This is a genomic window from Pseudoflavonifractor phocaeensis, from assembly GCF_021531815.1.
Lineage (GTDB): Bacteria > Bacillota > Clostridia > Oscillospirales > Oscillospiraceae > Lawsonibacter > Lawsonibacter phocaeensis_A.
On record NZ_JADYUM010000011.1, the window covers coordinates 1 to 57,000 of the forward strand.

Here is a 57,000-nt window from a genome sequence, read left to right on the forward strand (position 1 = left end):
CTGGTTTTGCTGCCCCGCCATCCGGGCCTTCGGCCCTGGGTCGGGGAAACTTGGATTTGAGCAACCGTCGACCTCCGGCGCCTGAGTTTCCGAATTGTGCGGCGTGGTTCCTGACTGTGTAGCCCTTCCCCCAGCGATCTTCGAGGTGAATTGCCCCGAAGGGGCAAGAGAAGGCAGCCTGGGGGGCGAAATTCCTTTGCCCCTATAAACGAAAATTTATCATATCATTACCACATCAACAAAGAAGGTGACCGTAATGTCCCTGACTGTGATCTATCCCCACCCTGACGCCGGCTGGGCCGACCAGCGGCTGTCGGGCATCCTGCGCCACGCCCTGGAGGGCCGCCCGGTCCGGGTCCTGCGCACCGCCGGGGAGCTGGAGGGTCTGGCGGGACAGAAGCTCCTGTTCGCCCTGGCTCTGGGGGACGCGGGGACCAACCTGGAGTATGTGAAAATGCTCTCCCGCCTGCGCCTGGATCCCGGATTACTGGAGGGCTGCACCGCCGGGCTGATCGTGGACGGGGCCTCCCCCCTGTACACCAAATCTGCCGCCGCCGAACTCACCCTGGCGGCCAACCTGGCGGGTTGTGCCTTTGTGGGCCGGCCCCTGGTGGAGGGCACCGGCTCCCTGGTCAACTTCCGCATCCAGGCCAAGAACCTGGATACCAATCTGATGGGCGCCTACCGGGCCGCCGCCCGGGACCTGGTCCGGCGTCTGGAGGAGGAATCTTTCCCCAGGCAGGACGCCCCGAAGCTGCTGGTCCTCCACGCCTCCAGCCACCACACCTCCAACACCATGCAGCTCTGGGAGCAGGTCAGGACCCGCCTGGGGGACCGGTTCACCTTCACGGAGATCGGCCTGCGCAACGGCACCCTGTCCGACTGCTCCGGCTGTCCCTACACCATGTGCCTCCACTTCGGCGAGAAGGGGGGTTGCTTCTACGGCGGACTGATGCAGGAGGAGGTCTATCCCGCTGTCCGCCGGTGCGCGGGGCTGGTGATGCTGTGTCCCAACTACAACGATGCTCTATCCGCCAACCTCACCGCCTTTATCAACCGGCTCACCGCCCTGTTCCGCCAGACCCGGTTTTATGACAAGGCCCTGTTCGCTCTGGTAGTATCGGGCTATTCCGGGGGGGACATCGTGGCCCGGCAGCTGATCTCCGCCCTGAATATGAACAAATCCTTCTATCTCCCCGGCCGCTTCGCTTTGATGGAAACGGCCAACGACCCCGGCGAGGCCCTGACCCTCCCCGGCATTCAGGACCGGCTGGACCGTTTCGCCCACAACATTCAGGATACGCTGCTCACGCCATAAGGAAAGGGAGCCTCCCGAGGGAGGCTCCCTTTTTACTTCATTTCTCCGGCAGGTAGTCCGCAGGGTCCACCGGGACCCCGTCGTCCCAGGCCTCCAGATGGAGGTGGGCATTCATGCTGCTCTCCGCGATGGCGGTGCTGCCCACAGTGCCCAGGACGGTCCCGGTCTCCACCGCGTCTCCTGCCTTCACCGTGGGCTGCTGGGCCAGGTTGGCGTAGAGGGTGGTCAGGCCATTCCCATGGTCCACCACCACCGTGGTGCCCATGAGGCCGTCGTCATAGACCTGGGTGACCGTGCCCGCCGCCATGGCCAGCACCTTTGTCCCCTGGCTCGCCGCAATGTCCAGCCCGTCATGGGTCCGCCAGTCCCCCAGCGTGGGGTCCAGCGCCAGTGTCTCCACGCTGAAGGTCCGCAGCACCTCCCCCTTCACCGGCCAGGTAAAGACCAGGGCCGCAGGCTTCTTGGGTTCCTCCGGCTGGTCCGCCGGAGCGGGTTTCTTCACCGGTTCAGGGTCATCCTTGGGCGCGGGCACCTCCACCTGCGCCTTCCCGGCGGTCTGGGTGTTCTCCTCCGGTTCCGGAGAAATGGTGCCCACCGGATCGGGGCCGTTGGCCTCCGAGTCGGGGAGGACCACCGAGGTATCGCCCCCGGCGGGTTCCGCCGCTTCGCCGGCGGGATTCATGGTTCGGATCACATAATAGCCCGAAATTCCTATGGTGGCGACACACAGGAAAAGGACTATGTAAAAGCCCTTTCCCAGGACGAAATCGCCCAGTTTTTCAATCAATCTTCGGTTCTTCAAAGAAAAACCACCTCCGTGCCCTCTATTGTGGACAAGCCGGGAGGCAGTTATACGCCGCGGGCAAAAATTTTCCTGTTCCCTCTTTCCGGGAATAAAGGCCCTGCTCCACGGGCAAAATTTCCTCAGCACACATTTGACCGGAAAGGCGGAATGTTTTATGGAAGTCAGAGATCTGATGAACCCCAGCGTGGTCTCCATCGAGCCAACCTCCTCAGCCGCCCTGGCCGCCCGGCTCATCAGCCGGCACAACGTGGGGGCCCTGCCGGTGTGCTCCCAGGACCGGCGGCTGCGGGGGGTGGTCACCGACCGGGACATCGTGCTGCGGTGCGTGGCGGCGGAGGAGGACCCGGCCCAGACCATGGTCCGGGACATCATGACCCGGAACTGCGCCACCGTCTCTCCCGGGGACGACTGCCGGGAGGCCAGCCGGGTCATGGCGGTCCAGCAGGTGAGGCGGCTGCCCGTGGTGGAGGGCGGCAAGGTGGTGGGCATGATCTCCCTGGGAGACCTGGCCCGCAGCCACCGGATGGACATGGAGGCCGCTCAAGCTTTGAGCGAAATCTCGGAAAATGTGGTCATACGGTAAAAGAGGTCCCGGAACCACAGTTCCGGGACCTCTTTTTGCTCCGCAACCGAAAAGTTGCGAAAAAATGGTGGATTGCAACCCCGGTTGCGTGTAAACTGGCCTCACCGGCCGGAATCACACGACAGAAAGGAAGCATCCCCATGACACTTGGTGAACAGATCAAACAACAGAGGGAGGCGCAAAACATGACCCAGGAGGAGCTGGCGGAGCAGCTGGGGGTCAGCCGCCAGGCTGTCTCCAAATGGGAGAGCGGCACCGCCCAGCCCCAAGGGGCCAACCGGGCCGCCCTCCGGGCCCTGTTTTCCCTGGATATGCCCGGCGATGAACCCCGGCCCGCCCTCCGCGGCCTGACCATCGGGGGCTGGATTACGGCGGCGGTGCTGCTGGCGGCGCTCCTAGGGACGTGGCTGCTCCCGGGCGGCAATCCAACCCAAACGCAGCCCGCTCCGGAGTCCCGCACCATCCACGTGCGTTTCTACGACGAAAACCAGGAGGAGGTCCTCTCGGAGGCTCTCTGGTACAACACCGCCAAGGTAGACAGTCTCCTCATCGACTGGACACAGGGTACCCCGGACACCGCCAAGCTTTTTTTCACCCCCGCCGGGAGCGAGACCATGGAGGACACCGAGCTGTTGCTGACGAAGAGCATTTCTGACGGAAACGTCTCCCTCCTCCTGTCCGCGGACTGCCTGCACCGTGAGGCGCTGAGCGGAGACCTCTATATTCAGCTCTCCTTCGGAGACAAGGACATCGTGGTCAGCGACCTGTACAATGTTTTTTACGACCCGTCGATCATTTGAGACCAGGGCGCGGCCGATGGCCGCGCCCTGCTGTCCTATTTCTTTGGATCTTCCTCAAAGTCCTCATAGTTTTTTTCGTAATACTCCCGGTTGCGGATCTCGTCCAGGATCAGACAAGTACAAAAGACGATCAACATTCCCAGCAATATCTGGCCGCAAAGCAAAATCGCAGCGTCGCCGTCGCCGAGGAATCTCCCAAAGATTGTGCCGAGCAGCACGATTCCACAATATCCCCCCGGAATCACTCCCAGCACCGGCCAATAGGACACCCGATGGTACCGGAGTTGTTTCCCCTTCTCTTTTCCATAGAGCAGTCGTTCCGGCTCCACCTCCAGTACCCGAGCGATCTGTCCCAGGGTATCCAGCCCGGGCAGAGACAGTCCCCGTTCCCATGCGGACACCGTCTGCCGGGTCACATGGAGCGCTTGGGCAAACTGTTCCTGGGACATTCCCTTCTCTTTCCTCAAATTCTTGATATTGGCAGCGATCTCATTCATGGAACTCCCTCCTGTTTCTTCCTCTATCCTACCAGACGGGTGCGAATTGCTCAAGCAAATCATATTTGCCCCGCCTTTTAGTCAAAAAATTGGGCCTCCGCCAGTACGGAAGCCCAATTCTTTATTTATCGATCTGTTTCAATACCTTTTCAAACCAGTCGGGCAGGGGGCACTCCAGCTCCACCGGCTTCCCGGTGGAGGGGTGGACAAACCTTAACTTCCGGGCGTGGAGGCACTGTCCCGCCAAACCGGGCCAGGGCTTTTTGCTGCCGTAGACCACGTCCCCCAGGAGGGGGTGTCCGATAGAAGCCAGGTGGACCCGGATCTGGTGGGTTCGCCCCGTCTCCAGGCGGCACTCCACATGGGTATAGCCGGGGTAGCGGCCCAGGACGGACCAGTGGGTCACCGCGGGGCGGCCGTTTTTACGGTCGATGGCCATTTTCTTCCGGTCCACCGGGTGTCGGCCGATGGGGGCGTCCACGGTGCCCGCGTCCTCCCGGAGATTGCCCACCGCAACCGCCTCATACACCCGGGCCAGGGAGTGGTCCTGGAGCTGGGCGGCCAGGGCCAGGTGGGCCTTGTCGTTCTTTGCGGCGATGATGAGGCCGGAGGTATCCCGGTCGATGCGGTGGACGATGCCGGGACGCAGCTCCCCGTTGATCCCGGACAGGGAGTCCCCGCAGTGGTAGAGCAGGGCGTTGACCAGGGTGCCGTCGGGATGGCCGGGGGCGGGGTGGACCACCAGGCCCACCGGCTTGTTGACCACGATGACGTCGGCGTCCTCGTACACCACGTCCAGGGGGATATTCTGGGGCAGGATGGCCACCGGCTCCGGGTCAGGGAGAACCGCCTCCAGCACGTTGCCGGGGGCGGTCTTGTAGTTCTTCTTCACCGGGCGGCCCCCCAGGGTCACCGCCCCCTCCTCCAGCAGCCGCTGGGCGGCGGACCGGGTCAGGCCGGGGACGCAGCGGGCCAGAAAGGCGTCCGCCCGCTCCCCCGCCCGGTCAGCGGTCAGCCTTAAGGTCTCCATGGGGCTCTCCCTCCGCTTTGGGCTCCAGCTTGTCCATGAGGAACAGGTAGTACAGTCCGGCGGCGATGCCGCCCACCACCACGCAGATGTCCGCCACATTGAAGACGGCAAAATTCATAAACAGCACGTTAAACATATCCACCACAAACCCCCGGAAGGCCCGGTCGATGAGATTGCCCACGGCCCCCGCCAGCAGCAGGGTCAGGGTGACTTTCCCCAGGGGATGGCGGAAAAAATTTTTCCACAGGGCCAGGGCCAGCACCACGGACATGACCAGGGAAACCAGGGCCAGCAGCCAGGTGTGCTCCGAGAAAATGGAGAAGGCCGCCCCGGTGTTCTGCACATAGGTCAGCTCCATGAGGTAGGGAATGAAGGGGACATGGCCCCCAAGGGGGATATTCTGCAGGACCAGATATTTCACCAACTGGTCCAGAGCCACCAGGACCAGAGTAAGAATGACATAGGGCATGGATCGTTCCTCCGCAGCCGGGTATCCTCCGCTTGTCGCAGCGGGTATTTTTTCTTTATTGTAACATATCCCGTCCCTCAGAGAAAGACCCTTTCCCCCGAAATTTTTTATCCCTTCGTCCCCGTTCCCGCCGCCGGAAGGGCGGGCTTTCTGGCAAAGATCGTCAGCAGCGTGGCCCCGAAGACCATGGCGGCGCCCAGCAGCAGCCGCAAGCTCAGCCGCTCCCCCAGGAACAGGATGCTGAACAGGGTGGCAAATACCGGCTGGGTGGAGACGATGAGGGAACTGCGGTTGACGGTGGTCACCCGGTAGGCGGAGATGGCCAGGGTATTGCACAATCCGGCGCCGATCAGTCCGCTGTACAGCAGCAGCAGCACCGGCTTCACTTCAAAGCAGGTGGGCCAGCTCCCGGTGACCGCCGTGGGCAGCAGCCAAAGCACCCCGATGGTGGTCATCTGGACCACACTGAGTCCGGTGGAGTCCGTCCCCGGTGTCCGCACGCTGCGGGAGGAATAGATGGAGGTGGATGCGGACATGAAGGCGCCCATTAGCAGGATCCCGTCTCCCCACTCAATATAAAAGGGGAAGTGCACCGTCATCACCACCACGCCGGTGAAGCAGATCAGCGCCGCCGCCCCCTGCCAGAAGCCGGGTTTGACCCGGAACAGCAGGCAGTTCAGCAGCGGCACCAGCACCACAGAGGCGGAGCTGATGTAGGCCGATTTGCTGGCGGAGGAGAATTGCAGGCCGCAAGTTTGAAGCCACATGGCCACGCCCAGCATGCAGCCCATGATAAAGCCCCGGCGCAGCGTAACGGCGCTCCACCGGATCTTACGGCACATGACCGCAAACAGGACCAGACCGCCCATCAGGAACCGGGCCCCGGTGATAAAACTGGGGGCGTAGATGCCGGAGATGGCCTTTACGCTCACAAACCGCAGTCCCAGGCAGACCTGGCAGAACAAGATGCTCAATTCTCCCTTTGTCTGTTCACTTAACCTCATGGTTTTCCACCTCGACGGAGTCCCTTCTCCCACGCACGGGAACGCGGGGCCCCCAAGTCAATCTGCTCCACCTGTCATTGTAGCACAGGAGTTTTTCAAGAAAAGCACTTCTTTCTTGATACCGCTACAACTTTCCGTTGTACATGGAAAAGGCGTCCGGAGGGCTCCGGACGCCTTGGTACTTCTGCTGCGGTGTTTAAAGCAGCCCCATTTCCTTAGCCTTGAAGGTCAGCTCGTCCCGGAACTTGGGATGGGCCACCTGGATCAGGGCCTTGGTCCGCTCCGCGGGGCTCTTGCCCACCAGCTTGGCCACGCCCTGCTCGGTGACCACGTACTCGATGACGGTACGGGGCAGGCTGACGGGGGTGCCGGGCTTGAAGCAGGGAGTGATCTTGGAGAACTTGCCGTTCTTGGTAATGGACTCCAGCACCACGATGGACTTGCCCTCCAGGTTGGCGGCGGCGCCGGAGGCGAAGTTGCAGATGCCGCCCATGCCGCTGTACTGCTTGCCCTTCAGGAACTCGGCGTTGGCCTGGCCCATCAGGTCGATCTCCACAGCGTTGTTGATGGCGGTCATCCGGTGCTGCCGGTAGATGACGCCGGGGTTCAGCACCTCCTGGCAGTTGTTCAGCTCCACGCCCTGGTTGTGGTCCAGCCAATCAAACAGGCGCTTGGGGCCCACCACCTGGGTGAACACGGATTTACCCTTCTTCTCGCTCTTGGCCCGGTTGGTCACGATCCCCCGCTCGGTCAGCAGCATCAGGATCTCGCCGTACACCTCGGTGTGGACGCCCAGGTCCCGCTTGTTCTCCAGGTACATCAGGGAGGCGGCGTTCAGGCGCCCCAGACCCACCTCAATGGTGGCCTCATCGGGGATCAGCTCGGACAGGTAGCCGCCGATGGTGCGGTAGGTGTCGGCGTTCTCCTCGCCCATATCCACCTCGGCACCCTGGAGCAGATAGTTCTCGGCGTCCTCATCCACGATGTAATCCACTTCGCTGACATGGATCAGGTTGCTGCCGTAGATGAAGGGGTAGTTGGTATTGGTCTCCACGATGACCAGGTCCGCGTCCTCACAGGCCTTGCGGACAAAGTCGGTGCAGGTGCCCATGGACATATAGCCGTGGGCGTCGGGCTTGGTGACCTCCAGGAAGGCGACGTTGCACTTCAGGGCGGTGGAGGCGATCTTGTTCCAGTGCCAGTATTCGCCGGGGATATAGTCCACCCGCTTCTCGTCAAACAGCTGATAGGTGCTGTTGTTCAAAAAGCTGGTGGCCGGGTGGAACCATTCGCCCACCCCCGGGGCGTCCGGCATAAAGTTGGTGATGGGCTCGTAATAGAATACGTCCTCCAGGTCCTTCCGCTCCACCAGCTTACGCAATACGGCGCGGCAGTCCCGGTTGCCCGTCATGATGCGGTCGCCGCTCTTGATCATATCGGCGGCCTGCTGGGCGGTGATACATTTCTTTTTGAATTCTTCCTGCCAAAGTGCCATTTTGCACTCCTCCTATACATCAGAAAGGAAGGGGAATCCCTCCGGAGGCCATCCCCTGGAGCAGGAATCCCCTTCCCCGAATCTGTTTCTATTACTTCTTGCCTTCCTGCTCAGCCTTCCAGGCCATGGCAGCCTTCAGACCCTGCTCGTTGACGATCTTGTTGAACTCAGCCTGCTCCTGGACCTGGTTGATGCGGCACAGGTTGAACATCTCGGCGGCGAACTTCTGAGCCTGGTGCATGCCCATGATCTCATAGCTCTGGTTGATCTCATACTTCAGGATGCGCATGGCCTCGGCGGGCATGTCGGCCAGACGGTTGGCGATCTCCATGGTCTTGGCCTCCAGCTGGTCGGCGGGCACCACGAAGTTGACCACGCCGGCCTCCTTCATATCCTGAGCGGACCAGAAGTCGCCCAGGAACAGGAACTGCTTGACCCGGTTCATGGACATTTTCCAAGGCTCGGGCAGCACATCGCTGGCGTAGGAGTACTTCAGCTCGGGCTCGCTGAACTGGGCGTTATCTGCCGCCACCACCAAATCGCTCATAAATGCGAACCAAACACCGCCGCCGATGCAGTAACCCTGAACGGAAGCGATGACCGGCTTCTTGGCCTCCCATATCGTGCGCAGGGTATTCAATTCCATCAGGCTGTTCTCCCGGCGGGCGGGGACCTCAACGATCGGAGAACCGATGCTCTCTTTCAAATCGAATCCGGCAGTGAAAGCTTTCTCGCCGGCGGCACAGAGGACGATCACGTTGGTATCGGGATCTGCGTCAGCACGGCGGATAAAATCGCCGAAGTTCTCCATCAGTACGCTGTTTAGCGCATTACGAACCTTGGGGCGGTTCAGGATGACCTTGCTGATTTTGCCGACTTTTTCGTACAACAGCACTTCTTCACTCATGATAATAGCTCCCTTTCGTCTCATTAAAATATTAGGTAAAGATGATATATGGTTCCTCAAATGGCAGAAGTGTACCCCCTGCCATTAGTCAGCAAATTCGGGGGCAGTGTAGGAGGAACCCGGGCGCAGCACCCGCTCCCAACTGCCGATATGGACCCGTTCCGCTTTGAAACGGTCTTTGACCGGCCTCTCATAGGCCGGATACCCCACCGGGACCACCGCCAACACTTCCACATAGTCGGGGAAGCGGTACAGTTCCCGCAGGGCCGCGATTTTTTCCTCGTCCGGATAGATCCCGCACCATACGGCGCCCAGCCCCTGGTGTTTCGCTTCGATGAGCAGGTTTTCCGTGGCGGCGGAACAGTCCTGGGGCCAAAAATCAAACCGGTATTTCTTCTGCGTCGTGTCGGCGCAGACCAAGATGGCACACTTTGCCTGTTTCAGCATTTCCACATGGGGTGAGATCTCCATGATGGGTAAAAAGTCTTCCGGCCGCTCCAGCACGATGAAGTGCCAGGGCCGTTCGTTCCCGGAGGAGGGGGCGCACATGGCCGCCCGGAGCAGCGCCTCTATTTTTCCCCGCTCCACCGGCTGTTGGGTATACTGGCGCACACTGGTGCGCTCAAAGATTTCTTTCATAAATCCTCCTTTTCTGTGCCGTTCCGCAGCCCGCGGCGGCTGGGCCGCCGCGGGCTGCCGGAAAATACATACGAATTGGAACGGCAAAAAGGACGCTGGTTACTTGGCGGCTTCCGCGTTTTTCGGCTGGGTGCACAAGCTCACCACGACAAATGCAATCGCGGAGGGAAGAATGGGGAAAATGGAGGCATAGGGGAATGCGATGCCGCAGAACTTGTTCAGGAACACAAAGAAGATGCCGGTCACCGAAGCTGCCACCGCGCCGGGCTTGGTAGCGCCCTTCCAGAAAATGCCGCCGACGAACATGACCAGGGTACCGGCGCACATAAAGGTATAGGCATAGGACAGCATTTTAATGATGGAGGTGGTGCCGAGAGCCACATACAGGGTGATCAAACCGGCGGCAAAGGTAATGACTTTCGCCAGGCGGTCCAGCTTTTTCTCGTTGGGGTTTTTGTTGATGAACTGCAAATAGATGTCTTTGGTGATGGAAGCGGTCACATAGATCAGCTGAGAGTCCACGGTGGACATGATAGCGGCCATCAAAGCGGCAATCATCAGCGCGCCGACAAAGGGCGGGAAGACTTCCAGCATAACCTTGAAGATGATGCTGCCGGCGGCGGCGTCGGGGAACAAAGCGCGGCCGTACATGCCGATCAGCACGGGCAGGAACACATAGGGCAGCAGAAGGACACCGCCCCAGAACGCGGAGCGAACAGCGGTCTTTTCATCTTTGGCGGAGACGTTGCGCTGGAACGAGGCCGCGGAGATCAGGCCGAACAGCATGGTGGGGATCGCGTTCATAATGATAACTTCAAAATCCATGTTAAAGAGGTTCCAGCTGCCGGCGGGCAACGCGGCGTGGATCACGTCAAAGGCGCCGTTGCCCAGCATATAGGCGATGGAGATCAGCGTGCAGGCAACAATGACGGCGACCTGGATCACGTCGGTCATCATAACGCCCCATTGGCCGGACATGGAGGCGTAGATGAACACCGCAAGGCCCACAAGGCAGACACCGAGGATGGGATTCAGCCCCAGGTAAGAGAACAGGTTCTTGCCGGCGGTGATCTGGCCGGCCATAATGCTGATGGCGGCGCCGCAGTTGATCACGGCGAAGATCGTACCGGTGATGTGGCCGCCGTATCGCTTGTCCAGACATTCAGACAGGGTCAGGCTGTCGGTGCGGTACAGTTTCTTGGCGATGACCATGGCAAAGACGAGATAACTCAGACAGGCTCCGACTCCGTACCATACGCCGGCCAGTCCGTAATTGGCACCGTTTTCAGCTCCGCCGACCACCACTCCGTTGCCGATATGAGAACCCATGTAAGAACCGCAAACCATCAGAAAGCTGCCCTTTTTTGCGGCGGTGACGAACTCTTCGAAATTTTTTGATGTATTGCGACCTATGTAGCCGATTCCCATCATCGCGACCATGTAGACAATCAGAACGATGACGCTGAGTGTTAACGTATTCATAATTTACCTCCTCAGTTTTCCCATTGTTTTTTTGCTCTCTCCGTGTGTTATCTATCTAAAAACCGCTTGCGCGGATAGCACACCTCCTTCTTATCCCTTCAGAATGCTGTACTTCTTCACCAGGTCCTCGTCGATGTCGATTCCGAAGCCCGGTCCCTGCGGCATGGGGATGCAGCCGTCGGCCTTGTCCACCAGGAAGTTCTCCTTCAGCACGCCCTGGAAAGCCTGGGGCGTCAGCGTGGGAGGATCGCAGGGATATTCCAGCCAGGTGAAGTTGGGATAGGAAGCCACCAGATGCATGCTCTGGAGCACTCCCATACCAGGGATGTAGGCGTGGGGATTGACGATCTTGCCGTAACTGTCCGCCAACGCCGCGATCTTGCGGATATAGCTGATGCCGGTACTCATGGTGCAGTTGGGCTGCAGAATATCATAGCACCCCTTATCCAGCATGATCTTGAAATCAGGGATCCCGATGTTGATCTCGCCGCCGGCAATGGGGATCTCCACCTCGTCGTTGAGCCGGGCCAGACCGTCGAAGTCATAGCGCCAGAGGGGCTCTTCCAGCCAGGTACAGCCCAGCCGCTCCATCTCCCGGGCGGTATCCCGTGCCCGGCTGTAGCTCCACACCGGCGGGAAGCCGTTGTTGTTGCGCTCGCAGGCGGTGCCCTGGTTGGCGTCCACCATGATCTCCAGCTTGTCGCCGATGGCCTCCCGCACATTTTCGATGATGGCGATGTCGTCCTTCATCTTCTCGCTGGAGAAGCGCAGCTTTACCGCCTTGAAGCCCATTTCCACCAGGCGATGGGCGTCTTCCTTCCGCTGCTCCTTGGAGCGGATCTCGCCCCAGGCGGCATATACCGGGATACGGTCACGGGCCGCGCCCAGCAGCTTGTACACCGGTAGGCCGGCCGCCTTGCCGATGATATCCCAGCAGGCGTTCTCAATGACCCAGGGGCGGGTGGCGATCCGGGCCACATTCCGCAGCTTCAGCATCAATTTCTCAATATCAAAAGGAGAATCGCCCACCACAAAGGTCTTGGCGTACTCCATGGTTTCGCACACAATACGCAGGATCCCGTGAGGCGCCTCCATACAGGAGTAACCTGTAATGCCCTCATCCGTATGGACCCTGACCACAAAGATGACCTGTCCCTTCTCCGTCTTGCCGGGATACCACGTGGGGTGGAATTCCTGCGGGAAGGGGACTTCTACACAATCATAGGTAATGTCAGTGATTTTCATTGCGCTTCCTCCTAAAAACAGTTTGTCCGGATGATCGGAACTTGCTGATATTGTAGCAAAAGAGTTTTTCGATGAAAAACACTTCTTTCTTTGTACTGTTACAATTTTTTGTTGTATAATGTACAACGTAAATCTACAGAGGAGGTCCTCAAAATGACGATCCGGCAGTTGACTTACTTTGTCACGATCTACAAGAACGGCAACTTGCTGAAGGCCGCGGAGGAACTGTATATTTCCCAGCAGGCGCTGAGCCGCGCCCTGAGCCTGTTGGAAACGGAATTGGGGGTTCCTTTATTCACCCGGAGCCACAAGGGGGTCGCCCCTACCCCGGCGGGGACGGAGCTGTTCCGCAGCGCCCAGCCAGTACTGCAGGCCATGGCCGCCTTGGAATCCCATATGAACGAATTTATCCAGCTGGGGAACGGGCAGCTCCGCATCGGTCTGGCCGCCGCCACCCGCTATCTGACCAGCAGGAGCATCTGGCAGAATTTTCAGAAGAAATATCCCCAGATCACCCTTCAGGTCAAGGAATACCCCTCTCTGGAAGGGCTGAGGCTGCTGGAAAACGATCAGCTGGATGTGCTGACCTTCTCCGACTACGACGCCGGGGAGGAATACAACCAGTATCCGCTGAAAAGTTGGGACCGGGTCCTTCTGGTCCCCCGGACACACCCGCTTTATGAAAAAGATTACGCGGAACCCGGCGACCTGGCCGGGGAACACATCGCCTTCTGCGCAAATCCCATGATCTACCGCCAGATCCAGGACTTTATCCGGGAAAACAACTTCCCGCCCACTGACATCACCCTGGTCAGCGACACGCTGTACATGTACGAGACCTGCCACTCCGACCAGTGCCTGGGGATCGCGATCCAGGGGTGTTTCTCCGACGTCTTCCTGCCCCAGTTTCCCGATCTGAAGGCGCTTCCCTTCCGGGAGCCCTTCTTCCCATACACAGTTACGGCCATTTCCAAAAAGGGCCATCCCATGGCTCCCGTGATCGCCGATCTGGCGGACTACTTGTCCCAGCAGCTGTAAAAGGACGTTTTCCCGCGCTAGCAATTTAGCGCGTTGGCGATGAGGAATAGAATACTACTTTCCATCTGTTGGAACTGACCAGCCCTCACAGTGCACCAAGCCCAAGAACTTGTCAAAGGGAAGAGGGGGGAGAAGGGAACCTTCGACAGGCGGAGCGGAAACTTGCTTAGACGGAGAGAGGTGAGACCGCTCCGCCGCTCTTTTGTCTTACTCGGATACACTGTGAGGATTGGCCAGCCAAGAGAAAGAGAAGAGAACTGTAAATTAAACTGCCTGCTTCGCCCGGTAGGCCTTGATGGCCTCGGTCAGCTTGGGCACGATCACGCTCAGGTCGCCCACAACGCCCAGGTCGGCCAGCTTCATCATGGGAGCGCCTTCGTCCAGGTTGATGGCGACAATATACTCAGAGCCTTCCATACCGGCCTGATGCTGAATGGCGCCGGAGATGCCGCAGGCAATATACAGGTTGGGGCGGACGGTCTTGCCGGTCTGGCCCACCTGCCGGTCCTTTTCGATCCAGCCGCTGTCCACCGCCACACGGGAAGCGGACACCTCGCCGCCCAGAACGTCGGCCAGCTCCCGCAGGGGCTGATAGCCCTCGGGCCCGCCTACGCCGCGGCCGCCGGAGACCAGGATCTTGGCCTCGGTGATATCCACGCTCTTTTTCTCGTTCCGGTTGATCTCCAGGATCTCCACGTTCATGTCGCTCATGGACAGTCCGGCGTCCACCAGCTCCACCTCGCCGGTCCGGCTCTCGTCCTTCTCAGGCAGAGGCATGACGCCGGGGCGGACGGTGGCCATCTGGGGACGGTAGTCCTTGCAGACGATGGTGGCCATGATGTTGCCGCCGAAGGCGGGACGGGTCATCAGCAGAAGCTTGGACTCCTCCTCAATGGCCAGGCTGGTGCAGTCGGCAGTCAGACCGGTGTGGACGCGGCCGGCGACCCGGGGGGCCAGGTCACGTCCAATGCTGGTGGCGCCGAAGAGCACGATGTCGGGATCATAGGTATGGATCACATGGGTCATGGCCTTGGCATAGGGCTCGGTGGTATAGTGCTCCAGCACCGGGTGGTCCACCACCAGCACCTTGTCCGCGCCATAGTGGCACAGCATGTCGCTCAGTCCGGCCACGCCGCTGCCCATCAGGACGGCAACCACCTGCTCATTCAGTTCAGCGGCCAGTCTGCGGGCCTCGCCCAGCAACTCGATGCTCACCTTCTGGACCATCCCGGCGCGCTGTTCAATCGCTACGAAAATATCCTTGCTCATAGCTGCCTCCTCAAATAATATGGCGCTCGATCAGCTTCGCCATAATCGCGTCCACTGCCTCATCCGCAGACAGGCCGCTCAGCACGGTGCCGCTGGTCTTCGCCTGCTTGGTAAAGGACTGGCGGACATTGGTGGGAGAACCTGCCAGGCCGATCCACGCGGGATTCAGATCGTCCTTCAGATCGTCAAAGCCCAGGATCTTGACTTCCTTGTTGTAGGCGTCCACGATGCCGCCCACGCTCATATACCGGGGCTCCGCCAGCTCGCTCAGGGCGGTGATCAGGCAGGGGGTCTTGACCTTCAGCAGGTGGTACTGGTCCTCAAACTGCCGTTTGACCACCAGGCTGTCTCCCTGGACCTCCACGCCCTCGGCATAGCTGACCTGGGGGATCCCCAGCTGCTCGGCGATCTGGGGGCCCACCTGGGCGGTATCGCCGTCGATGGCCTGCCGTCCGGTGATGACCAGATCGAAGCCGATCTTCCGGAGGGTGGCGCCCAGGATGGTAGCGGTGGCGTAAGTGTCGGAGCCGCCGAACTCCCGGCCGCTGACCAGAACGGCCTCGTCACAGCCCATGGCCAGGGCTTCCCGGAGGGCCACGTCGGCCTGGGGGGGACCCATGCAGACCACGGTGACGCTTCCGCCCACCTGCTCACGGATCCGGAGGGCAGCCTCCAGACCGGTCTTGTCGTCATGGTTGATGATGCTGGGAACACCGTCACGGATCAGGGTATTGGTCTTGGGGTCCAGCCTCACTTCAGCGGTGTCGGGCACCTGCTTGATACAAACAACGATTTTCATTTCTTCAGCGCCCTCCTTATTTCAGCTTCATGGAGCCGGAGATGACGATCTTCATCACTTCGGAAGTACCCTCGTAGATCTCGGTGATCTTGGCGTCGCGCATCATGCGCTCCACCGGGTACTCACGGGTGAAGCCGTAACCGCCCAGCAGCTGGACGCAGCCCCGGGTCACTTCGTTAGCCACCTCGGAGGCGGTCAGCTTGGCCATGGCGGCGTAAACAGAGTAGTTCTCATGGTTGTCCTTGGCCACGGCGGCACGCCAGGTCATCAGCCGGGCGGCGTCGATCTTGGTCTGCATCTCGGCCAGCTTGAACTGGGTGTTCTGGAAGGCGGCGATGGGACGGCCGAACTGCTTGCGCTCCTTCACATACTTGATGGCCTCGTTCAGCGCGCCCTGGGCGATACCCACGGACTGGGCGGCGATGCCGATACGGCCGCCATCCAGGGCCTTCATGGCGATCTTGAAGCCCTGGCCCTCCTTGCCCAGCACATTGGCGGCAGGCACCCGGACGTGGTCATAGGTGACCACGCAGTTGCTGGCCGCGCGGATGCCCATACGGGGAATGTCGGCGCTGACGGTCAGGCCCGGCATGTCCCGCTCCACGATAAAAGCGGTCATGCTCTTGGTGCCGAGGGCGCGGTCCGTGAGGGCAAACATCACGAAGGTATCCGCAAAGCCGCTGTTGGTGGTAAACACCTTGGAACCGGTGATGATGTAGTCATCACCGTCCCGGACAGCCACGGTCTGCTGGCCGGCGGCGTCGCTGCCGGCGTTGGGCTCGGTCAGACCGTAGCAGCCGATCTTGCTGCCGTTGATCAGCGGCGTCAGGTACTTACGCTTCTGCTCCTCCGTGCCGAAATCGTTGATGCAGGAGCAGCACAGGGAGGTATGCACCGAAATGGTGATGCCGCTGCTGGCGTCCTGCTTGCTGATCTCCTCCATGCACAGGGCGTAGGACAGATAATCCGCCCCGGCCCCGCCGTACTCCCGGCTGTACGGGATCCCAAAGAACCCATACTTCTGCATCTTGGCCAGAAGCTCCATATTGTACTGCTCGGTCTCGTCCATCTCTCTTGCCAGAGGACGGATCTCGTTCTCCGCGAATCTGCGGTACAGTTCCTGCTGCAGCAGATGCGCCTTACTCAGCTTAAAGTCCATAACTACCTCCCAAAACAAGTATCTGCAAACTGTCACCGGAGTATCTTGTTGATGGCCTTATTTTACTTGCATGCAAATTATTTGTCAACACATTTTTCCGCTTTAATCGAGTGCATTGTTAATTTTGTCACATAGCACAATTTTGGCTTTGCTTTTTTTATATTTTGACAAAATACGCCAATTGATTCATCTTTTCATGCAAATACTCTAGTTTTTGCAACTATTTATTCATTTTAAACCAGGCGCATCTTTCCGGCTCCTCCAGCGGACGCCTTGCCAAGAGAGGAAACGGCTTGCTATAATTCACACAGTACCGACAAAGGAGAGATGACATGATGGAGGGACTTGACTGCCTGCGCTCCGTGGGCCGGCTGGACATCGGCCTTTTCCCCACTCCGCTCCACCGGCTGCGCCGGCTGGAACAGGACCTGCAATTTCCCGGCATTTATATCAAGCGGGACGATCTGAACGGGATCGGTCCGGGAGGCAACAAGATCCGCAGTCTGGAATACCTTCTGGCCGAGGCCAGGGAGCAGAACTGCGACCTGGTGTTTGTCTCCGGTCCGCTCCAATCCAACCTGTGCACCCTCACCGCCGCCGCCTGCGCCAAAACCGGGCTCGACTGTGAAATCGTGGTCAACGGCGACCGCCCCCAGACGCCCACCGGAAACCTGCTGCTCAATGAGCTGCTGGGCGCCGGCGTCCACTATCTGGGTCCGGTTTCCCAGAGCCAGCGCGCCGACGCGGTCCAGGCCCTGTGCGACGACGCGCGGCGCCGCGGACGCCGGCCCTACGTCATTCAAAACGGCGCCTCCACCGGCCGGGGCGCCCTCGGCTACGTGAACGCGGTCCCCGAGCTGATGGGCCAGTGCGCCGCCATGGGACTGGAGGGGATGACCATTTACGTCCCGGCCGGAAACGGGGGCGTGGCCTCGGGACTGGTCCTGGGCAACTACCTGGCCGGCTCCCCCTTCCGGATCGTGGTGGTCAGCGTGGAATACGACTACCGGGACACCTGCGCCCACCTGAACAAGATCATGGGAGAGAGCGCCAAGCTGCTGGGGGTGGCGCCGCCCCCGGACGCGGAGGCGCTGTGCCGGGTCACGGAGGAGTTCCGCGGCGCGGGCTGGGGCTGCAACACCCCGGACAGTGAACAGGAGGTCCTGCGCCTGGCCCGCATGGAGGGCATCTTGTCCGAAAACATCTATAACAGCAAGGTCCTGGTGGGGATGGAGACGGAGATCAGGCGGGGCGGCGTCTCCGGGAATGTCTGTTTCCTCCATACCGGCGGGATCGGTTCCCTGTACGCCCAGTATTCGTGACCGGCCCCTCCGGGGACCTCCCCGCACCTTCTCTACCTGTAAATCAAACAGCAGGGCATTGCCGGAACGGCCATGCCCTGCTGTTTTATGCGCTCAAATCTGGTCACCCTGTGTTCATCGAGGGTATGTAGCTTTAATTCCGGCGGGCATTTTCCTTGATTAGGGTACACTGACGCTTGAATTTGGCCAACTCCGCCGGCTTTATCCCCCGGGTCACCTCAAGGTTTGCCTCCTGGATCGCCTGTTCAATGCCCGGCTGCAGCGCGCTGCCTTCCTTCGTCAGACAAACCAGAACAGACCGGCGGTCCTCCTGGCTGTACATTCTGGTCACCAATTTTTTCCGCTCCATCCGTTCGATCAGTCCCGTAACGGTAGAGGTATCGATCTGAAGGGTCTGGGCCAACTGGGTGGGCGTCTGCATATCCGTATCCCAAAGGCACTTCAGCAGAGAATACTGGATCGGAGTCACGTCAAAAGGATGGAGCTTCTCCTTGAAGTGAATGTGAACGGCGTTTTGGGTGCTGTTCAGAATAAAATTGATACACTCGTAAAGTTCCACGCTAAATCCTCCCACAATCTGGTATCTCCCATTTTACACGTGGATTCCGTTTTATGTCAATGGATTTTCCGCCTTTTCCTATGCAAATCTCCCACAATCCCTTTTATATCCTGTTCCGTTTTGGATATATTTTTTGGCTTCAGTGGGAGGATCCCTCGGCGGCGCCGGCCGGAATCTGGATTCTTATCCCATGTTCCGGTATGGACTCCGTTTTACATCCGCCGTTTTTTCAGCAGCCGGATGTCATCCCCAAAGAAATGGAGGACGTGGTACTCCCCCTCCAGCCGGGAGGCGATCTGGGGCGCATAGCGCTGGGCCGCCTCGGTGATGGACAGGTTGGAGGAGATGACGGTGCACCGCCCCGCCACCAGCCGGGTGTTCACCAGCTCATACAGGGCGGACTGGGTGAACTGGGTGGTCAGCTCGCTGCCCAGGTCGTCCAGGATCAGCAGGTCGCAGTTGAGATACCGGCGGGTCTCGTCTCGGGCCTCCCGGCCGTCGTCGCTGTCCCGCAGGAATTTCCGGGCCTCAAACTGGGCGAAGACGTTGCCCGCCGTGTCATAGACCACGGAGAAGCCGTTTTCCGACACGGTGCGGGCGATGCAGGCGGACAGGAAGGTCTTGCCCAGCCCCGGAGGGCCGGACAGGAACAGGTTTTTGAAATAAAATCGTCCGAATTTCTGGGCGTAGTTCAGGCAGACCTCATAGACCAGCTCCATGTTCTCCCGGGGTGAGGTCCCTTTGCCGGGCCAGGGGGTCATGCTGTAGTAGTCCAGGCGGAAGGTGTCAAAGGACTGGCCGCCCAGGTCCAACAGCTTGGACAGCTCCTTGATCTGTTCCTCGGTGCACAGCTTTTGCAGGCAGGCGCACATTTTGGCCCCCCGCCAGCCCGTGTCCCCGCACAGGGGGCAGGCGGGCTTGTCATCCAGGGCGTCCTCGGGCAGCCCCAGCCCCCCCAGCAGCACCGCCCGCTCCCGCTGCAGGTCCAGGTTCTGCTTCCGGATGGCCAGGACCGCCTGGGCGGGGCTCTCCCCCTGGCGCAGGGCGGCGGCCATCAACTGGGACATGGTGCCCCGCAGCTCCCGGTCCAGCCGGGCCAGACGGGGTTCCCGGGCGTAGGCGTCGGCCCGGCGGCGCTCCAGCTGGTCTGACCGGGCCCTCCGGCCGTTCTCCAGGCGCTCCACCGCCCGGCGCAGCACATTGGGATCATATGACATGGGGTCAGCCCTCCTCCCGTTTCATCTGTTCCATCAGCCGGCGCATCCGGTCCATATCCTCCCGGGCCCGCTGCTCCTCCTGGGCTGGGACAGGCTGGGGTGCCTGTCCTCCTGCCCGCACCGGCCTGGGGTCCCGGTCCCCCGCCCGGACGGCGGCGGCGGTGTGCAGCCCCTTCTCGTGCCAGCGGCGTAGGATGCCGTTCATATAGCCCCAGTCCATTGACCGCTTTTTCAGCACGGTCTTCTCGTAGGCCATGCGGATGGTCTCGTCGTCGAAGCCCATATCGTCCCAGGCGGCGATATAGGTCTTTTCCCGGTCCACCAGGGGCCGGGCCGGGATGTCCAGCAGACGGAGCACCTCCGCCTCCCGGCCCCGCAGCTGGGTCAGCCGCTGGATGTGGGCCTCCGCCCGCTCCATGGTGTCGATGCCCCGGCGGGCCCAGACAAAGCCCTCCTTCCGGATCTGGGACAGGAAGGGTTTCCTGCCCGGGCCGTATTTCCGCTCCATCTCCTCGGTGCACCAGCCCACCAGCATGAGGATGACCTCGGCGGGGAGGGCCAGGTGGTCGTAAAGGGTGTACAGGGTCTTCAGGTCGTTGGCAGACAGCTTTTTCCCCAGCCGCCGCTCCACCTCGTCGCACAGGGCGGGGAAGGTGGAGGCCCGGTCAGACAGGGCGGCGGTGATGTCCTCCAGGGCGTAGTCCGGGGGCGGCGTCTCCTGGGGAGCCGGATCGGCCAGAGGGACCTCCGCCGGGGCCAGGCCCTGGCTTTTCAGCCCATCCAGAGCCGCTCGGAGCCGGGGCTCCGGCCAGTTCAGCCGGTCTGCCGACCCGTGGCGCAGCAGGCATATGTACAGTAGGGCGGCGTCGCCGCTGTCCAGCTTCACCAGCCGGTCCGCCGCCTGTCCGGTCATGGCCAGCACCTCTCCGGGGAGCAACGTCTGGGCCACGGGGCACCGCCTCCTCTCTTTCTCTGCCCTTATCTGAGTTTTTCTATTGTACCGCAAAATTCCCCCGGCGTAAACAGGGAAAATCCGTTGCGGCACTTCTCCCCGGTCTTTCCCGCCTCCCGCGTCCCGCCGTTTTTCCTTTCCGTGCAAAACCGGGGCGGAAAACCGCAAAATTCATGGATTATTTATTTCTCAAACCGGCGGGACTGTGTTATAATGGGGATTAAGTTGGATGCTTGCGTCCATGGACGCGAAAAAGAGAAAACAGGGGGAGGCATTCCGATGAAAAACAAAGTGGTGGTCACCATTGCCGGTCGGGACTATACCATGGTCGCCGTGGAGGACGAGGCCTACGTCCGCAAGTGCGCTTCCCATGTGGACGCCCAGCTCCGGGAGATCAACAGCAGCCGCCTTTCCCAGGCGGACGCCGCCGTACTGGCGGCCATGAACATTGCCGACCAGTACTTCAAGGAGCAGGAGGCCGCCGAGAACCTGCGCCGCCAGATCAAAGACAACCTGGAGGAGGCCAACCGGCTGAAAATGGAGCTGTCCGAGGCCAAGCGGGAGATCTTCAAGCTGCAAAACCGCAAATAACCACAAAGTCTGCCTGTTACACAAGGCCGGTGCCCGGCTGAGCCGGGCACCCCATCTTTTATTCTATCCCGGAGGTGTCCCATGCTGGAGCTTCTTGCCCCCGCCGGCTCCATGGAGTCGGTGACCGCCGCCGTTCAGAACGGCGCGGGAGCGGTCTATTTCGGATACGGAAATTTCAACGCCCGCCGCAACGCGAAGAACTTCTCGGAGGAGGAGGCAGCGGCGGCGGTTTCTTACTGTCATCTTCGGGGGTGCAAGGTCCACCTGACCCTGAACACCCTGCTCACTGACCGGGAGCTGGAGGTGGCCGCCCAGGTGGCCGCCCACGCCAGCGCCATCGGCTTGGACGCCGTCATCGTCCAGGACCTGGGCGTCATGCGGATGCTGCGCCAGACGGTGCCCGACCTGCCCATCCACGGCTCCACCCAGATGACCGTCCACTCCCTGGACGGGGTAAAGCTGTGCGCCGACCTGGGGATCAGCCGGGTGGTGCTGTCCCGGGAGCTGAGCCGGGACCAGATCGCCTATATCTGTCAGCACTCCCCCATCGAGATCGAGGTATTCGGCCACGGGGCCCTGTGCATGTGCTACTCCGGCCAGTGCTTCTTCTCCAGCGTCATCGGCGGCCGCAGCGGCAACCGGGGCCTGTGCGCCCAGCCCTGCCGGCTGAAATACGGCTGGGGGGCCAAGGCCAACGAATACCCCCTGTCGTTGAAGGACATGTCCCTGGCCGGACACCTGAAGGAGCTCCAGGACATGGGAGTGGCCTGTCTGAAGCTGGAGGGCCGGATGAAGCGGCCCGAATATGTGGCCATCGTCACCGGGATCTATGCCCGGGCCCTCCGGGAGGGCCGGGAGCCCACTGCCGAGGAGCTCCAGCAGCTGGAGCAGGCCTTCTCCCGCCAGGGCTTCACCCAGGGCTACTACCTGGGGCAGAAGGGGCCCGACATGTTCGGCACCCGCCAGGAGGAGAAGGAGCCCCGTGAGCTGTACGCCCAGGCCCGGGCCACCTATGAAAACGGAGAGTACCGGAAGGAGCCGGTGCGGATCTACGCCCTCATTGAAAAGGGCCAGCCCGCCCAGATCGCCGTCCAGGACAAGGAGGGCCGGGTGGTCCACGCCGAGGGTCCCGTACCCGAGGAGGCCCGGAACGTGCCCCTCACCCGGGAGAAGGTGGAGGGCCAGCTCTCCCGCACCGGAGGCACCCCCTACGGCTGCGAAAAGGTGATGGCCAAGGTGGAGGAGGGCCTGTCCCTCCCCCTGTCCGCCCTGAACAATCTGCGGCGGCAGGCTCTGGAGGAGCTGTCCGCCCAGCGGGTGCTCCCGCCCCAGCGGAGGCATGAGGACTTCCACCCCGGGGTGCGCTATGAGAATCAAAAGCAGCCCCCCGTCCTCACCGTATCCGTGCGGGAGGCGGGGCAGGTCAGCGACGAGCTGCTGGCTCTGAAGCCCGCTCTGCTATATCTCCCCGCCGACCAGGGCGCCGCCCACCCCGACGTGGTGGAACAGTGCCAAAAGGCCGGGGTCCCGGTGGCCGCCCTGCTGCCCCGGATCTGCTCCGACAGCGAGACCCAGGCCCTGGAGGCCCATCTGGTGGCCCTGCGGGACCTGGGCGTGGAGGAGGCCCTGGCCGGCACCCTGGGGGTGGCCCGGCGGGCCATGCGCCTGGGCTTTCGGGTCCGGGGAGACTACGGCCTGGGGGTGTACAACAGCCAGACCGTCAAGGAGTTGAAGCGGCTGGGCTTCACAGCCGCCACCGCCTCCTTCGAGCTGAAGCTGGCCCAGATCCGGGACCTGTCCAAGGCCATTCCCCTGGAGTTCATCGCCTACGGCCACCTGCCCCTGATGATCACCGAAAACTGTATCATCCACAACCACACCGGACAGCATACCTGCGGCAACGTGAATCTGCTCACCGACCGGAAGGGAGAGCGGTTCCCCGTGGTGCAGGCCTGGGGCTGCCGGAACGAGATCCTCAACGCCAAAAAGCTGTTTTTGGCGGACAAGTCCGCCGACTACGCCCGGCTGGGGCTGTGGGGCGCCCGGCTGATGTTCACCACCGAGTCCGCCCCGGAGTGCGTCCGGGTACTGGAGCGCTACCGGGGCCGGGGCAATTACCAGCCCAGCGACTACACCCGGGGACTTTATTACCGGGACGTGGAGTGACGTCCCCGCCATCTTATTTCATTTGGGAGGCTGTTCCCTCATGGTTTCCACTTCACCCATGGGCCGCTTCCTGCTGGACCATCTGCGGCGGATGCTGCTGGCCTCGGCGGGACTGGCCCTGTTCGCCGTCGGTACCTATCTCCAGCTGAAAGCCGCCATCGGCTACGCCCCCTGGCAGGCCCTGCATGAGGGGCTGGCCCGGCACCTGTCCATGTCCTACGGCAATGCCTCCATCCTGGTGTCCATCGCCGTGGTGGCGGCAGACCTGCTGCTCCGGGAGCCCATCGGCATCGGCACCATCATGGACTCTCTGCTGGTGGGCTGGCTCACCGACCTGTGCCTCTGGCTGGACCCCATCCCCGACCAGCGCGGCTGGGCGGCCCCCGCCCTGCTGCTGGTGGCCGGACTGTTCGTGATGGCCTTCGGCCAGTATGTCTATATGACGGCCGCCCTGTCCTGCGGACCCCGGGACGCCCTGTCCGTGGCCCTGGCCCGCCGGTTCCCCAAGCTCTCCATCGGCACCGTCACCGCCGCCACCCTGGCACTGGTGCTGCTGGCGGGCTGGCTGCTGGGCGGCTCCATCGGCTTCGGCACCCTGATCCATCTGGTGGCCACCGGGCCTATCATCGACCTGGTGTTCCGTCTGCTCCGCTTCGACCCCCGCTCCGTTCAGCACGAGGGCCTGGTCCAGACCTTCCGGGCCTTCTCCCGGGCCCACGCCGCCGCTTGAACCGTCTGCGTTATTTCACATGACATTGACTGTGAGGAATCAACTATGGAACTGAAGATCAAAGCCCTCTCCCCCAAGATCGGCCATGAGATCCCCGCCCCCTTCTACGCCAGCGCCGGGGCGGCGGCTATGGACCTCCACGCCTGCACCGACACGCCGGTGACCATCCCCGCCGGGAAGCGGGCGGTCATCCCCACAGGCATCGCCATCGCCCTGCCCTCGGCGGAATATGTGGCCCTGGTGTTCGCCCGCAGCGGCCTGGGCATCAAGCACGGCATCGCCCCCGCCAACTGCGTGGGCGTCATCGACAGCGACTACCGGGGAGAGATCCTGGTGGGGCTGCAAAACTCCGGGGACCAGGACTACACCGTCCAGCCCGGAGACCGCATCGCCCAGCTGATGATCACCCCCGTTATCCAGGCCCAGGTCCGGATGGTGGAGGAGCTGGGCGACACCGCCCGGGGGGCGGGGGGCTTCGGCTCCACGGGGAAATAGAAGTGGCCGAGCCGTCATGAGCAGGCGAGGCGTGACAAGAAATCACATCCCCATCGATATTCTTTACATCCACCTTTAGGAGTGACCTGCGATGTTCAAACTATTTGGAAAGAAGAAAGAAGCGCCCAAGTCTGACGCTTCCAGCGCCCAGCACCCCGAGCTGGCCGCTCTGGCCGCCCAGTTCGACCCGGAGGAGTTCGACATTCTGGCCGTCACCGGGGCCAACGGCTTCGGCGGCGATAAAGAGCCCGGCCAGGAGCTGTGGACCGCCACCCTGCCCCTCACCGCCTGGAAGGAAGACGGCGGACCCCTCCACCGGGAGGACACCTGCCTGGTGGCCCTGGCTGACGACACCCTGCTGGGCTACCTGCGGCGGCTGGCCCCCCGGGACTCCATCATCCAGGCCCGGGTGCGCCAGGGGCTGGATGACGACCGCTTCCTGCTGGTGGGGATGCCCTCCCCCGTCATGGACCCGGAGCTGAAGGCCATTCTGGAGGAGCAGAAGCAGGAGGTCAGCACCTGGGTCCCCGGGCTGGGCACCTTTGTGCTCAACCGCTCGGTCAACTGGTTCCAGGCCGACGTGGACTGGCTGGGCCAGTCCATCCAGCTCACCTACGACCAGGGGAGCGAGGCGGAGATGAAGGCCGCCCAGGACAACGCCCTGGACCTCATGGCCGACCAGGCGGGCTGGGACGGAAAGGTGCGCGCCTTCGCCGCCGGCCAGCTGCTGTCCCAGGCCAACGACTGGGTCCGGGAGGCCGCCGGAGAGGACGGGGAAGCCGGAGAGGTCACCCGGGAGAGCTTTCTGGAGCAGATGGAGCTGGAATCCGTCCAGATCTATGGGGACGGCCGCTTTGAGTTCTGGTTCAACGACGGCGGCCTGTTCTGGGGCCGCGCCATTCATGTGACCGGGTCCCTGACCGAGGGGCCCGCCGACGCTCAGATGGAAGGATAACCGCCATGGCCATCATTCTCGCGTCCCAATCCCCCCGGCGGCGGGAGCTGCTGGGGCAGATGGGCATTTCCGACTTTATCATCCGCCCCGCCCAGGGGGAGGAGAAGGCCGCCCCCGGCCTCTCCCCCGCCCAGCTGGTGGAGGCGCTGTCTCTCCAAAAAGGGGTGGAGGTGGCCGCCTCCGCCGCCCCCGGGGACCTGGTCATTTCCGCCGACACGGTGGTGGCGGTGGACGGCCGGGTCCTGGGCAAGCCCCATAGCCGGGAGGAGGCCGCCGCCATGCTGGCCTCCCTGTCCGGTCGGACCCACACGGTGTACACCGGGGTGACGGTCTGCCGGGACGGGGATGTGCTCACAGAGCACGAGGCCACCGCCGTCCGCTTCCGTTCCCTGACCCCCGGCGAGATCGCGGCCTACGTGGCCACCGGGGAGCCCATGGACAAGGCCGGGGCCTACGGCATCCAGGGGTACGGCGCCCTGCTGGTGGAGGGTATCGAGGGGGACTACTGCAACGTGGTGGGCCTGCCGGTGTGCCGTCTGGGGCGGATGCTGGCCCGGTTCGGCGTGGACGTTTTGGCCCTGTGCGCCCAGAAGGAGCAAATGCCGTGAAAGATTTTCTGCGTCAAAACGGAATATTGCTGGTGGTCATCGCCCTGCTGCTGTCCATCCTCATCGGGGTGGGTTCCGCCTTCCTGGGGGGCAACTCCGACCCGCTGTCCAACCTGTTCAACACCGTGACCGCCCCCATCCGGGGAGGCGTCGCCGCCGTGACCGGCTGGGCGGAGGGCGTTTACGCCTACGTCTTCCACTACCAGGAGCTCCACGACGAGCTGGATGAGCTGCGGCTCCAGGTGGCCGCGCTGGAGGAGGAAGTCCGGAACGGCCAGGAGGCCAGCCGGGAGAACGAGCAGCTCCGGAGCCTGCTGGACCTCCAGGAACGGCGGCGGGATTTCGTCTTTGAAAACGCCAAGGTCACCGCCCGCTCCACCTCCAACTGGGAATCCACCCTGACCATCTCCAAGGGCACCTCCGCCGGGGTGGAGGTGGGCAACTGCGTCATCACCGAGACAGGCAAGCTGGTGGGGGTAGTGTCCGAGACGGGGCTGAACTGGTCCACCGTATCCACCGTCATCAACACCGACATTGAAATGGGGGGCATCGTCACCCGCACCTACTCCGCCGGCATCCTGGAGGGAGATTTCGCTCTGATGCAGCAGGGCAAGCTGAAGCTGAGCTATCTGCCTGACGGGGCCCAGCTGGTGTCCGGGGACGAGGTGCTCACCTCCGGCAAGGGGGACATCTATCCCTCCGGACTGGTGGTGGGCCAGGTGGAGGGGGTCTTTACCGACCCCTCCGGCATGACCCGCTACGCCGTGGTGGCCCCCGACGTCCGGTTCGATGAACTCATCGAGGTTTTTGTCATCAAGGATTTTGACATTGTGGAGTGAGGGGACCCTCCTCTTTTCCAAAGATTTCATCCCCTTCGCCCCTGCGGGTCCGCTTCCCTTCACTTCCGATGCAGCAAATGTAGGGCCCGATGCCCTCATCGGGCCGTCTCTGCAGCTCTCCGTCACGGGCAGGGGCGCGCTGTGTTCGCCCCTGCTGCAAAAGCCGCCGCAGGCGGCACCTCAACTTCTGATTCTTAACGCAAACAAGGGGGGACCGCCATGACCCGCCGCGACCTGATCCACAAATGGTCTGTCTACACCCTGGGCCTGCTTCTGGTCTGGGTGGTGGACGCCTATTTTCTGCCCCGGTATCCGCTGCTGGGGATCTCCCCCATGCTGCTGCCCCCCGCCCTGGCGGCGGTGGCGGTGCTGGAGGGCGCCCTTGCCGGTTCCGGCTTCGGTCTGGCGGTAGGCCTGCTGTGGGAGCTGGCCTACCCCGGCGGCTTCGGCGGGTTGGTGCTGTTTATGGCCCTGGCGGGCATGGTCACCGGGGCCCTCTCACAATACGCCCTGTCCCAGTCCCTGCCCGGCTGCCTGCTGTGCACCGCCGGGGTACTGGCGGTGCTGGACGGCCTGCGGGTGCTCCGGGGACTCATCACCGACGCCGCGGGGCTGCCCGCCCTGCTCCAATTGGCCATCCCCGAGTGCCTGCTCACCCTGGTCTGGGCTCCCCTGGTCTATCTGCTGTTCCGGACCATCTTCAACCGGGTAGGGGGCACCAAGCTGGCCTGATGGGCGGCCCCACAACTTCTGATCTCCAATGCAAAGGGGGTGTTCCGCTTGGACACCAAACAATTCCACCGCCGGGTATGGGCCATAGTGGTCCTGCTGGCCATCGTCCTGACCTCTCTGGGCTCCACCCTGTATGACCTTCAGATCAACAACGGCGAGGAGTATTACAAGCAGTCCAAATACAAGATCGCCGAGACGGAAACGGTGGAGGCGGGCCGGGGCCAGATCCTGGACCGGAACGGCCGGGTCCTGGTTTCTGACCGGGCGGTGTATCAGGTGAAGCTGAACACCAGCCTGATGGGCAGCACCCAGGAGCGCAACGCCACCATCCTCTCCCTGATCCAGGCGGCCCATGAGGCCGGAGTGGAGTGGTCCGACTCCCTGCCCATCTCAGCCCAGGCGCCCTTTTTCTTTACCACCGACCAGCCCTACTACACCGTCACCCAAAAGGACGACGGCACCCAGGTCCGCTCCCTCACCCGGCTGGGCAAGCTGGCGGTGGCCATGAAGTGGATCCAGGACCCCACAAAGGACCCGGAGCCCGCCGGAGAGTCCTCCACGCCGGCCAAGAAGCCCGGCCTGCTGGACCGGATCAAGTCCTTTTTCACCGGAGAGACAGGGGACGCCTCCTCCCCCTCCACCAAGGAGGAGACTCCCTACACCCTGCCCACCGCCACAGAGCTTCTGGGCCTGATGTGCCGCTCCTTTGAGCTGAAAGGGGAGGGCGCGGTGGACGAAAAAACCGCCAGGGAGTCGGGGACACAGGTCCCCGCCCTGAATATCGGCGACCTGGACTCCGCCGACGCCCGGGCGGCGGCGGGCGTCCTGTACGAGCTGTCCCTCTACTCCAAAGGCGTCAACTGGAACCCCTATATTTTCGCCGAGGATGTGGACATCGATTTCATCTCCCGGGTCAAGGAGCTGTCCCTCAACGGCGTGGTCATTGAGGCCACCACCGTCCGCCAGTACCACACCGCCTACGCCGCCCACCTGCTGGGCCGGGTCGCCGCTATGAGCCCGGAGGAGTGGAGCTACTACAAGACCGTGGACGAGGACGGCGACGGCACAGCCGACTACCAGATGGACGACACCGTGGGCAAGGAGGGCGTGGAGAAAGCCTTTGAGTCCTACCTCCGGGGCACCCCGGGGGTCCGCGCCCTGGAGCGGAACACCAATGGAAAGATCGTCTCCCAGACCTGGCTCACCGAGCCGGAGCCCGGAGATAACGTGGTCCTCACCATCGACATCGACCTGCAGAAGAAGGTGGAGGACACCCTGGCCGAGTCCCTGCCCAACCTGGTCAGCAAGGAGGTGGAGGGCGCCGCCTGCGTGGTGCTGGACGTGAAAAACTCCGATGTGCTGGCCTGTGGCTCCTACCCCACCTTTGATCTGGCCAGCTACGGCGCCGACTACAACAAGCATCTGGAAAATCCCCTGAAGCCCCTGTTCAACCGGGCCCTCCAGGGCACCTACGCCCCCGGTTCCACCTTCAAGATGGTCACCGCTGTGGCCGGTCTGGAGGAGGGCATCGTCACCCCCACCACCCAGATCCGGGACGAGGGACAGTACACCTACTACGGCACGCCCCCCTACCCCAAATGCTGGATCTACCGCCAGAAGGGCGGGACTCACGGCCTTCAGAACGTCTCCCAGGCCATTGAAAATTCCTGCAACTACTACTTCTTCGAGGTGGGCCGCCAGCTGGGCATCGAGCGCATCACCGACTATGCCGGCCGCTTCGGCCTGGGGCAGAAGACGGGCATCGAGCTGGACGAGAAGGCCGGCATCATGGCCGGCCCGGCGTACACCGAGAGCCTGGGCGGCACCTGGTACGAGGGCAGCACCCTGTCCGTGGCCATCGGCCAGGAGAGCAGCCAGTTCACCCCCATCCAGCTGGCCAACTACATCGCCACTCTGGTCAACGGTGGTACCCGGAACGCCACCCATCTGCTGAAAGAGGTCAAATCCAGCGACTTCTCCCAGATCCTTTACACCTACGAGCCCCAGGTCCTCAGCACCATCGACATCCAGAGCAAAAACCTGGAGGCGGTGAAGAAAGGCATGCTGGCCCTGACCACCGAGGGCTCCGTCCGCCGGTACTTCCAGGACCTGCCCTTCCGGGTGGGCGCCAAGACGGGCTCCGCCCAGATCAGCACCCAGACCGAATCCAACGCCGTCTTCGTCTGCTTCGCCCCCTACGACGACCCGGAGATCGCCGTGGCCATGGTGGTGGAGCACGGCGGCAGCGGCTCCGAGCTGGGCGCCATGGCGGCGGACATTCTGGACTACTACTTCTCCGCCCAGGAGACCCGGGACGAACCTCTGACGGAAAACACCCTGGTGCGCTGAACCAACCGCCTTTCAAACGTTTCTCCTGTTCCAAATATCTCCGGGAATCTGACGAGGTAACTATATGAAAAAGATCGTCGCGGTCCTTCTTTCGTCGATACTCTGCGCTACAATGCTGGCGGGGTGTAATGGCCCCGCCAAAGGTGGGCAGACACCATCTGTTTCTGTCTATTCCTTCAGCGGCGAAAACGACCTTCTTTCCATCTCAAACGGGGTGATCGTTTTATCAGATGAGGAACAGACATTTTATGGCGGCGATTTAGCAGTAGATCAGGAACATTTTGATGAAGTCACGGCGTATACCGAGACATTCTATGTTCTGTCCGGCGGCGGGAAAAATATCCTGCTGTCCAACAGCGTTGTGGACGAAACAGGTGAAACCATAGGCGTTTCCGGCAAGACCGGAAAGCTATCCGGCGGCACTGTGCTGACTGCCGGCGTTGACGCACTGCCAAACTGTCTTTGGTTTGAATTAAAGACAGCAGATTTGGATGGCGCAGAACATGAGTATCAACTGCAATTGACCGTAACGGAAATCACCGACAACTGACCATAAAAGCAGCCCTTTATCATAGCCTTGACGGCAGGGCCAAAAGAGGGTAGACTATGGGTTTGAAGAATGATCTTTTTTGATTTTTTCCATTAACGATAAGGAGTGCCTGTCACATGTCTGAATGTACCCATGATTGTTCCAGCTGCAGCGCCGACTGCGGCTCCCGGGACATGCGCGTTCCCGGCAACGCCCTGTCCAGCGTCAAGCGCGTCATCGCCGTGGTCAGCGGCAAGGGCGGCGTCGGCAAGAGCACCGTCACCGCCTCCCTGGCCGCCGCCATGTCCAAGAAGGGCCGCAAGGTGGCCGTTCTGGACGCCGACATCACCGGTCCCTCCATCCCCACCGCCTTCGGCATCCACCAGAAGGCTACTGGCACCGACGCCGGCATCGATCCCGCCGTCACCGCCGGCGGCGTCAAGCTCATGTCTTTGAACCTGCTGTCCGCCAACGAGACCGATCCCGTGATCTGGCGGGGCCCCGTCATCGCCGGGGTGGTCACCCAGTTCTGGCAGGACGTGGTGTGGGGCGACGTGGACTATATGTTTGTGGACATGCCCCCGGGCACCGGCGACGTGCCCCTGACCGTCTTCCAGTCCCTGCCCGTGGACGGCATTATCGTGGTCACCTCCCCCCAGGACCTGGTGTCCATGATCGTTACCAAGGCGGTGAACATGGCCAAGATGATGGGCATCCCCGTCCTGGGCCTGGTGGAGAACTACAGCTACTTCCAGTGCCCCGACTGCGGCAAGCGCCACGCCATCTTCGGGGAGAGCCATCTGGACCAGGTGGCCATGGAGCTGGAGCTGCCTGTCCTGGCCCGCCTGCCCATCGACCCCAGCCTTGCTGCCGCCTTCGACGCCGGCAAGATCGAGCAGGTGGAGCACAACCCCCTGGCCGAGCTGGCCGACCGTCTGGACGGCTGAGTCCCCTTTCAAAATCAGGACCGCCTCCGGCCATTGCGCCGGGGGCGGTCTTCTTGACATTTTCTCCCTGTGATGATACCATGAATCGACACAAATTTACGGCGCGCCGCCGGAATACAAGGAGGAACCCCTTATGGACATTGTGGCAAAAGTCAATGAGCTGGTGGAGACCATTACCAAGGACGAGAAATTGATGGCGCAGTTCAAGAAGGACCCCGTCAAGGCGGTGCAGGGACTGGTGAAGGGCCTGGACCTGGACGACGAGGTGCTGGACAAGCTGGTCAAGGGCATCCAGGGCAAAATGGGCGCGGACAAGGTGGCCGGGGCCCTCAGCGGACTGAAAAAGCTGTTTTGACAACCATAACACCGGGCGCGGGAAATTCCCCGCGCCCGGTGTTTTTATGGCACATATGGTATATAAAAAGAGGCGCCGCTGTCAAAGCGGCGCCTCTTGCAGAAGCGGGATAAGATTACTTGTGGTCGACGGAGTACATGTGCTTGATCAGCTCCAGAACCTTGTTGGAGTAGCCGATCTCGTTGTCGTACCAGGAGACGACCTTCACGAAGGTGTCGGTCAGAGCGATGCCGGCGCCGGCGTCGAAGATGGAGGTGCGGGTGTCGCCCAGGAAGTCGGAGGACACGACGGCCTCGTCGGTGTAACCCAGAACGCCCTTCAGCTCGCCCTCGGAGGCGGCCTTCATGGCGGCGCAGATCTCCTCATACTTGGCGGGCTTGGCCAGGTTGACGGTCAGGTCGACCACGGAGACGTCCAGGGTGGGAACACGCATGGACATGCCGGTCAGCTTGCCGTTCAGCTCGGGGATGACCTTGCCCACGGCCTTGGCAGCGCCAGTGGAGGAGGGGATGATGTTGCCGCAGGCAGCGCGGCCGCCGCGCCAATCCTTCAGGGAAGGACCATCAACGGTCTTCTGGGTGGCGGTGACGGAGTGCACGGTGGTCATCAGGCCCTCGGTGATGCCCCAGTTGTCGTTCAGGACCTTGGCGATGGGGGCCAGGCAGTTGGTGGTGCAGGAGGCGTTGGAGACGAAGTTCATGTCGGTGGTGTACTTGTCGAAGTTGACGCCGCAGACGAACATGGGGGTGTCATCCTTGGAGGGGGCGGACATAATGACCTTCTTGGCGCCGGCGTCCAGGTGGCCCTGAGCCTTCTCCTTGGTCAGGAACAGGCCGGTGGACTCCACCACGTACTCAGCGCCCAGCTTGGCCCAGGGCAGGTCGGCGGGGTTGCGCTCGGCGGAGATGGGGATCTCCTTGCCGTTCACGATGATGGCGTTCTCGGTGCTGTCCACAGTACCGGCGAACTGGCCATGCATGGTATCATACTTCAGCATGTAAGCCAGGTAGTCGGCGGGGCACAGATCGTTGATGCCCACGATCTCGATTTCGGGGTGGTTCAGGCTGGCCCGGAACACCATACGGCCGATACGGCCAAAGCCATTGATGCCAACTTTGATGCTCATGTTGAATTGCTCCTTCTCTTCAATCTTTTTTAAATAGGTTATCCACTAGGGTTCGTCCAGTATTATAACCTTTTTTTCTCCGTTTTGGTAGTGTGTTTTTTCCCATAATTCAAAAATTTTTCCAACTAAAATTAGCCATACCGCAAGGAAGACGTCCCTTATCCCGTTTCTTCGCCCTTTTTTCCGGTTAACCGCCGTTTTAATCTCCTCCCGTACGCTTTTCGCCTCTTTTTTCACTTTCCCCTTGTTGGGGTTGGGAAACTTTGCTATACTGGTTCTATCACATGTCCGCCCGCCGGACGGCACATGATAACCTTAATGAAAATCGACGTGGGCACAGATCTTCCGTGGGAAGACCCGTTTTGGGGGAGGGACCGCCATGCCTGATTTGAATGATCTGCTCGCCTGTTTTCCGGAGGCCGCCGTTCTGATCCAGGGGGACCGGATCGCCGCGGCCAACCCCATGGCCAGGCACTATCTGCCCCAACTGGAGCCGGGTGCCCCGGTCCCCTCCTGGTTCCCGCCCCTCTCGGAGGAGGCCCCCCGGTCCGGCGTCTTTACCGCCGGACTGAGCCGCTATGCCTTCCGCCTGGCCGGGACTTCCGGCGGGCTTTGGCTCACCTTTCAGCCCGCCCCCCTTACCGCCCTCACTGACACCCAGCTGGACGGGGCGCTGCGCCAGCTACGTACCTTCCTGGGGGAATTACTGGTGGGTTCGGAGGAGCTTTCCGGTCCCGGCCACCCGGAGCTGAAAAAGAGCTTCCACCGGCTGTTCCGGCTGGTGGACAATCTGGACTTTATGCGTCTGGCCGGGAGCGGGGACGGCGTCCCCTTCCGCCCGGTCACCATGGATCTGGCTGGGCTGTGCCGCCAGACCTGCGCCGAGGCCGCCCCTCTGCTCCGTGACGCGGGGGTGGAACTGGATTACCAGTCCCCCCTCTCCTCCCTGCTGGTCCCCGGCGACCCCCAACTGCTTCGCCGCCTGCTGCTGGAGCTGATCGCCAACGCCGCCCGGGCGCCGGGTCAGGACCGGATCGAAGTCCGCCTCCGCAGCCAGGGCGGGCGGGCGGTGCTCACCCTCTCCGGCAACGGCGCCCCGCCCACCCAGCGCCAACTGGCCGCCATGCTCCAGCAGGACACCGACCAGCGCCTCCCCATGGCCGGGTCCGGGGCCGGCCTGGGCCTGCCCATCGCCCGGCATATTGCCTCCCTCCACCAGGGTTCCCTGCTGGTGGACCTGGGGCAGGAGGCCCCCACCACCATTCTCTCCCTTCCCACCGGTCCCCTGGACCCCCGTGTTCCGGTGCGCTCCCCCATCCTCCAGCAGGACGGCGGACTGTCCCCCTTGCTGGTGGCCCTGTCCGACGTGCTGCCCGCCGGACTGTTTGCCCTGGACGATGACAGCTGACTCCCGCGCCCGGAAGCCCTCCACCCGCTTCCGGGCGTTTTCCCGGATTTTCCCGTTTCTTCCCCGGATTCCCAGGAAAATCCCTTGACGCTCCCTCTCCCCCGTTGTAAAATGTTTGGGTGTATTTTGATGAAAAAAGGCGGTGATTGTCATGGCCAAAGGGGGCTTTGACAACCAGCAGTATCTGCGTCTCCAATCCCAGCACATCCGGGACCGGATCGCCCAGTTCGGCGGCAAGCTGTATTTGGAGTTCGGCGGCAAGCTCTTTGACGACTACCACGCCTCCCGGGTCCTGCCCGGTTTTGAGCCGGACAGCAAGATCCGGATGCTGGAGCAGCTGAAGGACAAGGCGGAGATCATCATTGCCATCAACGCCGGCGACATTGAGAAAAACAAGGTCCGGGGCGACTTGGGCATCACCTATGACAGCGACGTGCTGCGGCTCATCGACATTTTCCGCTCCCGGGGCCTGTATGTGGGCAGCGTGGTGGTCACCCGCTACACCGGCCAGCCCGCCGCCGACGCCTTCCAGACCCGCCTGGAGAGTCTGGGCGTCCGGGTCTACCGCCACTACCCCATTGACGGCTATCCCCACAACATCGCCAAGATCGTCAGCGACGAGGGCTACGGCAGAAACGACTATATCGAGACCTCCCGCCCCCTGGTGGTGGTCACCGCCCCCGGCCCGGGCAGCGGCAAAATGGCCACCTGCCTGAGCCAGCTCTACCACGAGCACAAGCGGGGCATTGTGGCGGGCTATGCCAAGTTTGAGACCTTCCCCATCTGGAACCTGCCCCTGAAGCACCCCGTCAACCTGGCCTACGAGGCGGCCACCGCCGACCTGGACGACGTGAACATGATCGACCCCTTCCACCTCCAGGCCTACGGGCAGACCACCGTGAACTACAACCGGGACGTGGAGGTGTTCCCTGTCCTGTCCGCCATGTTTGAGAAGATCACCGGCAGCTGCCCCTACAAATCCCCCACCGACATGGGGGTCAATATGGCTGGCAACTGCATCTACGACGACGACGCCTGTCAGGAGGCCGCCAAGCAGGAGATCGTCCGGCGGTACTACGACGCCCTGTGCGAGCGCCGCCAGGGTAAGGGCTCTGACTGCGCGGTGTACAAGCTGGAGCTGCTGATGCAGCAGGCCGGCATTACCCCCGCCATCCGCCCGGTGGTGGCCGAGACCAACCGGCTGGCTGAGGAGACCGGCGAGCCCGCCATGGCTATCCAGCTGGCCGGCGGTGCCATCATCACCGGCAAGACCTCCGAGCTTATGGGCTGCTCCGCCGCCGCCCTGCTCAACGCCCTGAAAAAGCTGTCCGGGGCGGGGGGGCACGGCATCCACCTCATCGCCCAGAGCGCCATCGAGCCCATCCAGACCGTCAAGGTCCGGTACCTGGGTTCCAACAACCCCCGGCTCCACAGCGACGAGGTGCTCATCGCCCTAGCCTCCTCCGCCAACGCCGACCCCAAGGCCGCCAAAGCCCTGGACGTACTGGCCGAGCTAAAGGGCTGCCAGGCCCACTGCTCCGTCATCCTGTCCGCCGCCGACGCGGTGACCTATAAAAAGCTGGGCCTCCAGCTCACCTGCGAGCCCCGGTACCAGACCAACAAACTGTATCACCGATAAGCGCAATGAGGCGCCTCCGGGAGAAGGATCTCCCAGGGGCGCCTATACTTTTTGGGCGCCTGTCCCGCCCATCACTTTCGGCAGGGTTTTCCCCACATCGCACGCTCCACGCGGAGGCAAAAATTTTGTCAAATCTCACCCCTGTTTTTCTTGACGAGTACAGGGTGATAAGAGTACAATAACCCGGTGTTTTTCAAAACAGTGAATTGAATCGACGGAGGGATATTTATGGCAGTGAAGTACATTTTCGTCACCGGCGGCGTGGTTTCCGGTCTGGGCAAGGGCATCACAGCGGCCAGTCTGGGCCGTCTGCTGAAGCAGCGGGGCCTGCGGGTGAAGGTCCAGAAGCTGGACCCCTATCTGAACGTGGACCCGGGAACCATGAGCCCCTACCAGCACGGCGAGGTATTCGTCACCGATGACGGCGCGGAGACCGACCTGGACCTGGGCCACTATGAGCGCTTCATCGACGAAAACCTCACCTTTAATTCCTCCGTTTCCTCCGGCAAGGTGTATTGGGACGTGCTGAACCGGGAGCGCCGGGGCGACTATCTGGGCGGCACCGTCCAGATCATCCCCCACATCACCGGCGAGATCAAAAACCGCATCTACGCCCTGGACACGCCGGATACCGACGTGGCCATCGTGGAGATCGGCGGCACCGTGGGCGACATCGAGAGCCAGCCCTTCCTGGAGTCCATCCGCCAGGTGGCCGCCGAGCGGGGCCGCCAGAACGTGATGTTCGTCCACGTCTCCCTCATCGTGGCCATCCCCGGCACCGGGGAGCTGAAGAGCAAGCCCACCCAGCACTCCTGCAAGGAGCTGCTGTCCCTGGGCATCCAGCCCGACGTCATCATCTGCCGCAGCGACTATCCCGTCCCCAAGGACATTCTGGAAAAAATCTCCCTGTTCTGCAACATCCCCGTGGAGAACGCCATCCCTAACCTCACCGCCGACATTCTTTATGAGGTCCCCCTGATGCTGGAGCGGGAGGGGCTGGCCGACGTGGTGGTCCGCCGCCTGGGGCTCATCTGCCATATGCCCGACCTGACCGAATGGGCCACCATGGTCCACCGGGCCAAGAACCCCAAGGGCTGCGTGGAGATCGCCCTGGTGGGCAAGTATGTGGCCCTCCACGATGCCTACCTGTCCGTGGTGGAGGCCCTGACCCACGGCGGCATTGAGAACGACGTGAAGGTGAAGGTCCGCTGGGTGGACTCCGAGACCGTCACCGACGGCAACGCCGCCGAGATCCTGGCGGGGGCCGACGGCATCCTGGTCCCCGGCGGCTTCGGTGACCGGGGCATCGAGGGCAAGATCTCCGCCGTCCGCTATGCCCGGGAGCACAAGGTGCCCTTCCTGGGCATCTGCCTGGGCATGCAGATGGCGGTCATCGAGTACGCCCGCCACGTCTGCGGCATGGAGGACGCCCACTCCAGCGAGCTGTCCCGGACCACCGCCCATCCGGTCATCGACCTGATGCCCGACCAGCGGGGGGTGACCGCCAAGGGCGGCACCATGCGCCTGGGCGCCTATCCCTGCCGCATCACCGGCCACGACACCTTTACCTATCAGGCCTACGGCTCCGACGAGATCAGCGAGCGCCACCGCCACCGCTACGAGTTCAACAACGACTACCGCCAGGTCCTCACCGACGCGGGCCTGACCCTGGCCGGCCTGTCCCCCGACCAGCGTCTGGTGGAGATCGTGGAGCTCCACGACCACCCCTGGTTCGTGGGCGTCCAGTTCCATCCGGAGCTGAAAAGCCGGCCCAACAAGGCTCATCCCCTGTTCCGGGAGTTCATCGGCGCGGCCAAGAAGCAGAAGGCCGAATAAGTCCAGCGCGGGCCGGCTTTTTGCCATCTCCGGCGGTTCCCGCGCCAGCGGGGAGCCGGAGGGCATGGAATCAAGCGGGCAAAAGCGGGCAGAGCCCCGCTTTTGTCCCGGCCCAACAAGGCTCATCCCCTGTTCCGGGAGTTTACCGGCGCGGCCAAGAAGCAAGAGGCCGCTGAGGAATAAGCAATCTGCCCCGCTCCCGAACCCCTATCCGGGAGCGGGGCGATCTCATCGCGCGGGGCGGCGCCTCCCGTCATTCCACGGCCATTCACTTTTCCGCCCCCAGTCCCTTGACTTTCCCGTCCCTTTCCTCTATGATAAAGGCAGCAATTGAATGAGGTGTCCTTTGGCCGCCGGGTCAGAGGGTCACGCGCCGAACATCCCATCGTTAGGCCTTGAAGATGGGATCGTCGGCGTTTTCTTTTTGAGAAGGGAGCTTTGCTGTGAATTCGTCCAAATGCTTTCGGGAATTTGTCCGGTTCTGTTCATTGAATGTGTTGGGGATGGTGGCGCTCTCCTGCTACGTACTGGCGGACACCTTTTTTGTGGCCAACGGCCTGGGCCCGGACGGGCTGGCCGCCCTGAATCTGGCCATTCCCATGTACAGCTTCATCGGCGGCGTGGGGCTGATGCTGGGAATGGGCGGCGCCACCCGGTTTTCCATCGCGCGGCACCAAAACCGTTCCCATGAGAGCAATGCCGCCTTTACCCATACCCTGGCGGTGGCCGTTCTTCCCGCAGCCTTATTCTTTCTGGCCGGACTGTTTGCTTCCGGCCCCATTGCCGCCCTGCTGGGGGCCGGTGGCCCGGTGTTCTCCATGACCAGGACCTATATCCGGGTCCTGTGCCTGTTCGCCCCCGCGTTTCTCCTGAACCACATCCTCCTCTGCTTCGTCCGGAACGACGGCGCGCCCCAGCGCTCCATGGCCGCCATGGTCACCGGGAGCCTGTCCAACATCCTGCTGGACTACATTTTCATCTTTCCCATGGACATGGGCATCTTCGGCGCGGTGCTGGCCACCGGTCTGGCGCCTCTCATCAGCCTGGCCGTCCTGTCCCCCTTCTTCCTGGGGCGGAAAAACACCTTTCACTGGGTCCCCTGCGCCCCATCCCTGCCCCTGTGCGGCAAGATCCTCTCCGCCGGACTTCCGTCCCTGGTCGCGGAGGTGTCTGCCGGCGCGGTGATGGTGGCCTTCAACTTCATTCTGCTGGGACTCCAGGGCAACCTCGGCGTGGCCGCCTACGGGGTGGTGGCCAACCTGTCCATCGTGGTGCTGGCCATCTACTCCGGCGTGGCCCAGGGCGTCCAGCCCCTGCTCAGCCAGTACTACGGCGCGGGACAGCCGGACCGGATCAGGGATGTGCTCCGCTACGCCGTGGTCACCGTGCTGCTTCTCTCCCTCTGTTTCTATCTGGGCCTGTCCCTGGGCGCGGAGCCGCTGGCCGCCCTGTTCAACCGGGACCGGGACCCCGGGCTCCAAGCCATCGCCGTCCGGGGGCTGCAGCTCTACTTCCTCGGCTGCCCCTGGGCCGGACTGAATACCGTGCTGGCCATCTATTTCACGTCCACCGACTGTCCCCTGCCCGCCCACGTCATCTCCCTGCTCCGGGGCTTTGTTTTGATCCTGCCTCTGGCCTTCCTGCTGTCCGCTCTCTGGGACATGACCGGCCTGTGGCTCACTTTCCCCATCACCGAGGGGGCGGTAGCCGCCCTGGCTATCGTCCTGTACGTTCTCCGGCGGCCAAACCATTGAAGAAATCCACAGAAAAAGGCCCCGCCGCCCGGTACACCGGGCGGCGGGGCTTCATTTTATGCGTTCCTATCAGTTCAGGTGCCAGATCTCCTCGTTATACTGCCGGATGGTCCGGTCAGAGGAGAAATAGCCGGACTTGGCGATGTTGACCAGCATCTTTTTCGCCCAGGCGTAGCGGTCGCCGTAGTCGTGGACGGCCCGCTCCTTGGCGGCGATATAGTCCTCCACATCCAGCAGAGCCATGAACCAGTCCTTGTTCTTCATGTCCTTCCACAGGACGGACAGGCTGGCGGGGTCGCCGGTGGCCAGCAGCTCGGGGGACACCAGGAAATCCACCAGCCGCTCCACCCCGGGACGGTGGTAACAATCCAGCGGGCGGTAGCTACCTTCAGCGTACATACGGATCACGTCGTCGCTCTTGGCGCCGAAGGTGTAGATATTCTCCGGACCCACCAGCTGGGCGATCTCCACGTTGGCCCCGTCCAGGGTGCCCAGGGTGACGGCGCCGTTGGCCATGAACTTCATGTTGCCGGTGCCGCTGGCCTCCTTGGAGGCCAGGGAGATCTGCTCGGAGATGTCGCAGGCGGGGATGAGCCGCTCGGCCCAGGTGACGTTGTAGTTTTCCACCATGGCCACCCGCAGCCAGGGCCTCACCTGGGGGTCCTGCTCAATGAGCTGCTGGAGGGTCAGGATCAGGTGGATGATGTGCTTTGCCATCACATAGGCGGGGGCTGCCTTGGCGCCAAAGATGACGGTAACGGGCCGCTCGGGCAGCTTGCCACTCTTGATCTCCAGGTACTTGTAAATGATATACAGGGCGTTCATCTGCTGGCGCTTATACTCATGGAGCCGCTTGACCTGGATGTCGAAAACGGAATCGGAGTCCAGCTCAATGCCCTGGGCGGCCCACAGCTGGCGGCACAGCTGGTTCTTATTCTCCTGCTTCACCACCAGCAGCCGGTCCAGCACCACCTTATCGTTCTGATAGGCCATCAGCCCTTCCAGCTTCTGGGTGTCCCGCCGCCAGTCGGGGCCGATGCAGTCATCGATCAGGGCGGCCAGCTCCCGGTCACAGGCCTCCAGCCAGCGGCGGAAGGTGACGCCGTTGGTCTTGTTGTTGAACTTCTGGGGGTAGAGGTCGCAGAAGGGCTTCAATTCCGAGTTCTTCAGGATCTCTGTATGGAGGGCAGCCACACCGTTGACAGAAAAGCCGTAGTGGATGTCCATATGGGCCATATGGACCCGGTTCTGGCCGTCAATAATAGATACCCGGGGATCGGGATGGGCCTCCTTCACCCGCCGGTCCAGCTCCAGGATAATGGGGACCAGCTGGGGGGCCACCCTCTGGATAAAGGCCAGGGGCCACTTCTCCAGTGCCTCGGCCAGGATGGTGTGGTTGGTGTAGGCGCAGGTACGGCCCACCTGGTCGATGGCCATGTTTACCGACATGCCCCGCTCCGTCAGCAGGCGGATGAGCTCGGGGATGACCATGGAGGGGTGGGTGTCGTTGATCTGGATCACCACGTGGTCGGCCAACTCCTCCAGGGGGTATCCCCGCTCCTCCAGCTCCTTGAGGATGAGCTGGGCCCCGGCGGACACCATGAAGTACTGCTGGTAGACCCGGAGCAGGCGGCCATTCTCATCGCTGTCATCGGGGTAGAGGAAGGAGGTCAGGTGGTGGGCGATGTCCGTCTTGTCAAAGCCGATGCCCATCCAGGGCTGGCCGGCGGGCTCCTCCACGTCAAAGAGGTGGAGCCGGTTGGCGTATCCGTTATTCGCTCCGGGGACGGCCACGTCGTACTGGACCGCTTTCAGGTCAAACCCGCCGAAGGGGACGGTAAAGGTCCGTCCGGTGGGGATGAGCCAGCTCTCCGGCTCCAGCCAGGGGTCCGGCTCCTCAGTCTGCTTGTTGCCGGCGAATTTCTGGCGGAACAGGCCGTAGTGGTAGTTCAGGCCCACGCCGTCGCCGGGCAGTCCCAGGGCTGCAATGGAGTCCAGGAAGCAGGCGGCCAAACGGCCCAGGCCGCCGTTGCCCAGGGAGGGCTCGGGCTCCTCAGACTCGATGACCCCCAGGTCCCGGCCCATCTCGAACAGGAGGGTGCGCACCTGGTCATAGAGGCCCAGGGCCAGCAGGTTGTTGGACAGCAGCTTGCCCATGAGAAATTCCGCCGAGAAATAATACAGCTTTCGTCCCGTCTGAGGGGCGGGGCGGTCCTGGATCATCCGCCGGGTCATCAGCAGCAGGGCCTCATACAGCTGGTGGTCGCTGCACTGGTCCGGGGAGCGTTTGAACCGCTCCTGGGTCAGTTGAAACAGCTGTTCTTTCAGTTCCATCGTCAAGTCTCCTCTCTGGCCTTCCAGGCCCGGAAACGTTTCCAATTCTTGGTCACGGCGCAAGTATATCAGTTGCCCGCCCCAACGTCAAATGGTTTTCCGTAAAATTGTGCACAATTCTTTCCCTTTTAAACCAAAATGCCAGGGCAAACAGAATAAAAACGGGGTCTTCTCCCCAGAAGACCCCGTTTTGTTACATGATTCCTTCTTCCGCGCCAGACGGCTCCGGGAATCTTTTCCCGGCCAGGCGCTGGTAGACCCCCATCTCATGGTACAGCCTGCGGGCAAGCTCCGGACCATAGCTGCCCGGCAGGGCCCGCCACTTCCAATTGTTCCCCAAGGTGGAGGGGGTGTTCATCCGGGCCTCGCTGCCCAGGCCCAGCACATCCTGGAGCTGCATCACCGCCAGGTCGGCGCAGGAGGCCCAGGCGGAGCGCATCATGCCCCAGTTCCAGCCCTCCTCCTCGCTCAGACGGAGATACTCCTTGGCGTATTCCACGTCCTTGGCGGGGGCGCTTTCCATCCAGCCCTGGATGGTGTCGTTGTCGTGGGTGCCGGCGTAGACCACACAGTGTCTGGTGTAGCAGTGGGGCAGGTAGTCGCTGCCCGTATCCCGGCTGTCAAAGGCAAACTCCAGCACCTTCATGCCGGGGTAGCCCGTCTCCGCCAGCAGCTGGCGCACCGTATCCGTGAGGAAGCCCAGGTCCTCGGCGATGATCTCCTTCTCTCCCAGAGCCTGATTCACGGCCCGGAAGAAATCGATGCCGGGTCCGGGACGCCAGCGGCCGTTGCGGGCGGTATCGTCCCCGAATGGGATGGCGTAATACTCGTCAAAGCCCCGGAAGTGGTCGATGCGCAGGATGTCATAGACCTGGAACTGGGCGGCGATGCGGCGGATCCACCACTGGTAGCCGTCCTCCTTCATCTTCTCCCAGTCAAAGAGGGGGTTGCCCCACAGCTGACCGTCGGCGGAGAAGCCGTCGGGGGGGCAGCCCGCCACCTCGGTGGGCCGTCCGTCCCTGTCCAGCTGGAACTGTTCGGGGTTGGACCACACGTCGGCGCTGTCCCCGGACACATAGATGGGCAGGTCCCCGATGATGGAGATGCCCTTCCCGTTGGCGTATGCCTTCAGCCTGGCCCACTGCCGGAAAAACAGGTACTGTACCGCCTTCCAGAAGGCGGTCTCCCCGGCCAGCTCCTCCCGGGCCGCAGCCAGAGCCTGGGGGCGGCGCAGCCGCTCCTCCTCGGGCCACTCAAACCAGGACACGCCGCCATGCTTGCCCTTCAGGGCCATGAACAGGGCGTAGTCCTCCAGCCACTGTGCCCGCCGGGCGCAGAAGGCTTCAAACTCCGGGTCCTCTTTCGCCAGCAGCCGGGCGCAGGCCTTCCGCAGCACGGGATAGCGCTGGACATACATCAGGCCGTAATCCACCGCCGCCGGATCATCGCCCCAGTTCAGGCCGGCGTACTCCTCTTTTTCCAGCAGGCCCTCCTCCGCCAGGTCATCCAAATCGATGAAATAAGGGTTTCCGGCATAGGAGGAGAAGGACTGGTAGGGGGAGTCCCCATAGCTGGTGGGACATACCGGCAGGATCTGCCAGCAGGATTGGCCCCCCTGGGCCAGAAAGTCAACAAATTCCCGCGCCGCGGCCCCCATGGTGCCAATGCCGTAAGGGGCGGGCAGGGAGGAAATGGGCATCAGGATTCCCGATCTTCTCACGTTGGAATCCACCTTTCTGTGTTCTATGTAGTTCATTTGGCCGCGGGCGGGCAGACGCTCTCCCCCACCACCAGTTGGAAGGGAACCACCCCATGGGTGGGCCCCTGGCGGCCCTCGATGCTCCGGAGCAGCACCTCCACCCCCTGCTCCGCCAGATGCTGGGTGTCCTGGCGGACGGTGGTGAGGCGGGGCACCGAGTAGCGGGCCATGGAGATCCCGTCGTACCCCACCACGGAGATGTCCTCGGGCACCCGCTTGCCCAGGTCCCGGAGGGCCCGGATGGCGCCGATGGCCATGACGTCGCTCATGGCAAACAGGGCGGTCAGATGGGGGTTCCGCTCCAGCAGCCGCCGGGCGGCGGAGTAGGCATCGGCCATGGAGTACCGGCTGGGCTCACACTGGCGGTCGGCGTCAAAGGGCACGTCCCAGCGGTCAAAAGCCGCCTTGCAGCCCAGGATACGGCGGTAGCTGATTTGGGAACAGGACCAGTTGCCCCCCAGAACGCCGATGTCCCGGTGGCCCTGGCTCAGCAGGTAGTCGATGGCCTGGGCCGCTCCGGCCTCGTCGTCGGTGGTCAGGCTGGACAGGTTGTCAAAGCCCAGCCCCCGGGCGGTGTTGGTCAGCAGGACAGAGGGGGTGCTGATTTCCCCAAAGCCCGCCCGGAAAAAGTCCAGGTCGCCGCCCAGAAACAGGAACCCCACCGGCTTGCGTTCCCGGCACAGCTGGAGGGCATAGGCCACCTCGTTGGCGTCCTCGTCCAGGTAGTAGACAGCGGCGTCCCGGCCCCGCTCCCGGAGGAGGGCCTGAATGCGCTCCACCAAGTCGGCGAACAGCATGTTCTGGGTTCCTTTTACCAAAATGGCGATGCTGGTGCCCGCCTGCTGCTTCAGATGCTTGGCGTTGTTGTTGGGCTGAAAGCCCTGCTCCTCCACCACCGCCATCACCTTCCGGCGGGTCTCCTCACTGACGTCGGGGTGCTGGTTCAGCACCCGGGACACCGTGGCCACGCCGCAGCCGGACAGCCGGGCAATATCCTTGATGGTCATGGTGTTCTCTCCTTTCCGGGCCTCCGCGATTCGCGCCCCCAGGCGCGAATGCAATCAAATCTGTTTTTCGGCGCATTTTGCCGCTTGCGGCAAAACAAAATCAAATCCGTCCGGAGACGAATTCATTTCGCCGCAGGACTCCGCTGCCCCTGGCCGCAACGGCCAGGGCCGCCTTTGCGGGCAAAGGCAAGGGGAGTATCGAAAGCGTTGTGCCGTCCTTTGGACGGCGCGGCGCTTTCGTATCCAGCGGGGACAGCGTCCCCCCTGGAGGCTCTATTTTACCCCTTCACGGCGCCCGCCGCAACACCTTTTATGATGTGCTTCTGGCACAGCAGGTAGACGATGATGATGGGAATGATGTTCATCATGATGGAGGCCATCATGGGGCCCATCTCCACCTTGCCGAAGCTGCCCCGGAAATACTGGATCAGGATGGGGATGGTCATATAGCCCTTGGTACGGTCCAAAACCAGGTAGGGCAGCAGGTAGTCATTCCACAGCCACATGGTCTCCAGAATACCCACGGAGATCAGGGTGGGCTTCAGGATGGGCAGCACCACCAGGAAGAAGGTCTGGATAGGGTTGCAGCCGTCGATGAGGGCGGCCTCCTCGATCTCAATGGGGATGGACTTCATAAAGCCGCAGAACATGAACACGGCCAGCCCCGCGCCGAAGCCCAGATAAATGATGCAGATGGTGTAGGGGCTGCTCAGGTGCAGCCGGTCCGCCGTGGCGGACAGGGTGAACATCAGCATCTGGAAGGGCACCACCATGGAGAATACGAACAGATAGTAGAGGGCCTTGCTGTACCAGGCGTGGATACGGGTAATGAACCAGGCGCACATGGAGCAGCAGATCAGAATGAGCACCACCGAGCTGATGGTGATGACCAGGCTGTACCAGAAGGCGGTGAGGAATCCCTTGGAGGTCAGGGCGTCCACATAGTTGGCCAGCCCGGCGAAGGTCCCGGCGGTGGGCAGTTCAAAGGCAGTGCCGGTGGAGATGGCGGTCTCCTTTTTCAGGGAGTTGAACAGGATCATGAACACCGGATAGACCCAGGCGACGCACAGGACGCCCAGGACAACGGTCAGCACACGGTCCTTCATGGTCTGTCGCTTTGTCATTATTGCTGCACCTCCTTGGAGCGGGTGGCACGGAGCTGGATGAGGGAGATGGCGATGACCAGGATACAGAAGATGACCGCCTTAGCCTGGCCGTAGCCCTTCCACTGGGGGCCGGAGCGGCCGTAGAAGGTCTGGTAGATGTTCAGGGCCAGCATCTCGGTCTTGTGGGCGGGATCGCCGTTGGTGAGGGCCAGGTTCTGGTCAAAGAGCTTGAAGCCGTTAGTCAGGCTCAAAAACAGGCAGATGGTGATGGAGGGCATCAGGTTGGGCAGCTTGATCCTCCAGAGGATCTGCCGCTCGTTGGCGCCGTCGATGCGGGCGGCCTCCAGGTAGTCCCCGGGGATGGCCTGGAGCCCCGCGATATAAATGATCATCATGTAACCGATCTGCTGCCAGCACATGAGGATGACCAGGCCGAGGAAGCCGTAGGGGGCGTGGAGGGACAGCAGGGGCTTGCCCAGCAGGGTCAGGACGCAGTTGAGCAGAATGTTCCAGATATAGCCCAGCACCACGCCGCCGATGAGGTTGGGCATGAAGAAGACAGACCGGAACAGGTTGGTGCCCTTGATCTCCCGGGTCAGGGCCAGGGCAATGGCCAGGGCCGCGATGTTGATGCACAGGGTGGACACCACGGTGAACAGGGCGGTAAACCAGAAGGAGTGGAGGAAGTCCGCCTCCGTCAGGGCGTGGATATAGTTGCTCAGGCCGTTGAAGGTGGCCTTGTCGATGGTGATGAACCGGCAGAAGGACAGGTAAAGGCCCTGGAGGAAGGGCCACACAAAGCCGATGAGAAACGCCGCCAGCGTGGGAAGGACGAACACCGGCCAATATCGCTTGATCGCTTTTTCCACAATATCACTTCCAAAACATAAATCACAGACTGGTACGGCGCCGTCCCATGCCGGACGGAGATGAAAAAACGGGGCGGGCGGTAAGGCCCACCCCGTTTTGATCCACGCGGCGTGAAACTCAGCCGTTCAGCGCGGCGTACTCGCTGGCCCAGCCGTCCACAAACTTGGAGACCACGTCGTCCCAGCTGCCGGTACCGGCGGCGTAGGCGGTCAGGGCGTTGCCCAGCTCATTCTTCCAGTTCTCGGAAGGCATGGTGGGGAAGTTCCAGGACACGGGGATCTTGCCCTCGGCGGTATAAGCGGCGTCCTGCTTCACGAACAGGTTGGGGGAGTCCTGGGCGGCCTTGAAGGGGATGACGAAGCCCATGTCCTCGGCCATGGCCTTGGTGCCCTTCTCAGAGGTGACGCACCAGTACATGAAGTCCAGGGTGGCCTGGATGTCCTCCTCCTTGGCGGAGTTGTTGACGCACCAGTAGTTCTCGGTGCCGGTGCACAGGCCCTGGTTGGCCTCGTCGCCCACGCCGATATAGATGGGGATCATCTGCAGGTCGTCATCGGAGAACTTGCCCTCGCCCACCAGGTTGCCGTACTCCCAGGAACCGTTCTGGAAGAAGACGGCCTCGCCGGCCAGGAACTCGTTGCGAGAGTCGTCGCCGGTCTTGCCGGACAGAAGGGCGGGGTCGCAGGTGGAGTTGTTGATATACAGGTCAAAGATGTCCTTGTAGTTGTTCAGGTAGGTGCCCTTGATGGCGTCGGTGGTGCCGATGCCGTCGGCCTGATACTCAAAGTAGATGGGCAGGTTGGCCAGGTGGGTCTTGAAGCGCCAGTCGGAGGAGCCGTCCATACCGGCGGAGGAGAAGGCGGCGAAGCCCAGCTCGTCCTTGCGGGCGGTGATGTCCTCGGCCACCTTCTTCAGGTCGGCGAAGGACTGGATGTCATCCACGGAGTAACCGGCCTGGGCCAGCAGGGTCTTGTTGGCGATGATACCGTAGGACTCCACGACGTAGGCAATGCCCAGGGTGGCGTCGCCCTCCTTCAGGGCGAAGGCGTCGCTGGTCAGCTGGCCCAGCACATCGGAGCCGGTCAGATCCAGGCAGTAATCCTTCCAGTTGGCCAGACCCACGGGGCCGTTGACCTGGAACAGCGTGGGGGGATTGCTCTTGGCGATCTCGCTCATCAGGTTCTGCTCATAGGTGCCGGAGGCGGCGGTGACCACGGTGACAGGCACACCGGTTTCCTCGGTGTAGGCCTTGGCCAGAGCCTGCCAGGCGTCGCCCTGCTCGGGCTTGAAGTTCAGATAGTAGACGGAGCCGGTGGCGGTGTTCCCGCCGTTGCCGGCGGAGGTTCCTGTGCTGCTGCCGGTGCTGCTCTTGCCGCCGCAGCCAGCCAGCAGAGACAGGGTCATGGCCGCCGCCAGTGCCAGGGCAAAGATCTTCTTGCTCATTCCAATGTTCCTCCTTAAAATCTTGCGGAATCTTTATTGGAAACGTTACTGGTAACGTTTCCATGCTCTACGTTCCTAATCATATCAGTCTGTCCGGCAAAATACAAGGATTTTTTGACGAATCCCAACAATTTTGGCGTATCGCCAAAATCTTTTCCTCCGTTTTGTACAATTTCTCCAGCGCGCTTCGCCGCTCCGCCCCCACCGGCCCGCAGATTTTCGTTGTCATTTTCTTCCCCATCCGCTATAATATAAAAAGAACATCCTCACAGGGGTCCGGGCTTCCCCCCGGACCCCGCGATACAGAAACTGCGGGAGGGATTTCCATGCGCAACTATGTGATCTCGATCAGCCGGGAATTCGGCAGCGGCGGCAGATTGATCGGCAAGCGGCTGGCCGCCCGTCTGGGCATCCCCTGCTATGACCGCTCCCTGATCCAGAAGACCTCGGAAAAAAGCGGCCTGTCCCCCGACTTCATCGCCCGGGCGGAGGAACGGGCCCGCAGCCGGTTCCATCTCTCCATCGCCCCCATCGGCATTGGCACCTCCGCCCTGGGCCACCAGGGCGTCCCCGTGAGCCACCAGGCATTCTTTGCCCAGGCCGACGTCATTCGGGAGTTGGCTGACGAGGGTCCCTGCGTCATCGTGGGCCGGTGCAGCGACTATGTGCTGGGCGAGCGGCCCGAGTGTCTGAAGGTCTTTATCCACGCCGACCTGCCCAGCCGGGTGGCGCGCTGCGTGGAGGAATACCACATCCCCTCCGAGGACATGGAACACCGTGTGATCCAGATGGACCGGGGCCGGGCCAACTACTATAACTACTATACCGGCCACACCTGGGGCGACATGCGCCGCTACGACCTGACCCTCAACTCCAGCACCACCGGTATCGACGGCGCGGTGGACCTGATCGTGGCCCTGGTCCAGGCCCGGACCTCCCAGGACGCCAAGGTATAACACCCGGCTAGTATGTCCGGAAAAGGAGTTCTTATGTCTGACCTGATCCTTCCCCGCATCCAGGTTTCCGGCGACGCCGGACGTATGGAAAACTATGAGGCGGCCGTCCGCTGCGCGGGCGGCCTGCCTGTCTGCGGATACGCTCCCGCTCCCGACCTGTCCTGCGCCGGTCTTCTGCTGTGCGGCGGCGGCGACATGGAGCCCGCCTGTTACGGGCAGGAGAGCCGGGGCTCCCAGCCCCCGGATCCGGTGCGTGACCGGGCGGAGCTGGCCCTGTTCGACGCCTTTCTCCGGGCCGGGAAGCCCATTCTGGGCATCTGCCGGGGGATGCAGGTCATCAACGTGGCCCTGGGCGGCTCCCTGATCCAGGACCTGCCCCCGGAGAGCAGGCCCTTCCACGGCGGCGCGGACCACGACCTGGTCCACCCCATCCGGTCCTCGGAGCGCTCCTTCCTCCGCCAGCTCTACGGCCCCGTTTTCCCGGTGAACAGCTCCCACCACCAGGCAGTAGACCGGCTGGGCCGGGGACTGGAGGCCATCGCCTGGGCGGAGATCGGCTTCCCCGAAGCCATCATCCACCGGAGCCTGCCCATTTTCGCCGTCCAGTTCCACCCGGAGCGGATGTCCTTCGGTCACCGCCGGGAGGACACTGTGGACGGCGCTCCCCTGTTTCACCGCTTTTTGGTCCTCTGCCGGGACTGAGGGTTCCCGTTCCAATGATAACAGCGGGCTCTCAAGCCCAGGAGGTTTTCCTTGCCATGCTCTTCCACTCCCTTCACCGTCCCCTGGCTCTTTCCCTGGTCCTGCTGCTCTGTCTGGCTCCCCAGACCGCTTCTGCCGCCGCCCGGAAGGACCAGGTGACCGCCGTCTCCGCCCCCTCCCCCTACTCCCAAGAGCGGGATCCCTCCTCCGCCTACCGCTCCGCCGCCCAGCGGCTGAGCGCCCTTGGCTATGACGCCGGTCAGATCCGGACCCTGTGGGGACGGCTGGGCCCCGGGCTGAACAGCGGCGCCCTATCTGCCCAAGCCCTGGAGCTGCTGTTTCTGCCCAACTGTGACCCGGATCTTCTGGACCGTTATCTGTCCTGTGCCCAGGCCTTTCCCGAGCTGACGGCGGAGCAGGTGGTCCTGACCGTCAACATGGGGCTGGACCAGCCCTTTTACACCCAGGTCCGGGCGGTCCCCGACCCGGGCAGTACCGCCGTCCTGGTGAACAAATACCACTCCCTGCCCAGTGATTATGTGCCGGAGCTGGAGGCTTTGGGCGCCTCCTATGGCGTGGGCTCCCTGACCCCCGAGGCCGCCGCCGCCTTCCGCCGCATGGCGGATGACGCCCGGCTGGAGGGAATCGTCCTGCACAGCGTCTCCGCTTACCGCTCTTATGGCACCCAGGACCGGCTCTACCGCGGCTACCTCTCCCAGGACAGCCAGTCCCGGGTGTACACCTACTCCGCCCGGCCGGGCTTCTCCGAGCACCAGACCGGTCTGGCCCTGGACATCAACACCGCCCGGATCAGCGCCCATTTTGAAACCACGGCGCAGTTTGCCTGGCTCCAGGCCAACTGCACCCGGTATGGCTTTATTCTCCGCTACCCCGAGGGCCGGGAGGCTGTCACCGGCTACCGGTTTGAGCCCTGGCACTACCGGTACGTGGGCACGGAAACCGCCCAGGCCTGCGCCGGCCAGGGGCTGACCTATGAGGAGTATCTGGCCTCCCTCCCCATTCCCGGAAGCTATCAGGTCCCCTCCCTGTTCTGGAAGGGCGAGCGGCTGGAGCTGGGCGGGGATACCATTCTGCTGGAGGGGATCTCCTATGTCTCCCCCCAGCGCCTCGCCTCCGTCATAGGCTGGTCCGCCGAGTTCCGAAGCGGCCGGCTGGTCCTGTCCGGGGACGGACGCCAGCTGGTCCTCTCCCCGGGCCGCAGCTGCCAGTTGGATGGCCGGGCCCGCCGGCTCTCCTCTCCCGCCCTGCAGCTGGATGACAGGCTGTACCTCTCCCTGGATGACCTGTGCGCCCTCCTTCCCCTCGAGCTGGTCCCCGGAGAAGCCGGTCTGGAGCTGCGGTCCGCCGCGCTTTGACCCGTCCCGCTTTTCATCAAAAACAGAGCCCTCCGGAACATTCCGGAGGGCTCTTCATTTATTTCTCCCGGGCCACGATCACCCGGATCCGTCCGCCGTCGGCGTCCGTCTTGTCGTACCAGCCGGTGAGGGCATAGCCGCCATCCCGCACCCGGGACAGGGAGGACAGGTAGTAGTCCCCGTTCCGCAGCTCATAGACCGCCGCCCGGTCGGAAAGGGTGTAGCTTCTGCTTCCCGCCAAAAACCGGTTTCCGCTGACCTCTCCGGTTTTGGCGCAGTTCAGGGGCAGCAGCCCCTCCGGAACCTGGAGGGTCCCCTTCAGGCGGATGGGCCCCGGCTCCACGGGGTAGCGAGTGGAAGTCTGGGAGATCAGGACGGACTCTCCTCCCACATCCAGCTCATAGGTGTAGGAGGCGAACTCCCCCTCCCCCACCTGGTCCAGGGAGGTGAGGACGCCGTACTGGTACACGTCCCCGGTGACGTCGTTCAGCACCATCCGGTCGATCTCTCCGCTGCTGTTTTTGGAGTAGTACCGCACCATGGAGCCGGACAGGCTGAGTCCCGCCAGACGGCTGGGGTAGACCCGGACGCCCCGGCTGCCGCTCACGTCCAGGATCTCTACGCTCTCCGCAAAGCTCTCGCTCCCCACCTTGGTCCCGGCCCCGTTGACCTTACCGGCCAGGGAGGATGTGGGCAGGCTTTTCAGCGCCGTCTTGCCCTCGCCGGACAGGGTGACCTGGACCAGATTTCCCTCCCGCTGGCCGGAAGGGGCCTCATAGCGGTAGGTCTTCCCGTCGGTACACAGGACCACAGCGGTCCGGGCGGTGTAGCTCCCGCCCCGCCCGTCGGAATAGGAGGCGGTCTCCACCGCGGTGACCACACCCACCTGGCCCGCCGGGGAGGCAGGGCCCGAGGTTTCCCCTCCCGACACAGCGGCCACGGCGCCATTCCGGCCCAGAAGCAGCGTGACGGTGTCCCCCAGGCCGTACTGCCCCAGGTCGGACAGGGCGTAGGCCGCCGATGCCGTCTCAATGGGGCAGGTCCGCCCCGCCACCGTCACGGAGGAGGGGGCGGAGGAGGAGGGTTCCAGGGCCTGGATGGCCCCGGTGACCCGGTCCCGGTACACCCACAGGGTGTTCAGTCCCCGGTTCCAATAGACCACGTCCCCCTCCCGGATGTCAGCGGCGCCGGCCGTTTTGCCCTCCAGCCGCACCCCGGCTCCCTGGACGGCAAAGGGAATGGAGTCCTGCCAGCTCCCCCGGGCCACCACCGGGCCCTCCATTGACTGGTTGATCAGGGCCACCAGGTCCAGCTCCCCAGCGGCGTTCAGGGAGTGGCCCAGCGTCTCCAGATAGGGCCGTCCCTCTTTGGTATCCGCGGTCATCAGGTTATAAAACAGGTACATGGCGTCCCGGCGGGTCAGCGGACTGTTCGCCCCGGCGGCGGTCACTCCCCGGTCCAGCTTCAGGCTCCGGTACAGGGCCAGCTGTCCCGTGGGATAGGCCCCCGAGAAGTCGGCGGGGCCATATCCCAGCAGCCGCAGGACGATGGCCGTCCCTTCCGCCAGGACGATGGGGCTGTTGGGGCGGAAGGTGCCATCCGAGTAGCCCGAGACAAGCCCGGCGGCCACCCCCGCCTCCACATAGCCCGAGGCCCAGTGGCCCCGGGGCACGTCGGGGTAGGGGGAGACAGCGGCCTGGCCGACCTGGTCGCCCGCCGGGGTGGCCTTTACGGCCATGGTGACGAACTCCGCCCGGGTCACCGGGCCGGACAGGTTCATCTCCCCCCGGGCGTCTCCCACCATGATCCCCAGGGCGCTGACCACCTGGGCGGCCTCCTCCTCGGAGACCGGAGCCGCGGCCACGGCGGGGAGGGCCAGGGCCAGGACCAGACAGGCCGCGGACAAGGCGGCAGTGAAACGGTGTTTTTTCATCCTGAAAACTCCTTTATCTCATGATAAACCGTAGAGCGCGGTTCTTCCCCCGCGTCCGCCCGCCCGTGCTCAGTCATACCGCAGGGCGTCGATGGGGTTGAGCTTGGCGGCCTTATTGGCGGGCAGGTAGCCGAACAGGACGCCGATGCCCACGGAGACGCCGAAGCTCACCAGAACGGCGCTGAGGGTGGGGGTGGCGTTGAAGGTGATGCCGCTGGCCCCCAGCTGCTCCACCAGCATGCCCCCCAGCAGGGACCCGATGCCCGTGGCCACCAGACAGCCGAAGGCGATGCCCAGCAGGCCGCCGATGGCCGAGGTGGTGCCCGCCTCAATGATGAACTGGCGGCGGATGTCCCGGCGCTTGGCCCCCAGGGACTTCCGGATGCCGATCTCCCGGGTGCGCTCGGTGACCGACACCAGCATGATGTTCATAATGCCGATGCCCCCCACCAACAGGGAGATGGCGGCGATAGCCACCAGCACTGTCATGGCCACCCCCATCATGGCGTTGATGGTGGCCACCTGCTCCGCCATAGTCTCAATGTAGAACAGATTGTTGCCGTTTTCATCGTACCGCATATCCGTCTGGTAAAAGTCCAGAAGCATGACCGTCAGCAGCTCCTTGGCCCGGGCGGCGGTGTCCCGGGAGGTGCTGGTGATCTGATAGAGGGTGACGTTCCGGTCCCGGTTGAGCTCCAGGGCATTTTCGTAGGGGATGTAGATCCTGTCGTCGCCGCCGCCCTCCTCCATGAGGCTGTCCCTCCGGGCCAGAACGCCCACCACCGTGTAGGGGATGCCGCCGATCCGCAGGGTCTTGCCCAGGGCATCGCCGCCGAAGGCCTCCTGCTCCAGGTACGCCCCGATGACGCACACCTTTCCCCGCTGGGCCACGTCCACATAGCGGATGTAGCGCCCCTTCGCCAGACGGTCTCCGTCCAGGGTGCCCCCCAGCTCTGCGCTGTACATGGCCTCGCTGACCCCGAAGACGCCGGTTTTTTCAAATTTTTCCTCCCCCGCCCGCACGCCGCCGGCGCAGTTCACCCAGGGGGTTACGCCGGAGAAGACTTCGGGATATTTCGCGGTAAATTCATACATGTGCTCCGGATCAAAGGCCATGGTGGTGCCGTCCCCCCGGCCCCAAACATAGGCGTAGATCTGGTTGACCCCCACCTTCTCCACCTGCTGCTCCACCATGCCGGTGAGGCCGTTGCCCAGGGAGATGATGATGATGACCGCCCCCACGCCGATGACGATGCCCAGCATGGTGAGGAAGGAGCGCATTTTGCTGGTCTGGAGGGACTTTAACGCCAGCTTGAAGGACTGGGTCACGTTCATGCCTCCCCCTCCTCTCCCGGCTGGACCACCGCCCGGGGGTCGCGGGCATCTCCGTCGTAGATGATCTTCCCGTCCTGGAGGCGGACGATCCGGTCCGCCTTCACGGCGATGGAGTTGTCATGGGTAATGAGGACCACCGTGTCCCCCTCCCGGTTCAATTGTTTCAAAAAGCCCAGCACCTCCCGGCCCGTCCGGGAGTCCAGGGCGCCGGTGGGCTCGTCGGCCAGGATGACCGAGGGCTCCCCCGCCAGAGCCCGGGCGATGGACACCCGCTGCTGCTGGCCGCCGGAGAGCTGGGAGGGCAGATGCTTTCCTTTGTCGGCCAGCCCCACCCGCTCCAGGGACCGGACGGCCCGCGCCCGCCGCTCCTCCGCCGGGACCCCGCCGTAGAGCAGGGGCAGCTCCACGTTTTCCAGCACCGTCAGCTTGGGGATCAGGTTGTACTGCTGAAAGATGAAGCCCAACATCTTGTTGCGGATCTCCGCCTGCTGGTCGTCGTCCATGGTGGACACGTCCACGCCCCCCAGATGATAGCTGCCCGCTGTGGGCACGTCCAGACAGCCGATGATGTTCATGGCGGTGGACTTTCCGCTGCCGGACTGGCCCACGATGGCCACAAACTCTCCCCGATCGATGGTGAGGCTCACCCCGTCCAGGGCGTGGACGGCCTCCTCCCCCATGGGATAGATCTTGTAAACATCTTTTAATTCAATGAGGTGGCCCATGTTCTCAGCCTCCCGCCGGAGCAGTCTCCGTATCCAGGTAGGCTACGGTGTCCCCTTCCTCCAGTCCGCCGGTAATCTGGATGTACGCCCCGTCGCTGACCCCCAGGGTGACGGTCCGCTCCTCCAGTTGGGCGGGATCGGTCAGGGTCCCGTTCTCCCCCAGGGCTCCCGCCGGGACTGCCAGCACCTTGTTCCCCCGGCTCACCGCTGAAACAGGGACGGTCAGGGCCCCGGAGACCGCATCCCCCAGGATGACGGCCGACACGTTCATCCCGGGCTTCAGGTCCCCGTACTCCTCCACCCGAATGGTGGCGGGGTAGGTGGTAAAGCCGTTGGTGGTGGCGCCGTTGATGCTCACCCGGTCCACCACCCCCCGGAAGGTCTGGCCGGGCAGGGCGTCGGCGGTAATCTCCACCTGCTGCCCCTCCCGCACTTTTCCAATGTCCAGCTCGCTGACATTCATCTGCAGGGTCAGGCAGCTCAGGTCATAGAGGACCGCCAGGGTGCCGGAGTCGATGCCGTCCACCTTGTCCCCGGCTTTGACGTTCTTCTCAATGACGGTGCCAGAGATGGGGGCGGTGATGGTATAGCTGTCCAGGGCCTCCTGAGCCTGCTGGCAGGTGAGCCGGGCGTTTTCCACGGCGATGGAGGCGCTCTCCAAAGAGGTGTGGACGGCGGAGCCCCCCAGGGTGGCCAGGGCGCTGCCGGCGGACACCCTGCTGCCGGCGGTGACCAGGACGTCCGTGACCTCGCCGGAGGTCTGGGCCACCACGGTCTGGCGCATGTTCTCCTCAAAATGGCCGCTGCCCGCGCAGGGAACGTCCCCCGCCACGGCGGTGGCCGTGTCAGCGGAGGTCAGGGCGCCGGGGTTGCTGACGCGGATCTTCACCTGGCGGACCAGGGTGCCGCCCGCCCCCACCAGGTCGGCGGAGGACACCGACTCCACGGTGCCCGGCAGGGTCTCCAGGGTGCCGGAAAGGGTCACTTGGGCGCTCTGGCCCGGAGAGAGCTTCTGGGCGTCGGCGGAGAGGAAAGGCAGGGTAAGGGTCAGGGTGGAGGTATCCGCAATATCCGCGATGGCGGTGCCTGGGGACACCAGGTTCCCCTTCCGGACATGGACCTGCTGCACCACCCCCGCGGCGGAGGCGCTGGGCGTCAGAGCGGCGGACAGCTCGTCATAGCTCAGCTGGGCCTGGCGCAGGGAGAGCTGCGCCTGCTGGAGGGCCGTCTGGGCCTTGCTGGGGTCGATGCGGTAGAGCAGATCCCCCTTCTCCACCCTGTCCCCTACCTCCAGCGGGGCCTCCAGCACCTCTCCCGAGATCAGGGTCCCCACCTGGTAAGTCTGGATCGCCTGCACCGTTCCGGTGCCCTCCACCGTCACCGTCAGGTCCCGGCGCTGGACGGCTTCGGTGAGGTAAGCGGAAGCCATGCCCCCGTCGTTCGCCCCGTTTCCCCGAAACAGAAACCAATAGGCCGCCAGCGCCAGTACTAGCAGGACCGCCAGTCCCCGAAGCCACTTCTTTCGTTTTTTCGGGGCCTGAAAAACAGGTCCCTCTTTCTTCCGGGGCGCCTGGACCGCCGGAGTCGTTGCCTGTGTCGCTTCCATGGTCAGTCTCCTTTTGGGCCCGGCACGGGCCCCTGGTTTTGCTTTTGATTCTAGCGGGCAAAGCTTAGATTCCTTGTAAGAAATCCTGAAAATTTCATTAAATTTCCACCCGCGGCCCCTACGCTACACCTTCCATCAAGGGGAAGGTCAAGAAAAAAAGACCGCCTGAGGCGGTCTTTTTTCTGATTCCCATGTTGTCT

Annotated in this window: 51 protein-coding genes; 24 read left to right on the plus strand and 27 right to left on the minus strand. The window is 62.7% G+C overall.

The window, feature by feature from the left end; translation table 11 throughout:
• Positions 1-256 precede the first annotated feature (256 nt).
• On the plus strand, positions 257-1,318 hold the full coding sequence (locus I6E42_RS08165) for a flavodoxin family protein (protein WP_235371424.1): 1,062 nt from the start codon (positions 257-259) through the stop codon (positions 1,316-1,318).
• A 37-nt stretch (positions 1,319-1,355) separates the two neighbouring features.
• On the opposite strand, the gene I6E42_RS08170 is transcribed toward I6E42_RS08165, so the two are convergent.
• The gene (locus tag I6E42_RS08170; protein ID WP_235371425.1) at positions 1,356-2,120 is read right to left on the minus strand and encodes a M23 family metallopeptidase; all 765 of its coding nucleotides are present in this window, start codon (positions 2,118-2,120) and stop codon (positions 1,356-1,358) included.
• Between the two features lie 157 nt (positions 2,121-2,277).
• On the opposite strand from I6E42_RS08170, the gene I6E42_RS08175 reads away from it, so the two are divergent.
• Entirely contained in the window at positions 2,278-2,706 is a 429-nt protein-coding gene (locus I6E42_RS08175) for a CBS domain-containing protein (RefSeq protein WP_235371426.1), read from the plus strand.
• A 140-nt stretch (positions 2,707-2,846) separates the two neighbouring features.
• On the plus strand, positions 2,847-3,506 hold the full coding sequence (locus tag I6E42_RS08180) for a helix-turn-helix domain-containing protein (protein WP_235371427.1): 660 nt from the start codon (positions 2,847-2,849) through the stop codon (positions 3,504-3,506).
• Positions 3,507-3,541: 35 nt separating this feature from the next.
• Here the strand turns inward: I6E42_RS08180 and I6E42_RS08185 are convergent, their stop codons facing one another.
• The 9 genes from I6E42_RS08185 to I6E42_RS08225 all read right to left on the minus strand — a co-directional run bounded on the left by I6E42_RS08185 (position 3,542) and on the right by I6E42_RS08225 (position 12,274).
• On the minus strand, positions 3,542-4,003 hold the full coding sequence (locus I6E42_RS08185) for a helix-turn-helix domain-containing protein (RefSeq protein WP_235371428.1): 462 nt from the start codon (positions 4,001-4,003) through the stop codon (positions 3,542-3,544).
• A 121-nt stretch (positions 4,004-4,124) separates the two neighbouring features.
• Positions 4,125-5,033 (minus strand): RluA family pseudouridine synthase, encoded by a 909-nt coding sequence (locus tag I6E42_RS08190; RefSeq protein WP_235371429.1) that lies wholly within the window; start codon positions 5,031-5,033, stop codon positions 4,125-4,127.
• On the minus strand, positions 5,008-5,502 hold the full coding sequence (gene lspA, locus I6E42_RS08195; protein WP_235371430.1) for a signal peptidase II: 495 nt from the start codon (positions 5,500-5,502) through the stop codon (positions 5,008-5,010). Before lspA ends, I6E42_RS08190 begins: the two co-directional genes overlap by 26 nt.
• Before the next feature lie 107 nt (positions 5,503-5,609).
• The gene (locus tag I6E42_RS08200) at positions 5,610-6,506 is read right to left on the minus strand and encodes a DMT family transporter (protein ID WP_235371431.1); all 897 of its coding nucleotides are present in this window, start codon (positions 6,504-6,506) and stop codon (positions 5,610-5,612) included.
• Positions 6,507-6,702: 196 nt separating this feature from the next.
• Positions 6,703-8,001 carry an acetyl-CoA hydrolase/transferase family protein gene (locus tag I6E42_RS08205; RefSeq protein WP_235371432.1) on the minus strand — a complete coding sequence of 433 codons (1,299 nt, stop codon included), beginning with the start codon at positions 7,999-8,001 and terminating at the stop codon, positions 6,703-6,705.
• A gap of 91 nt (positions 8,002-8,092) precedes the next feature.
• Positions 8,093-8,908, minus strand: a complete 816-nt coding sequence (locus I6E42_RS08210) for an enoyl-CoA hydratase-related protein (RefSeq protein ID WP_235371433.1) — start codon at positions 8,906-8,908, stop codon at positions 8,093-8,095.
• An 84-nt stretch (positions 8,909-8,992) separates the two neighbouring features.
• The gene (locus I6E42_RS08215; RefSeq protein WP_235371434.1) at positions 8,993-9,547 is read right to left on the minus strand and encodes a nitroreductase family protein; all 555 of its coding nucleotides are present in this window, start codon (positions 9,545-9,547) and stop codon (positions 8,993-8,995) included.
• Positions 9,548-9,646: 99 nt separating this feature from the next.
• Positions 9,647-11,029 (minus strand): sodium:solute symporter family protein, encoded by a 1,383-nt coding sequence (locus I6E42_RS08220; RefSeq protein ID WP_235371435.1) that lies wholly within the window; start codon positions 11,027-11,029, stop codon positions 9,647-9,649.
• 90 nt (positions 11,030-11,119) lie between these two features.
• The gene (locus I6E42_RS08225; RefSeq protein ID WP_235371436.1) at positions 11,120-12,274 is read right to left on the minus strand and encodes a mandelate racemase/muconate lactonizing enzyme family protein; all 1,155 of its coding nucleotides are present in this window, start codon (positions 12,272-12,274) and stop codon (positions 11,120-11,122) included.
• A 153-nt stretch (positions 12,275-12,427) separates the two neighbouring features.
• On the opposite strand from I6E42_RS08225, the gene I6E42_RS08230 reads away from it, so the two are divergent.
• Positions 12,428-13,312, plus strand: a complete 885-nt coding sequence (locus I6E42_RS08230) for a LysR family transcriptional regulator (protein ID WP_235371437.1) — start codon at positions 12,428-12,430, stop codon at positions 13,310-13,312.
• 264 nt (positions 13,313-13,576) lie between these two features.
• Here I6E42_RS08230 and I6E42_RS08235 read toward each other — a convergent pair whose 3' ends face one another.
• The 3 genes from I6E42_RS08235 to I6E42_RS08245 are packed head-to-tail and all read right to left on the minus strand — an operon-like array spanning position 13,577 to position 16,539.
• Positions 13,577-14,581, minus strand: coding sequence for an electron transfer flavoprotein subunit alpha/FixB family protein (locus tag I6E42_RS08235; RefSeq protein ID WP_235371438.1), 1,005 nt, complete (start codon positions 14,579-14,581; stop codon positions 13,577-13,579).
• 10 nt (positions 14,582-14,591) lie between these two features.
• Complete coding sequence (locus I6E42_RS08240; RefSeq protein ID WP_235371439.1) at positions 14,592-15,380, minus strand: electron transfer flavoprotein subunit beta/FixA family protein; 789 nt, start codon at positions 15,378-15,380, stop codon at positions 14,592-14,594.
• A gap of 16 nt (positions 15,381-15,396) precedes the next feature.
• Positions 15,397-16,539, minus strand: a complete 1,143-nt coding sequence (locus I6E42_RS08245) for an acyl-CoA dehydrogenase family protein (protein WP_235371440.1) — start codon at positions 16,537-16,539, stop codon at positions 15,397-15,399.
• 332 nt (positions 16,540-16,871) lie between these two features.
• Between I6E42_RS08245 and I6E42_RS08250 the strand changes: the two genes are divergently transcribed.
• Entirely contained in the window at positions 16,872-17,861 is a 990-nt protein-coding gene (locus tag I6E42_RS08250) for a pyridoxal-phosphate dependent enzyme (RefSeq protein ID WP_235371441.1), read from the plus strand.
• A gap of 133 nt (positions 17,862-17,994) precedes the next feature.
• Here I6E42_RS08250 and I6E42_RS08255 read toward each other — a convergent pair whose 3' ends face one another.
• From I6E42_RS08255 to I6E42_RS08265, 3 genes are all read right to left on the minus strand, one after another.
• Complete coding sequence (locus tag I6E42_RS08255; protein ID WP_235371442.1) at positions 17,995-18,420, minus strand: MarR family winged helix-turn-helix transcriptional regulator; 426 nt, start codon at positions 18,418-18,420, stop codon at positions 17,995-17,997.
• A gap of 212 nt (positions 18,421-18,632) precedes the next feature.
• Positions 18,633-19,637: an ATP-binding protein gene (locus I6E42_RS08260; RefSeq protein WP_235371443.1), complete on the minus strand. Its 1,005-nt coding sequence runs from the start codon at positions 19,635-19,637 to the stop codon at positions 18,633-18,635.
• Between the two features lie 4 nt (positions 19,638-19,641).
• Positions 19,642-20,586 carry a DnaD domain protein gene (locus I6E42_RS08265; protein WP_235371444.1) on the minus strand — a complete coding sequence of 315 codons (945 nt, stop codon included), beginning with the start codon at positions 20,584-20,586 and terminating at the stop codon, positions 19,642-19,644.
• 282 nt (positions 20,587-20,868) lie between these two features.
• Between I6E42_RS08265 and I6E42_RS08270 the strand changes: the two genes are divergently transcribed.
• The 12 genes from I6E42_RS08270 (at position 20,869) to I6E42_RS08325 (ending at position 31,885) form a co-directional block, all read left to right on the plus strand.
• Positions 20,869-21,180, plus strand: coding sequence for a cell division protein ZapA (locus I6E42_RS08270; RefSeq protein ID WP_235371445.1), 312 nt, complete (start codon positions 20,869-20,871; stop codon positions 21,178-21,180).
• Between the two features lie 81 nt (positions 21,181-21,261).
• Positions 21,262-23,346 (plus strand): U32 family peptidase, encoded by a 2,085-nt coding sequence (locus tag I6E42_RS08275; RefSeq protein ID WP_235371446.1) that lies wholly within the window; start codon positions 21,262-21,264, stop codon positions 23,344-23,346.
• A 40-nt stretch (positions 23,347-23,386) separates the two neighbouring features.
• Positions 23,387-24,076, plus strand: a complete 690-nt coding sequence (locus I6E42_RS08280; protein WP_235371447.1) for a YczE/YyaS/YitT family protein — start codon at positions 23,387-23,389, stop codon at positions 24,074-24,076.
• A gap of 45 nt (positions 24,077-24,121) precedes the next feature.
• Complete coding sequence (gene dut, locus I6E42_RS08285; protein WP_235371448.1) at positions 24,122-24,571, plus strand: dUTP diphosphatase; 450 nt, start codon at positions 24,122-24,124, stop codon at positions 24,569-24,571.
• 91 nt (positions 24,572-24,662) lie between these two features.
• Complete coding sequence (locus tag I6E42_RS08290) at positions 24,663-25,526, plus strand: DUF2262 domain-containing protein (RefSeq protein ID WP_235371449.1); 864 nt, start codon at positions 24,663-24,665, stop codon at positions 25,524-25,526.
• 5 nt (positions 25,527-25,531) lie between these two features.
• Positions 25,532-26,134, plus strand: a complete 603-nt coding sequence (locus tag I6E42_RS08295; protein WP_235371450.1) for a Maf family protein — start codon at positions 25,532-25,534, stop codon at positions 26,132-26,134.
• Positions 26,131-26,973, plus strand: a complete 843-nt coding sequence (gene mreC, locus I6E42_RS08300; RefSeq protein ID WP_235371451.1) for a rod shape-determining protein MreC — start codon at positions 26,131-26,133, stop codon at positions 26,971-26,973. The genes I6E42_RS08295 and mreC overlap by 4 nt, the downstream gene beginning before the upstream one ends.
• Positions 26,974-27,192: 219 nt before the next feature.
• The gene (locus I6E42_RS08305; RefSeq protein WP_235371452.1) at positions 27,193-27,705 is read left to right on the plus strand and encodes a rod shape-determining protein MreD; all 513 of its coding nucleotides are present in this window, start codon (positions 27,193-27,195) and stop codon (positions 27,703-27,705) included.
• A 48-nt stretch (positions 27,706-27,753) separates the two neighbouring features.
• Positions 27,754-30,054 carry a penicillin-binding transpeptidase domain-containing protein gene (locus tag I6E42_RS08310; RefSeq protein WP_235371453.1) on the plus strand — a complete coding sequence of 767 codons (2,301 nt, stop codon included), beginning with the start codon at positions 27,754-27,756 and terminating at the stop codon, positions 30,052-30,054.
• A 64-nt stretch (positions 30,055-30,118) separates the two neighbouring features.
• Positions 30,119-30,604 carry a hypothetical protein gene (locus I6E42_RS08315; RefSeq protein ID WP_235371454.1) on the plus strand — a complete coding sequence of 162 codons (486 nt, stop codon included), beginning with the start codon at positions 30,119-30,121 and terminating at the stop codon, positions 30,602-30,604.
• Between the two features lie 116 nt (positions 30,605-30,720).
• Entirely contained in the window at positions 30,721-31,530 is an 810-nt protein-coding gene (locus I6E42_RS08320; protein WP_235371455.1) for an Mrp/NBP35 family ATP-binding protein, read from the plus strand.
• Positions 31,531-31,663: 133 nt separating this feature from the next.
• Entirely contained in the window at positions 31,664-31,885 is a 222-nt protein-coding gene (locus tag I6E42_RS08325) for a hypothetical protein (protein ID WP_235371456.1), read from the plus strand.
• Positions 31,886-32,000: 115 nt separating this feature from the next.
• Here the strand turns inward: I6E42_RS08325 and gap are convergent, their stop codons facing one another.
• Positions 32,001-33,011 carry a type I glyceraldehyde-3-phosphate dehydrogenase gene (gap, locus tag I6E42_RS08330; protein ID WP_235371457.1) on the minus strand — a complete coding sequence of 337 codons (1,011 nt, stop codon included), beginning with the start codon at positions 33,009-33,011 and terminating at the stop codon, positions 32,001-32,003.
• A gap of 379 nt (positions 33,012-33,390) precedes the next feature.
• Here gap and I6E42_RS08335 point away from each other — a divergent pair, with 379 nt between their 5' ends.
• From I6E42_RS08335 to I6E42_RS08350, 4 genes are all read left to right on the plus strand, one after another.
• Entirely contained in the window at positions 33,391-34,419 is a 1,029-nt protein-coding gene (locus I6E42_RS08335) for a sensor histidine kinase (protein WP_235371458.1), read from the plus strand.
• Positions 34,420-34,570: 151 nt separating this feature from the next.
• Positions 34,571-36,058 (plus strand): DUF1846 domain-containing protein, encoded by a 1,488-nt coding sequence (locus I6E42_RS08340; protein ID WP_235371459.1) that lies wholly within the window; start codon positions 34,571-34,573, stop codon positions 36,056-36,058.
• A 228-nt stretch (positions 36,059-36,286) separates the two neighbouring features.
• Positions 36,287-37,894: a CTP synthase gene (locus tag I6E42_RS08345; protein ID WP_235371460.1), complete on the plus strand. Its 1,608-nt coding sequence runs from the start codon at positions 36,287-36,289 to the stop codon at positions 37,892-37,894.
• Between the two features lie 443 nt (positions 37,895-38,337).
• Complete coding sequence (locus tag I6E42_RS08350) at positions 38,338-39,648, plus strand: MATE family efflux transporter (protein ID WP_235371461.1); 1,311 nt, start codon at positions 38,338-38,340, stop codon at positions 39,646-39,648.
• 69 nt (positions 39,649-39,717) lie between these two features.
• Here I6E42_RS08350 and I6E42_RS08355 read toward each other — a convergent pair whose 3' ends face one another.
• The 6 genes from I6E42_RS08355 to I6E42_RS08380 form a co-directional block, all read right to left on the minus strand.
• Entirely contained in the window at positions 39,718-41,982 is a 2,265-nt protein-coding gene (locus tag I6E42_RS08355; protein WP_235371462.1) for a glycogen/starch/alpha-glucan phosphorylase, read from the minus strand.
• Between the two features lie 193 nt (positions 41,983-42,175).
• Positions 42,176-43,738, minus strand: a complete 1,563-nt coding sequence (gene malQ / locus I6E42_RS08360) for a 4-alpha-glucanotransferase (protein ID WP_268841939.1) — start codon at positions 43,736-43,738, stop codon at positions 42,176-42,178.
• Positions 43,735-44,748, minus strand: coding sequence for a LacI family DNA-binding transcriptional regulator (locus I6E42_RS08365; RefSeq protein ID WP_235371464.1), 1,014 nt, complete (start codon positions 44,746-44,748; stop codon positions 43,735-43,737). Before I6E42_RS08365 ends, malQ begins: the two co-directional genes overlap by 4 nt.
• A gap of 278 nt (positions 44,749-45,026) precedes the next feature.
• Positions 45,027-45,872: a carbohydrate ABC transporter permease gene (locus I6E42_RS08370; RefSeq protein WP_235371465.1), complete on the minus strand. Its 846-nt coding sequence runs from the start codon at positions 45,870-45,872 to the stop codon at positions 45,027-45,029.
• On the minus strand, positions 45,872-46,723 hold the full coding sequence (locus tag I6E42_RS08375; protein ID WP_235371466.1) for a carbohydrate ABC transporter permease: 852 nt from the start codon (positions 46,721-46,723) through the stop codon (positions 45,872-45,874). The genes I6E42_RS08370 and I6E42_RS08375 overlap by 1 nt, the downstream gene beginning before the upstream one ends.
• A gap of 118 nt (positions 46,724-46,841) precedes the next feature.
• The gene (locus I6E42_RS08380; protein ID WP_235371467.1) at positions 46,842-48,167 is read right to left on the minus strand and encodes an ABC transporter substrate-binding protein; all 1,326 of its coding nucleotides are present in this window, start codon (positions 48,165-48,167) and stop codon (positions 46,842-46,844) included.
• A gap of 326 nt (positions 48,168-48,493) precedes the next feature.
• Here I6E42_RS08380 and I6E42_RS08385 point away from each other — a divergent pair, with 326 nt between their 5' ends.
• Genes I6E42_RS08385 through I6E42_RS08395 form a run of 3 tightly spaced genes read left to right on the plus strand, consistent with a single transcriptional unit; the run spans position 48,494 to position 51,201 of the window.
• Positions 48,494-49,123, plus strand: a complete 630-nt coding sequence (locus tag I6E42_RS08385) for a cytidylate kinase-like family protein (RefSeq protein ID WP_235371468.1) — start codon at positions 48,494-48,496, stop codon at positions 49,121-49,123.
• 33 nt (positions 49,124-49,156) lie between these two features.
• Positions 49,157-49,825, plus strand: a complete 669-nt coding sequence (locus I6E42_RS08390; RefSeq protein WP_235371469.1) for a gamma-glutamyl-gamma-aminobutyrate hydrolase family protein — start codon at positions 49,157-49,159, stop codon at positions 49,823-49,825.
• 56 nt (positions 49,826-49,881) lie between these two features.
• Complete coding sequence (locus I6E42_RS08395; protein ID WP_235371470.1) at positions 49,882-51,201, plus strand: M15 family metallopeptidase; 1,320 nt, start codon at positions 49,882-49,884, stop codon at positions 51,199-51,201.
• A gap of 58 nt (positions 51,202-51,259) precedes the next feature.
• On the opposite strand, the gene I6E42_RS08400 is transcribed toward I6E42_RS08395, so the two are convergent.
• The 4 genes from I6E42_RS08400 to I6E42_RS08415 form a co-directional block, all read right to left on the minus strand.
• Positions 51,260-53,134 carry an S-layer homology domain-containing protein gene (locus I6E42_RS08400; RefSeq protein ID WP_235371471.1) on the minus strand — a complete coding sequence of 625 codons (1,875 nt, stop codon included), beginning with the start codon at positions 53,132-53,134 and terminating at the stop codon, positions 51,260-51,262.
• Positions 53,135-53,203: 69 nt separating this feature from the next.
• Positions 53,204-54,469 carry an ABC transporter permease gene (locus tag I6E42_RS08405; RefSeq protein WP_235371472.1) on the minus strand — a complete coding sequence of 422 codons (1,266 nt, stop codon included), beginning with the start codon at positions 54,467-54,469 and terminating at the stop codon, positions 53,204-53,206.
• Positions 54,466-55,194 carry an ABC transporter ATP-binding protein gene (locus I6E42_RS08410; protein ID WP_235371473.1) on the minus strand — a complete coding sequence of 243 codons (729 nt, stop codon included), beginning with the start codon at positions 55,192-55,194 and terminating at the stop codon, positions 54,466-54,468. The genes I6E42_RS08405 and I6E42_RS08410 overlap by 4 nt, the downstream gene beginning before the upstream one ends.
• Positions 55,195-55,198: 4 nt before the next feature.
• Positions 55,199-56,800 carry an efflux RND transporter periplasmic adaptor subunit gene (locus I6E42_RS08415; RefSeq protein WP_235371474.1) on the minus strand — a complete coding sequence of 534 codons (1,602 nt, stop codon included), beginning with the start codon at positions 56,798-56,800 and terminating at the stop codon, positions 55,199-55,201.
• Positions 56,801-57,000: the final 200 nt, after the last annotated feature.

What these genes read in the sequence shown, in the direction of transcription:
- I6E42_RS08245 (WP_235371440.1), bottom strand. Translation starts at nt 16,539, where the DNA reads ATGGACTTTAAGCTGAGTAAGGCGCATCTGCTGCAGCAGGAACTGTAC.
- I6E42_RS08235 (WP_235371438.1), bottom strand. Translation starts at nt 14,581, where the DNA reads ATGAGCAAGGATATTTTCGTAGCGATTGAACAGCGCGCCGGGATGGTC.
- I6E42_RS08230 (WP_235371437.1), top strand. Translation starts at nt 12,428, where the DNA reads ATGACGATCCGGCAGTTGACTTACTTTGTCACGATCTACAAGAACGGC.
- gap (WP_235371457.1), bottom strand. Translation starts at nt 33,011, where the DNA reads ATGAGCATCAAAGTTGGCATCAATGGCTTTGGCCGTATCGGCCGTATG.
- I6E42_RS08180 (WP_235371427.1), top strand. Translation starts at nt 2,847, where the DNA reads ATGACACTTGGTGAACAGATCAAACAACAGAGGGAGGCGCAAAACATG.
- I6E42_RS08405 (WP_235371472.1), bottom strand. Translation starts at nt 54,469, where the DNA reads ATGAACGTGACCCAGTCCTTCAAGCTGGCGTTAAAGTCCCTCCAGACC.
- I6E42_RS08280 (WP_235371447.1), top strand. Translation starts at nt 23,387, where the DNA reads ATGGTTTCCACTTCACCCATGGGCCGCTTCCTGCTGGACCATCTGCGG.
- dut (WP_235371448.1), top strand. Translation starts at nt 24,122, where the DNA reads ATGGAACTGAAGATCAAAGCCCTCTCCCCCAAGATCGGCCATGAGATC.
- I6E42_RS08190 (WP_235371429.1), bottom strand. Translation starts at nt 5,033, where the DNA reads ATGGAGACCTTAAGGCTGACCGCTGACCGGGCGGGGGAGCGGGCGGAC.
- I6E42_RS08205 (WP_235371432.1), bottom strand. Translation starts at nt 8,001, where the DNA reads ATGGCACTTTGGCAGGAAGAATTCAAAAAGAAATGTATCACCGCCCAG.
- I6E42_RS08415 (WP_235371474.1), bottom strand. Translation starts at nt 56,800, where the DNA reads ATGGAAGCGACACAGGCAACGACTCCGGCGGTCCAGGCGCCCCGGAAG.
- malQ (WP_268841939.1), bottom strand. Translation starts at nt 43,738, where the DNA reads ATGAACTACATAGAACACAGAAAGGTGGATTCCAACGTGAGAAGATCG.
- I6E42_RS08410 (WP_235371473.1), bottom strand. Translation starts at nt 55,194, where the DNA reads ATGGGCCACCTCATTGAATTAAAAGATGTTTACAAGATCTATCCCATG.
- I6E42_RS08220 (WP_235371435.1), bottom strand. Translation starts at nt 11,029, where the DNA reads ATGAATACGTTAACACTCAGCGTCATCGTTCTGATTGTCTACATGGTC.
- I6E42_RS08365 (WP_235371464.1), bottom strand. Translation starts at nt 44,748, where the DNA reads ATGACCATCAAGGATATTGCCCGGCTGTCCGGCTGCGGCGTGGCCACG.
- I6E42_RS08200 (WP_235371431.1), bottom strand. Translation starts at nt 6,506, where the DNA reads ATGAGGTTAAGTGAACAGACAAAGGGAGAATTGAGCATCTTGTTCTGC.
- I6E42_RS08385 (WP_235371468.1), top strand. Translation starts at nt 48,494, where the DNA reads ATGCGCAACTATGTGATCTCGATCAGCCGGGAATTCGGCAGCGGCGGC.
- I6E42_RS08250 (WP_235371441.1), top strand. Translation starts at nt 16,872, where the DNA reads ATGATGGAGGGACTTGACTGCCTGCGCTCCGTGGGCCGGCTGGACATC.
- I6E42_RS08210 (WP_235371433.1), bottom strand. Translation starts at nt 8,908, where the DNA reads ATGAGTGAAGAAGTGCTGTTGTACGAAAAAGTCGGCAAAATCAGCAAG.
- I6E42_RS08370 (WP_235371465.1), bottom strand. Translation starts at nt 45,872, where the DNA reads ATGACAAAGCGACAGACCATGAAGGACCGTGTGCTGACCGTTGTCCTG.
- I6E42_RS08335 (WP_235371458.1), top strand. Translation starts at nt 33,391, where the DNA reads ATGCCTGATTTGAATGATCTGCTCGCCTGTTTTCCGGAGGCCGCCGTT.
- I6E42_RS08165 (WP_235371424.1), top strand. Translation starts at nt 257, where the DNA reads ATGTCCCTGACTGTGATCTATCCCCACCCTGACGCCGGCTGGGCCGAC.
- I6E42_RS08320 (WP_235371455.1), top strand. Translation starts at nt 30,721, where the DNA reads ATGTCTGAATGTACCCATGATTGTTCCAGCTGCAGCGCCGACTGCGGC.
- I6E42_RS08325 (WP_235371456.1), top strand. Translation starts at nt 31,664, where the DNA reads ATGGACATTGTGGCAAAAGTCAATGAGCTGGTGGAGACCATTACCAAG.
- I6E42_RS08225 (WP_235371436.1), bottom strand. Translation starts at nt 12,274, where the DNA reads ATGAAAATCACTGACATTACCTATGATTGTGTAGAAGTCCCCTTCCCG.
- I6E42_RS08315 (WP_235371454.1), top strand. Translation starts at nt 30,119, where the DNA reads ATGAAAAAGATCGTCGCGGTCCTTCTTTCGTCGATACTCTGCGCTACA.
- I6E42_RS08355 (WP_235371462.1), bottom strand. Translation starts at nt 41,982, where the DNA reads ATGGAACTGAAAGAACAGCTGTTTCAACTGACCCAGGAGCGGTTCAAA.
- I6E42_RS08305 (WP_235371452.1), top strand. Translation starts at nt 27,193, where the DNA reads ATGACCCGCCGCGACCTGATCCACAAATGGTCTGTCTACACCCTGGGC.
- I6E42_RS08340 (WP_235371459.1), top strand. Translation starts at nt 34,571, where the DNA reads ATGGCCAAAGGGGGCTTTGACAACCAGCAGTATCTGCGTCTCCAATCC.
- I6E42_RS08295 (WP_235371450.1), top strand. Translation starts at nt 25,532, where the DNA reads ATGGCCATCATTCTCGCGTCCCAATCCCCCCGGCGGCGGGAGCTGCTG.
- I6E42_RS08390 (WP_235371469.1), top strand. Translation starts at nt 49,157, where the DNA reads ATGTCTGACCTGATCCTTCCCCGCATCCAGGTTTCCGGCGACGCCGGA.
- I6E42_RS08400 (WP_235371471.1), bottom strand. Translation starts at nt 53,134, where the DNA reads ATGAAAAAACACCGTTTCACTGCCGCCTTGTCCGCGGCCTGTCTGGTC.
- I6E42_RS08240 (WP_235371439.1), bottom strand. Translation starts at nt 15,380, where the DNA reads ATGAAAATCGTTGTTTGTATCAAGCAGGTGCCCGACACCGCTGAAGTG.
- I6E42_RS08185 (WP_235371428.1), bottom strand. Translation starts at nt 4,003, where the DNA reads ATGAATGAGATCGCTGCCAATATCAAGAATTTGAGGAAAGAGAAGGGA.
- I6E42_RS08345 (WP_235371460.1), top strand. Translation starts at nt 36,287, where the DNA reads ATGGCAGTGAAGTACATTTTCGTCACCGGCGGCGTGGTTTCCGGTCTG.
- I6E42_RS08175 (WP_235371426.1), top strand. Translation starts at nt 2,278, where the DNA reads ATGGAAGTCAGAGATCTGATGAACCCCAGCGTGGTCTCCATCGAGCCA.
- lspA (WP_235371430.1), bottom strand. Translation starts at nt 5,502, where the DNA reads ATGCCCTATGTCATTCTTACTCTGGTCCTGGTGGCTCTGGACCAGTTG.
- I6E42_RS08270 (WP_235371445.1), top strand. Translation starts at nt 20,869, where the DNA reads ATGAAAAACAAAGTGGTGGTCACCATTGCCGGTCGGGACTATACCATG.
- I6E42_RS08215 (WP_235371434.1), bottom strand. Translation starts at nt 9,547, where the DNA reads ATGAAAGAAATCTTTGAGCGCACCAGTGTGCGCCAGTATACCCAACAG.
- I6E42_RS08380 (WP_235371467.1), bottom strand. Translation starts at nt 48,167, where the DNA reads ATGAGCAAGAAGATCTTTGCCCTGGCACTGGCGGCGGCCATGACCCTG.
- I6E42_RS08260 (WP_235371443.1), bottom strand. Translation starts at nt 19,637, where the DNA reads ATGTCATATGATCCCAATGTGCTGCGCCGGGCGGTGGAGCGCCTGGAG.
- I6E42_RS08395 (WP_235371470.1), top strand. Translation starts at nt 49,882, where the DNA reads ATGCTCTTCCACTCCCTTCACCGTCCCCTGGCTCTTTCCCTGGTCCTG.
- I6E42_RS08290 (WP_235371449.1), top strand. Translation starts at nt 24,663, where the DNA reads ATGTTCAAACTATTTGGAAAGAAGAAAGAAGCGCCCAAGTCTGACGCT.
- I6E42_RS08275 (WP_235371446.1), top strand. Translation starts at nt 21,262, where the DNA reads ATGCTGGAGCTTCTTGCCCCCGCCGGCTCCATGGAGTCGGTGACCGCC.